A 57,671-nucleotide genomic window follows, 5' to 3' on the forward strand; every position below is an offset into this window, starting at 1 on the left:
ACGCCGCGCCCTCGCCGCGCGCGACGGCGGATGCCGCTGGCCCGGCTGCGACCAACCACCCTCGTGGAGTGAAGCGCATCACATTGAAAACTGGGCTGATCTGGGCTTTTCCAACATCGATCAGGCCGTTCTACTGTGTGTCTTGCATCACCTGTTGCTGCACAACCGGCACTGGAAGATCCTGATCCTCGGTGGAGAGTATTGGCTGCAACCCGCCGTCGAAATCGACCCCGAGCAAACCCTGATTGCACTGCCCAGCAAGAACCCGCTCATGCAGCCGCCCCCGCTGCACGATGCGCCCGAAGCGAAGGCGCGCGCCGCGGCGACCGCAGACCGCAGCGCGTTGGGCCATGGCGGTTTCGACAGGCTCGATCAACGAAATGGTGGGGCCCCGAAGACAGGCGCGCGTCCCAGCGATGGCGGTTTCGATGGGATCGCTCCGCGACAGGATGACGAGCCGCTAGAGGACTACCCGCACCACGACTACCGCAACTGAGCCGTCACCTCGCCAGGATCCAACCGGGCCGGCACGGGAGGCAGGCAGACAGGCGTTGGGCGATGGGGGTCTCGACGGGTTCGACCGGCGGATGGTGGCGCCCCGCAGGCTGGGGCGTGTTGGGCGATGGCGGTCCCGACTCGCGGGATCGTGGGGCCCGAGACCGCTGAAGCGGGAGCTCTGATGTGTCACCAAGATTTAGCGTGTTGGAGTGCGAGGGAGTCGTCAGTAGCCGGCAGAAATTGGCCGTTGCCGCAGGTCACCCTTGTACCTGGTTTCGCGGGGGTCTCCGTTCGAGCATACGGTCGAGGGGGTGTCGGCGTCGTCGACTCGCTGCGTCCCCTCCGCGCCACTGTCCGTAGCGAGCGCCGCTGCTCACCGGGGGCCCTATGAGGCCGGCTCGAGCGTCAGGGTGTTGGTGGCGACGGCGTTGATGGCGGCCGGCGTGAATAGCCACGGACGGGTCTCGTGATCACGCCAGAGTGGCGCCTGGTCGGTGTAGTTGGGGTGGAAGGCGTGACCGGATGCCCCGGTGAGATTGATCCAGGTGGAGTCATCGAAATTCTCCAGGCTCACCACCTGCCGCATTGACGGCACCCAGTCCACCTGGTAGCCCTGGGTGGCATCCCAGCCGACCGCGTTGACGACGGCCGACCCTCCGGCGAGCTCGTACGGCCCGCGGTTGAATAACCACTCAAGCGGGGCGATGCCGGACTTACCGAAGCTCTGGTTGGTGAGTTCCAGGGTGTGGATGCTGCCCCACTGCCAGTCCTGCGGGTTGGAGCCCATGAGATCGGCGGCTTCGGCCGCGGCATCCGTCATCACGCGTCGCAGCATGCTCTCTTGGCCAACGGTGCCGTAGGAAGCGTTCGACCACCAGGGGGAGTTTGGCTGGTCGAGAAGGCTCGTGACAACGGAGAACGCGCGGTCGCCACCGGTGAGAGCAGCGCCGTCGTCGATCTTGCCGGTGAAAATATCGTGCAGCAGGGTGCGCCAGATCACGTTGAAGTACGCGGCGGCCGCGCTGTCGACGTCGACCTGGTAGTCCCAGCCGTCGAGCAACTTCTGCGCTTCGGCGGCGTCACCGCTGAGCCGCACCTGCTGCAGCGCCGGAACCAGCGTCGCTGCGATGGCACTGTAATTGTCGCCCTGAATTTCGCTCATCAGTTCGGCTGTCATCGGGGTTTTCGCGGCGATGAGCTCCTGCAGCCGAGCCGTGATCTGGTTCGCCCGATAGCCGAGGTCCCAGTCGGCGGTCAGCAGGTATGGGTAACTCGGGTCGGTGGCGGCGTTATTGGCCGTGACGATGTATCCGCTCGGCGGATTGAACGTGCTGGGCAGGGCGTCAAAGGGGATGTATCCGGTCCAGCCGTACTGGCTGGTCCAGCCGGGAACGGGCAGGGTGCCGTTGCCGCTGGCCCGAATGGGAATGAGCCCGGGCGCCTGATAGCCAATATTTCCGTCGACGTCGGCGTAGGTGAGGTTCTGCGCCGGCACCTCGAACAGGGCGGCCGCGGCGCGAAAACTGGTCCAGTCGGTCGCCTGGTTCAAAGCGAAAATAGCGGATGCCGTGTGCCCCGGCGTGAGCGCCGTCCATTGCAGGGACAGCTCGTAGCTGGTCTGCTCCGCGCCGGCCTCGGCGGCGGGGGCGGGGGCGGGTGTCAGCCCGGTGGCCTCCGGAAAGTCGCTCGCGATCCGCTGGTAGCTGGTGCCGTCGAACCCGCTCAGCAATGGCCCGTGTTCGGTCGAACGAATCTCGATCTTCACGTCGTCACCACCGGCGACGGAGATCTTCTCGTCGCGCAGCAGCAGGGGTTTCGCAACACCGTCGAATTCGTAGTTGTCGCCGGTGACCTTCTCGATGTAAAGGTCGGCGACGTCGGGCCCGAGGTTGGTAAACCCCCACGCGATGCGCTCATTGTGGCCGATGATCACGCCGGGCATGCCGGAGAAGCTGTATCCCGCCACGTCGAACGGGCAATCGGCGGTGATCGACTGGCAGCGTAACCCCACCTGGTACCAGACCGAGGGTAACGCCGGGCCGAGGTGCGGGTCGTTGGCCAGCAGCGGCTTGCCGGTATCGGTGAGGGCGCCGGAGACCACCCAGGAATTCGAGCCGATCTCCCCGCCGGCCGGCCCGAGAAGCTCGGGCACCGACCCGAGATGCGCGCGCAGCTCGGCCAGGGCTCCGGCGTAGGAGTCGACCGAAGCCAGCGCGGCGGGGGCATCCGTTGAATCCGGGGCCGGCTCGGCGGCTCGCGGCGCCCCGGCCGATGGCAGGGTGAGGGCCTGGCTGCCGGTGATGGTGGGATGCTGCGCGGCCGGATAGTCGGGATGCAACTGGCTTACCTCGGTGGGCGTGAGCGTCGTCGAGAGCAGAGCCCGGTCGATTTCGTCGTCGAGGTTGGAGCGCAGGTCCCAGGCCATGGCCTTCAGCCAGGCCACGGAATCAGCCGGGGTCCACTTTTCGACCTCGTACCCGGGGTTTTGGAGGCCCAGCACGGCATACTCCAGCGATAGATCGGCGCCCTGATGGGTGTCGAGGTAGGCGTTCACTCCGTCGGCATAGGACTGGTAATAGCCGAGAGTCACCGGGTCGAGCAGGGCCACTTCCTGCTCGGCGACGGCTCGCCAGCCGAGGGTGCGCACGAACGTGTCGGTACCGATCTGGCTCTCGCCGAACAGCTCCGAGAGCCTGCCGCTCGTGACGTGGCGGCGAAAATCCATCTCCCAGAACCGGTCCTGGGCGTGCACGTAGCCCTCAGCGAGAAACAGGTCGCTCGCCGTCTTCGCGGTGATCTGTGGAATTCCGTACGTCTCGCGCGTGACCGTGACGGCGCTTGAGAGGCCGGTGATCTCGACGTTGCCCGCGAGCGTTGGGAATGACCGCGTGACCGTATAGACACCGAGCCCTGCAGTGACGAGCACCAGGCCGACGACGGTCGCGAGTGCGATCAGTAATCGCCGAACGCGGCGGTGCCCCTTGCTGCGCGGTGCGTCGGTTCCCACGTCACTCCTTCGTGAATCGCGCGTTCCCGTAAGAGCGGATGTACGCTACCCGGATGCTAGCGGAACCCACCGACATCCGCTTGTCAGCACCAGCTCAGGCGTGCAGTGCGGCGTTCAGCGTGATTCCGCTGCCACTGCGGGCGAGCACCTCGACGGCGCCGGAGATGGAGTTGCGGCGAAACAGCAGGTTAGGCACGCCGGAGAGCTCGACCGCTTTCACCGTGGCGAACGTGCCGTCGGTGAGCCGTGGTTCGCCGACGAGCAGAACCTTGGTGCCGGCCGTCACGTAGAGTCCGGCCTCGACCACGCTGTCATCGCCGATCGCGATGCCCACGCCGGAATTGGCTCCGAGCAGCGCGCGCGCGCCGATCGAGATGCGCTGCGTTCCGCCACCTGACAGGGTGCCCATAATGGATGCGCCGCCACCGATATCCGCGCCGTCACCGACCATGACGCCCTGCGAGATGCGGCCCTCGACCATGGAGGAACCGAGGGTGCCGGCGTTGAAGTTGACGAAGCCCTCGTGCATCACCGTGGTGCCGGGGGCGAGGTGGGCGCCGAGCCGCACGCGGGAGGCATCCGCTATTCTCACGCCGGTCGGAACGACATAGTCAAGCAGCGGTGGAAATTTGTCGACGCCGCTGGCCTGAATGCCGGCGCGCTGCAGGGTCGGGCGCAGGCGGGCGAAATCGGCCGGCACCATGGGACCGGCGTTGGTCCACACGACGGTGGGCAGAAAAGCGAAGATGCCGTCGAGGTTGATGCTGTTCGGCAGAACGAGGAGGTGCGAGAGCAGGTGCAGCCGCAGGTAGGCATCCGACGTGCTGGCTGGTGCCGCGCCGAGGGTGATTTCCACCGTGACGGCTTCGAGGCGTACCGCGCGGCGGGCGTCGTCGCCAGCCGCTTCGCTCAATTCCGCCGGAACGATCCAGCGATCGCGGCCGGTCGGCAGCGCGCCGAGTACCGGGGTGGGAAACCAGGTATCCAGCACGGTGCCGTCGGTGGCGACGGTGGCGAGGCCGTATCCCCAGGCCTGGGTCGGTGTGGCAGGAGCGTTTTCGGAAACTACGGAGGGCATACCTCTAGATTAGTAGGGTGACTTCTAGACTTCCGGCCCCAGCAAAAACCACCGTGCTCGACCTGACAGCGACGTCAATCGAACTGACAAGACAAATCTGCGACCTGGAGTCGGTGTCGGGCAATGAGACTGCCCTCGCCGACGCGATCGTGGCGGCGCTTTACGGTTTCGACCACCTCGAGATCATTCGCGACGGCGACACCGTCGTCGCCCGCACCAACCTGAATCGTGCGCAGCGCGTCGTCATCGCCGGCCACATCGACACAGTGCCGCTCAACGACAACCTGCCCACCCGCTACGAGACCATCGACGGCACCGACTACCTCTGGGGCCGCGGCACCGTCGATATGAAGGCCGGCGTGGCCGTACAGCTGAAGCTCGCCGCCGAACTGACCGACCCCGGGGTCGACGTGACCTGGATGTGGTACGACCACGAAGAGGTCTCCGACGAGCTCAACGGCCTCGGCCGACTTGCCCGCAACCGGCCCGACCTGTTCGCTGGCGATTTCGCGATTCTCGGCGAGCCGACCCGAAGCCAGATCGAGGGCGGCTGTAACGGCAACCTGCGCGTGGAGATTCGAACCTTCGGTCTGCGATCGCACTCCGCGCGCAGCTGGGTCGGCGAGAACGCCATTCACAAGGCCGCCCCGATTCTCAACATTCTGGCCGGCTACCAAGCCCGCGAGGTCGAGGTTGAGGGCCTGCTCTACCGCGAAGGGCTGAACGCGGTCGGCATTACCGGCGGCGTCGCCGGCAACATCATCCCCGACGAGTGCATGGTGCACGTCAACTACCGTTTCGCCCCCAGCCGCAGCGCCGACGAAGCCGTCGCCCACTTGCGTGAGTTGTTCGCCGGCTACGACCTCACCGTAGTCGACCGTGCCGAGGGCGCCCGGCCCGGCCTCGACGCCCCGCTCGCCCGGGAATTCCTGAACGCTGTCGGCGGTGTCGCTACGCCCAAGTACGGCTGGACCGACGTCGCCCGCTTCTCCGCGCTCGGCGTTCCGGCCGTCAACTACGGTCCCGGCGACCCGCTCAAGGCGCACGCCGACGACGAACGCGTCGCCGTGGCCGAGATCACGGCCTGCGAGAACGGCCTGCGCGCCTGGCTGAGCGCATCCGTTCGTTAACGCAGCGACAGAACAATGACTGAGCGGATGCTCCGCCCCCGCAGGCAGACCGCGCCCCGGTCGCGCGCCCGGCGGCTGCCGGCGGCCTGGCACGCCCGCTACCGGCTGACCCCGTGGTGGGGCAAGGTCGTCGTGGTCTGGGCGCTGTCACGCCTGGTCACGACAAGCCTCATCCTGGTGCTGGCGAGCATACAGGGCCCCAACGCGTGGACCGGTGCCAGCCCGAAATACACCGATTTCGCGACCATGTGGGACGGTCGCTGGTACAACATCGTCGCGGCGGTCGGTTATCCCAGCGTGCTGCCGCTCACCGATGGGGGACAGATCGGCGAGAATGCCTGGGCGTTCATGCCGGGCTATCCGGTGGTGGCCCGGCTGATCATGGAACTGACCAATTTTCCGTGGGCGCCGGTGGCGGTGTTCGTGTCGGTCGCTTTCAGTCTCGGCACCGCCCTGCTGTTCTACCGCCTCATGGCGCGGGTGCAGTCGCCGGCGACCGCCCTGTTCTCGGTGGTGCTGTTCTGCGTTGCCCCGCTGTCGCCGATTCTGCAGTTCGCCTACGCCGAGTCGATGTACCTGTTCTTTCTTACCCTCGCCCTCTACCTGCTGCTCGAGCGCCGCTACTGGCTGCTGTTCCCGGTGATCGCGGTGATGGCCCTCACCCGGCCGAGCGGACTCGCATTTGCCCTCGCCCTCGGGCTGCACGTGATCTACCGCTTCGTCACGCGCCGCCGCGACCCGTTTTCCGTCGCCGAGCGGATGCTGGCGGCCTCCGTTGCCGTCTTCAGCGCGCTGATGGGACTGGCCTGGCCGATCGCGGCCTGGGCCGCCACCGGCGACCTGATGGCCTACACCGACACCGAGTTGGCGTGGCGGGCACCGTACATCGGCTATGTGGAACTGGTTCCGTTCACGGCCTGGTTCCAGGGCGGCGCCTGGTGGCTCGGTAGCCCGTGGGGCATCGTGGTGGTCACCGCCCTCATCCTGACCTTCGCCGTGCTGCTGTTCACGCCCGCAGTGCGGCGGCTCGGCGTGGATCTGCGGCTGTGGGTGGCCAGTTACGGGCTGTACCTGCTCGCCGTATTCTTTCCGCAATCGAGTACGTTCCGGCTGCTCATGCCGATGTTTCCCTTGCTCGGTGCGGCCGCGCTACCGCGCAGCCGCATCTATCGAGTGTCGATCGTTCTGCTCTTCGTGGCCGGCCAGTGGGGCTGGCTGTTGATCTGCTGGGGCGTCGATGGTTACGACTGGACTCCGCCGTAAGAAGCCTGATCTGACACTGAGTCCGACCCTAATTTACGTCTCGGGCCGAGATAGTCGATAATGGGTATACAAAGACGAATGGAAGGGGAGTTCATGGCGGCCATGAAGCCACGTACCGGAGACGGTCCAATGGAGGCTGTAAAAGAGGGGCGCCTGATCATCGTGCGTGTACCGCTCGAAGGTGGGGGTCGGCTCGTTGTCTCCGTCAACGACGCCGAGGCCAAGGAACTTCACGATGCACTTGCCGGGGTTGTCGCTGCGGCGAAGTAGCCTCGTGTTCCTATAGTTAGTACACCAGAACGGCCACGCAGGTATTGCGTGGCCGTTCTGGTGTATCTGGGAACGTTCTAGGCGCGCAGCTTGGTGATCTGCAGCAGCCCGTCGCCGACCGGGGACAGCGCGCTGATCACGGCGCTCGATGCGGCGATCTCGGTCAGCAGAGTGCGAAACCCGGTCGCGACATCGTCGCGCTGAGCCGGGTCGGCCACCCGTCCGCGCCACAGCGCGTGCGCGACGAGCACCGTGCCGCCCGGACGGGCCAGGCGCAGTCCGTGTTCGACGTACTCGATGACCGACTGTGGGTCGGCGTCAATGAACACAATGTCGTAAGAATTCTCGTTCATGCGGGGCAGAACCTCGCCGGCCTTGCCCGTGATGAGGCGCACCCGGTTCGCCGGAATCTTCGCTTCGATGAAGTTCGCCTTCGCGTGCTGCAGATGGTCGACCTCGGTATCAATCGAGGTGAGAGTTGCGCCGGGAGCTCCGGTCAGCAGCCAGATCCCCGAAACTCCGGCCCCGGTACCGACCTCGAGGATGCTGCGTGCCCCGGTGGCCGCCGCCAGAACGGCCGATTGCGCCCCCACCGAGGGCGGAATGGCATCGATCCCCAACTCGAGGGATTGCTGGCGCGCCTTGGCGATAGCTTCGGACTCCACGACACAGTCGTCGGAGAATTTCCAGTTCAGTTCAATGTCAGACACAAATAACTCCAGTAGATGATTAGGTCAAGACTAGGGCCGGGGCGCGTGTGGTCTGTGGATGCCTCGCCGGGCAGTTACTCTAAGGACATGTTTGGGCTGACGTTCGAGAAGATTCTTCTGATCGGGATCATCGCTGTCTTCTTGCTCGGCCCCGACAAACTACCGCACTACGCCGCGCAGCTCGCTCGCCTCGTGCGCCAGTTGCGCGATATGGCCAACGGGGCCAAAGACCGCATGCGCGATGAAATGGGTCCGGAGTTCGACGATCTGGACTGGAAAAAACTGGACCCGCGCCAGTATGACCCGCGTCGCATCATCCGGGAAGCCCTCGCCGACGAAGACCCGTTCAAGGAACAGTCCGCAACGATTTCTCGCGCCGAACCCAACCCGGAGGGTGCATACCTGAAACGTAAGCGGGCACGGGAGGCGGCCCTGGCCGCGCTCGAACCGGCCCCGTTCGATACTGAAGCCACGTAGTTCCGGTCTGAAGGAGTCTCGATGTCGAAAACGCCTACAACCGATCTGCGCGTCAAGAAGAAGGTCTACGAGGCCGAACTGGCCCGCCTGCAGGCCGAACTGGTCACGATGCAGCAGTGGGTGAAGGCATCCGGTGCCCGTGTCGTGGTGATATTCGAGGGCCGCGATGCCGCGGGTAAGGGCTCGGCGATCAAGCGCATCACCGAATACCTGAACCCCCGCGTCGCACGCATCGTCGCCCTGCCGATGCCCACCGAACGTCAGCGCGGCCAGTGGTATTTTCAGCGGTACATCGAGCACCTGCCATCGACCGGCGAGATCGTGCTGATGGACCGCTCCTGGTACAACCGGGCCGGCGTCGAACGGGTCATGGGCTACTGCACGAGTGATGAATATCGCCGGTTTCTGCACCAGGCACCGTTGTTCGAGCGGATGCTGGTCGAAGACGGAATCCTGCTGGTCAAGTACTGGTTCTCGGTGTCTGACCTGGAGCAGGAACGACGTTTTCGGTCACGCCTGAACGACCCGATGCGGCGCTGGAAGCTCTCCGAAACCGTCGTGCTGTCGATCACTAAATGGGTTGACTATTCCAAGGCGAAAGACGAGATGTTCGTGCACACAGACATCGCCGAAGCGCCCTGGTGGGTGGTGGAGAGTGAAGACAAGCGTTCGTCCCGGCTGAACGTGATCAGCCATCTGCTCTCGCTCGTGCCGTACGAGAAGATCGACCCGCCGAAGGTGCACATTCCGCCGCGTCCGCCGGACTCCGACTACGAGCGGCCGCCGCGCGAGGAGAACCACCAGGTTCCCGACCACGCGGCGACGCTGGTCAAGCCGAAAGAGTAGGCGCTAACGCGGCGTGAGCCCGAGGCTGAGGCCGGCCAGGCCACGCGCACGGGTTTTCATGCTGTGGGCCAGCGCCAAAATGGCGCGGGCTGCGGGGTCGTCGGGCGCGCCGAGCACAACCGGCAGTCCGTCGTCGCCGCCGGTGCGCAGGGCCAGGCTGAGCGGAACCTGCGCGAGCACCGGTACCGGTGTCTCCTGACCGACCGAGAGCCGCCTGGCCACTTCGGCGCCGCCGCCGGAACCGAACAGTTCGAGCAGGCTGCCGTCGGGCTGCACCAGGGCGGACATGTTCTCGATCACGCCGTAGACGCTTTGCCCGGTCTGGCGGGCCACGATTCCGCTGCGCTCCGCCACATCGGCGGCCGCCGCCTGCGGGGTGGTGACAACGATGACCTCGGCGTGGGGGAGCAGCTGGCCGACCGTGATGGCGATGTCGCCGGTTCCTGGCGGTAGGTCGAGCAGGAGTACGTCGAGGTCGCCGAAGTACACGTCGGTAAGGAACTGCTTGATCGTGCGGTGCAGCATCGGGCCGCGCCACGCGACCGCGGCCGACTTGTCATCGATGAACATGCCGATCGAGATGACCTTCACGTCGTGCGCGATCGGCGGCAGAATCATATCGCCGACCTGGGTCGGCTTCACCGCGAGCCCGTCGTGCACGAGGCCGAGCAGGCCGGGAATGCTGAAGCCGTGCACGTCGGCATCCACGATGCCCACCCGCAGTCCTTCGCCGGCCAGTGCCACCGCCAGGTTCGCGGTGACGGTGGACTTGCCCACGCCGCCCTTGCCACTCGTGATCGCGTAGACGCGGGTGAGTGACTCCGGGCCGAACTGCACGCTGCGCTCCACCTGGCCGCCGCGCAGCTTCTCGGTGAGCGCGGTGCGCTGCTCGCGGGTCATGATCGCCACCTCGACGCTCGCCAGGCCGACCCCGGCCACCGACTCGGCGGCGGCCAGAACGTCGCTCTCAATGCGCGCTGCGGCCGGACAACCAGCAATGGTCAAGCGGATGCCGACGCTCACCCGCCCGGTCTCGCTCACCGTCACCCCCGACACCATGTCGAGGTCGGTGATGGGTTTGCGAATCTCCGGGTCGGTCACCCGGGCCAGGGCGGTGAACACGCGGGCGCGGATGCTGTCGGGCGTTGAACTCAGCGGGGCAGGAGTCATGCGGTGGGGCGGCTTTCGTTGGTGATGTCGGAGCCTGTGGGTTCATCCAGGTGACTGCGTTCATCACTGCGCTCATCCAGGTGTTCGAGCAACGCACGCAATTCGGCGCGAATGAAATCCTTCGAGGCCATGTCCTTGATCGCGATGCGCAGGGCCACGACCTCGCGGGCGAGGTACTCGGTGTCGGCGAGGGTGCGTTCGGCCCGCTGCCGGTCCTGTTCGAACTGCACCCGGTCGCGGTCGTCCTGCCGGTTCTGAGCGAGCAGGATCATCGGCGCGGCATAGGACGCCTGCATCGACAAAACCAGGGTCAGCGCGATGAACCCGAGTGCCACGGAGTCGAAGCGCCAGGCCACCGGAGCGAGGGTGTTCCAGGAGATCCAGGCGACGGCGAACAGGGTGAGCCCGAGCAGAAACCACGGGGTGCCCATGCCGCGGGCGATCGCCTCGGTGAAGCGTCCGAACCGGTCCCGACTGTGTCCGCTCCGATTCAGCCCAACGATGTTGCTCGTCCGCAGGCCCTTGGGGGCGTCCAGGCGCAGGTCGGCGCGGTTATTGCGGGCCACGAGTCGTCCTTTGCGCTCCGGGCAGTATTGGTATGGTGATGCTGCCGGTTCGGCGGTTATTGCGGGCCACGAGCTGTCCTTTGCGCTCCGGGCAGTATTGGTATGGTGATGCTGCCGGTTCGGCGGTTATTGCGGGCCACGAGCTGTCCTTTGCGCTCCGGGCAGTATTGGTATGGTAATGCTGCCGGTTCGGCGGTTATTGCGGGCCACGAGCTGTCCTTTGCGCTCCGGGCAGTATTGGTATGGTGATGCTGCCGGTTCGGCGGTTATTGCGGGCCACGAGCTGTCCTTTGCGCTCCGGGCAGTATTGGTATGGTGATGCTGCCGGTTCGGCGGTTATTGCGGGCCACGAGCTGTCCTTTGCGCTCCGGGCAGTATTGGTATGGTGATGCTGCCGGTTCGGCGGTTATTGCGGGCCACGAGCCGTCCTTTGCGCTCCGGGCAGTGGAATGCTGCCGGTTCTCAGTTCGCTGCGGGCTGCGGCCCGGCGGCGCACATCATCATTGCCGTCGTGGCTGCGCCAGTCGTCGGGCAGCAGGTAGTCGAGCACGTCATCAATCGTCACCACCCCGACCAGTCGGTAGTTCTCGTCGACCACGGGCACCGACACCAGGTCGTAGCTCGCCAGGATACGGCTCACTTCGGCGGCCGACGTGTCGGCGGTGACCGGGTCGAGTCCGGCGTCGAGCAGCGTGCCGAGGCGTTCGTGGGGCGGGTAGCGCAGCATCCGCTGAAAATGCACCATGCCGAGGAAGCGGCCGGTGGGAGCTTCGTAGGGCGGCAGGGTCACGCAGATCGCCGCGCCGAGCGCCGGGGCGAGGTCGTGCCGACGGATGCGCGCGAGTCCTTCGGCGACGGTGGCGTCGGCTGAAACAATGATCGGTTCGGTCGTCATGAGCCCGCCCGCGGTGTCGGGGGCGTAGGAGAGCAGAAAGCGTACGTCTTCGGCTTCTTCGGGCTCCATCAGGTCGAGCAGCTGTTCGCCGCGCTCCTCTGGCAGCTGGGCGATGAGGTCGGCGGCGTCGTCGGGCTGCATCTGGTCGAGCACGTCGGCGGCGCGGGCGTCGCCGAGGCTGGTCAGAATGCCGACCTGGTCGGTTTCGGGCATCTCTTCGAGCACGTCGGCGAGGCGATCATCCGGCAGTTCACCGGCTACCTCGAACATGCGCTCGCGCGGCAGGTCGAGCAGGGTGTTGGCAAGGTCGGCGGGCTTGAGGTCGGAGTAGGTCGCGATGAGGTGTTCGGCGGATTGCGCCTGGCCCTTGGTTTCTTTTTCGCGTACCTCGGCCCAGGTGGCGAAGGTCGTGACGCCCTTGACGAACGGTGAGGCGCTCGTTTTGGGGCGGCGCACGAACAGTTGGCTGATGGCCCAGTCCGCCTCCGTGCCCTCCTTGATCGCGACGTCTTCAATAGTGGCTTCGCCGGAACCGTCGGTGAAGAGCACCTTGCGGCCGAGTAATTCGGCGATGACGCGCACCTCGCCGCCGCGCTGTTCGTAGCGGCGCACGTTGATCAGGCCGGTCGTGATGATCTGGCCGCTGCCGATGCTGGTGACCCGATTGATCGACACGAACACGCGGCGTTTGCCCGGTATCTCCACGATCAGGCCGACAACGCTGGGCGGGTCGTTTTTTCGATACACCACGAGAACATCGCGCACCTTGCCCACGCGGTCGCCCGCGGGGTCGAAAACGGTGCACCCGGCCAGTCGGGCAACAAAAACTCTGGTGGCACTCACACTATAAATGTAGGCCACTGGCCTGATAATGGTGGCCCGGCACGAAGGGTTCATTTTCGCTGAACGACCACTCAGCCCCGCAGTCCGGCCGTCATGAAAGAATGGGGTCATGAGCAACCAGAGCCTTTTCTCCCGACGCCGCCCGGTGCTGCCCCCCGTGTTGCCGCGCGGGGAGGTGCTCGCCACCTACAGCACGTACGCTGACGCGCAGGCCGCCGTCGACACGCTGGCGAAGGCCGATTTTCCGGTGAAACAGCTCTCGATCGTGGGCAACGACCTCAAGAGTGTTGAGCGGGTGACCGGCAAACTGACCTACGGCCGGGTCGCGCTCGCGGGGGCGGCATCCGGTGCCTGGCTCGGAATCTTCTTCGGCATCCTGTTCTTTCTGTTCTCGCCGACCGGATCGAGCCTGCCGTTCGTGTTCGCCGCCCTCATCATGGGCGCCGGGTTCGGCATGCTGCTCGGGATCGCGAGCTACGCCATCAACCGGCGTCGGCGTGACTTCACCTCGACCATGCAGGTCATCGCGACCAGTTACCAGATCATCGTCGATCCCGAATTGGTACACCGTGCCCGCAACCTGTTGGGCGAAGGGCCCCCGGCACCCGTCACTCCCTCTGAATAGTCACGCGAGAGCGCAAAAAGTGCCCGATTGAGATTCTCAAACGGGCACTTTTTGCGCTCTCGCGAACCGGTTAGCGCTTGGACGCCGCCAACCACGCCTCTACGTCGGTGGCGGTTCGGGGGATCGCGGCCGAGAGGTTTTCGGCACCGGTCTCGGTCACCAGGATGTCGTCTTCGATGCGCACGCCGATGCCGCGGAATTCGGCCGGAACGGTGAGGTCGTCGGGCTGAAAGTACAGGCCGGGTTCGATGGTGAAGACCATGCCCGGTTCGAGTACGCCGTCCATGTACATGTCGCGGCGGGCCTGCGCGCAGTCGTGCACGTCGATGCCGAGATGGTGGCTGGTGCCGTGCACCATGTAGCGGCGGTGCTGGCCGTTCTCTGGCTGCAGGGCCTCGTCGGCGGAGACCGGAAGCATGCCCCACTCGGCGGTGCGGCGCGCGATGACGTTCATTGCCGCAGCGTGCACGTCGCGAAACACCACGCCGGGGAGAACGACGGCGAAGGCGGCATCCGCTGCTTCACGAACGGTCTCGTAGACCAGACGCTGCACGTCGGTGTAGACGCCGTTGACCGGGAGGGTGCGGGTGATGTCGGCGGTGTAGTAGCTGTCGAGCTCAACGCCGGCGTCGATGAGAATCAGGTCGCCGGGGGCGACGACGCCGTCGTTGCGGGTCCAGTGCAGGATGCAGGCGTGCGGGCCGGACGCGGCGATGGTGTCGTAGCCGACCGTGTTGCCGTCGCTGCGCGCCCGGGTGTTGAAGACGCCCTCGACCAGGCGCTCGCCGCGGACGTGCTGGCTCGAGCGCGGCAGGTCGGCGATGACGTCGTCGAAGCCGCGCGCGGTCGCGGCGACCGCGAGGCGCATCTGCGCAATCTCGTAGGCATCCTTCACCAGGCGCAGTTCGGAGACGTCGCGGGCCAAGCCGGCGTCGGGCTCGTGCTCGGCGTTGATCTCGATGCTGAACGGGGAATCGGTGGCGTTGCTGCCGAGTACCCGTTCCGCGGCGAAGCGCAGGCGGGCTTCGCCGACCTGCTCGGTGAAGGTCGGGTCGGCCTCCCGCAGCACGAGGGTTTCGCTGTCGACGGCGTTCAGCACGCCGGCGAGCTCGGCGATGCCGCGCACCTCGAGAGCCAGATCGCTCGCGACCTGGGCCACCGATGGGCGCGGGCCGATCCAGAATTCGCCGATGTCGGGGTTGGCGTAGAACTCGTCGGAGTCGCGGCCGGCTCGTTCCCGAAAGTACAGTGTGGCGTCGTGGCCGGCATCCGTCGGTTCGAGCACGAGAACGGCGCCGGGTTCGCTGTCGCTGCCCCAGCCGGTGAGGTGCGCGAAGGCGGAGTGTGCACGAAAGGCGTAGTCGGTGTCGTTGGAGCGCTGCTTCAATCGGCCGGCCGGAATGATCAGGCGCGCTCCGGGGTACTGGGCAGAGAGCCGTGCACGTCGGGCGGCGGCGAAGGGCGCCTGTTCGCGGGCGGGCGGCAGCACGTCGGTGCGATCGGCCCAGCCGCTCGCGATGAACGATTTGAAGCCGGTAGATCCCGGTGTGGTCGAACGGTTCTCGTTCGAGCGCACGGGTGGAGTCAGAGCAGCGGGAATAAGAGCGGAAGCAGTGGTATCAGCCATTGCACCATTCTCGCACCGCACTCTGGGCGGCGGCCGATCACCGTGGCGCAGATGCTGCGATGACCGGATGCCGGTGCCTGCGCGGTCTACGCGGCCGGTGTGAGCGTGGCCACGATCGGCCGGTGATCGCTGCCGGCACCGTCGAGCGACTCGATCACCTGCAGCGCGCTCACGTGCCAGTTCGGGGTAGCCATGACGTGATCGATGGGGCTGCCGAGCAGCGCGGGAACGCTGGTGGGCCAGGTGCCGACGGCCGCTGCGCCGGCCGATAGCGCGGCATCCCCGCAATTTCCGAGAACAGCGTCCGGCGCACCGGCGCGGCCGGCCATGTGATCGAGGGTCGAGTTGAAATCGCCCGCCATGATCACGTTGTCGGCCTGACACTGGGTGGCGAGCCAGTCGAGGTCGCTGCGCCAGTTCGACATTTCATACTGGATCGGGGCCACGGCATGTACGGCCACGATGGTCGGTCCGCTGCCGTCCACCGGTTTGGCGACAACGGTCGGCAGCACGTTGGTGTTGCCGGGCGGGCCGGACCCGGCCGCGTTGCTCACGGCGTACTCGCCGAGGTCCGGACTGATCAGCAGGGTGGTGGAACGAGCCTTCGACACCAGATCGAAGGCAAGTGTGTGCACCCACATGGGCCGGCCGGCGTCGCGCATGAGTTCGGCGATCAGGACACCGGTCGCCTCTGTGGTTTCGGGCAGGGTGACGATATCGGCATTCTGAGCCACCGCTTCCGCGGCGATGACCGCGGCGCCCGGAGCGTCTCCCAGTGTGTTCCAGCTGAGAACGGTGACGGAGCCGGCGGAACTAGTTGGCGCCGTACTGACATCGGCGCTATCAGCGGTGAAGCCGCGGGAGGCGAGAATACCGAGATTGGCCACGGCGAACAGGGCGAGCAGCACCATGACCATGCCGAGGGTTCGCCGCAGCGGCCGAATGAAGCGCAGCAGACCGAACAGCACGAGGCCGACGATCGCACCGATCACGGCGATCGCCCGAAACGACACGAGGTGTGCGACGACCCAGGTGTTGTGCAGGCCGAACGCCTGCGGCCAGGTCAGGACCAGCAGGAAAACGGCGGCAGCGATGAGAATCAGTGCCCGGAAGAGTCGCGTGAACATTGTTTTGAACTGTAGATGAGAATTCTGGGGAATCCCCAGCGCTTCGCGCAGCGAGGAGGGGGCTCGGGTGGACAACTAGCATGGGATCATGGCAGTCGTGCGGCAATTCCAGGGTCCGATCGATCTGCACGCGCACTCCAGCGTGTCGGACGGTACCGAGACGCCGGCCGAGCTGGTTCGTGCGGCATCCGCTGCGGGCCTGGGCACGATTGCCCTCACCGACCACGACTCCACGGCCGGCTGGGCCGAGGCATCCGCTGCGGCGCGCACCGACCGAATCACACTTATTCCCGGAATGGAATTCAGCACGCGGGTACAGTACGCGAGTGTGCACCTTTTGGCATATCTCTTCGACCCGACCGATCCGGCCCTGCTGGCCGAGATGACCAGGGTGCGGGCGGCCAGGCTCAGCCGGGCCGAGCAGATGGTCGCTCGCATCGGGGTCGACTACGACCTGAGCTGGGACGACGTACTCGCCCAGACCACCCCCGATGCCACCGTTGGTCGGCCACACATCGCCGACGCCCTCGTGGCCCGCGGCCATGCCCGGAACCGCAGCGCGGCCTTCGCCGATATTCTGCACTGGAAAGCCGGGTACTTTCAACCGCACTACGCACCCGACCCGCTGCGCGCGATCGAACTGGTGCGTGCCGCCGGGGGAGTGCCGGTCATCGCGCACCCCGCCACGCGCGGCATCAATGAGGTCGTCGAAGAGTCCCGGCTGAAGACAATGGTGGAGGCCGGCCTGTTCGGCCTCGAACTGGGTCACCGTGAGAACAATCCGGAACCCACCGCTCGGCTGTACGAACTCGCCGCCAAGTTCGGGCTGTTGGTCACCGGCTCGAGCGACTACCACGGTACAGGCAAGCCCAACCGGCTCGGCGAGAACACGACGGCCCCCGAGGTGCTCGACCGCATCATCGCGCAGGGGCGCGGCTCAGCTCCCGTCTACGGCTGATTCTCAACGGCTGACCGCAATAGCGGATGCCGGGGCACCGATACACAAATGCCCGGACCCAGGCTGGCACGGTCGAAACGGTGTCAGCCCGGATGCCGGGCCCTCATGATTTGATCAGCTGCTAGATGCTGCTGCCGGTTTGCGGTGAGCGACGACGGGTGCGGCTGCGACGCAGCGGCGCGTTGTTGCCGTCGTGGTGCTCGGCTCCGCCGCCATCGTGAGTGCCGGCTGCCGGGGTAGCGGCCGGGGCATCCGGATTGGTGCTGGAACTGACGCGAGTGCGCGACCGGGCGGGCCGGCCTTCGTCGGCGCCGGTGGTCACCGGGCTCGTTGCCGCCCGATCGGCTGCGCGCGTTGAATCACCACGACCGCGGCCGCCCTCGGAGCGGCCACCCTCGGATCGACCACCGCGCGGTGCGCCGCCGGACCGACCGGAGTCCGAGCGACCGCCAGCGCCGCTGCGTGCCCCGCCCGAGCGACCGGCGCCACCGGTGCGAGTGTCGCCGGCAGCGACGTCTTTAACCGGGGTTGCACGCAGGCGGCCCTTGGAACCGGCCGGAATGTTCAGGTCGGTGTAGAGGTGCGGCGACGAAGAGTAGGTTTCCATCGGTTCGGGCTGGCCGAAGTCCAGCGCCTTGTTGATCAGCGACCACTTGTGCAGGTCGTCCCAGTCGACGAAGGTGACGGCGATTCCGGTCTTGCCGGCGCGGCCGGTGCGACCGACGCGGTGCAGGTATGCCTTCTCGTCTTCGGGAATGGTGTGATTGATCACGTGGGTGACGTCTTCGACGTCGATACCGCGAGCAGCGACATCCGTTGCGATCAGGATTTCTTTCTTGCCGCTCTTGAAGCTGGCCATGGCGCGTTCGCGCTGTTCCTGGTTGAGGTCGCCGTGCACGGCCGTGGCATTGAAGCCGCGGTCGCCGAGTTCTTCGACGAGCTTCGCGGCGGCGCGCTTCGTGCGGGTGAAGATGATGGTCTTGCCGCGGCCCTCGGCCATGAGGATGCGGCCGATGACCTCGTCCTTGTCCATGTTGTGGGCACGGTAGACGAGGTGCTCGATGTTGGCCTGCATGAGGCCTTCGTCGGGGTCGGTCGCACGAATGTGGATCGGGCGGTTCATGAAGCGACGGGCGAGGGCCACGATCGGCCCGGGCATCGTCGCCGAGAACAGCATGGTGTGGCGAGTGGACGGCGTCTGCGCGAACAGCTTCTCAATGTCGGAGAGAAAACCGAGGTCGAGCATCTTGTCGGCCTCGTCGAGCACCATCTCGCGCACGTTGGCAAGGGTGAGCAGACGCTGGCTGGCCAGGTCGAGCAGGCGCCCGGGGGTGCCGACCACGATCTGCGCGCCAGCCTTGAGCTGTTCGATCTGTCCCTCGTAGGCCTTGCCGCCGTAGATGGAGACGATCTTGGTGTTACGGCCGGCCGCAGCGAGCTCGAGGTCCTCGGAAACCTGAACGCACAGTTCTCGGGTTGGAACGACGATGAGTGCCTGCACGCCGGGCTCGGGGTCGAGGCCGAGGCGCTGAATGACCGGAAGGCCGAAACCGAAGGTCTTGCCGGTGCCGGTCTTGGCCTGGCCGATGATGTCCTGGCCGGCCAGGGCGAGGGGGATGGTCTGGGTCTGAATGGGGAACGGTTCGAGGATGCCCTTGGCTGCAAGGGAGTCGACCATGTCCTGGTCAATATTAAGTTCGGAGAAAGTCACGAATGTATGCCTGTCATTAACTGGAAGCGAAGTGCGCCCGTTTTTGCGTCTCGGGCAGCGGCCGCCGATCCTTGCCGGCGACGTAATTCCACCTTACTGCCCCGCTTGTACCGCGGCCACAGGCGCGCTGTCCTAAGCTAAGCCCGTGGTCACGTGGTTCGGTCGGCGCCCGCAGCGCAATGAAGCTCCCCGGCTTTCCGCCCGCGGGGCGCTCCAGCCAACCGAAAAAGTGGACATCAGTTCCCTCGCTCCCGATGTGCAGCATTTTCTCGGCCAGGCCGCCTACTGCGAGCTCGGCGAGTTCGAAAGCCTGGCCCGCGCCGTGGCGACAGCGCCGAACCTCGCCGTGAAGGAGGGCCTCAGCGCCGCCGCCGGTCGGGCTCTGAGCAAGCATCACGGCCTGATCACCGAGATTCGTCGCCGCGGGCACGAGCCGGCCACCGAGATGGCCCCGTTCGTCGCCGGCCTCGATGAGTTTCGCCAGAAGACGAGCGGTGCGAACTGGTACGAGCTGCTGCTGAGCTGCTACCTCGCCGGCGGTCTGCTCGACGACTTCTTCATTCGACTCTCTGACGGCCTGCCGCGCGACATCGGCCCGCGGGTGGCGCAGCTGCTCGGCGAGGATTCCGGAACCGACGTGCTCGTGCACGAACTGCAGACCGCCATCGAAAACGACGTGGCGCTCGGATCCCGGCTGGCCATGTGGGGTCGCCGACTCGTCGGAGACACCCTGCTCGTGGCCCGGTCGGCGATGCCGGCCGCCGATCCTGGTACTGACCGAGGCGACGGAGCCGAGGCGCGCATCGAACCGGTCTTCACCGAGCTCATCGCCGCACACACCCGCCGCATGGACGGACTCGGCCTCACTGCCTAGCGAGCGCCCCGAACGCTACGCGGTGTCGGGCGAGCCGGTTTTGGCGAGGAGTTGCAGCATCCGCTGGTCGGCGTGAATACGTCGTCGACTAATCACCAGGTTCAGCACAACGGATGCAGCGGCGGCGGCCCCGAGAGATACCCACCAGATCCACCCGCCGGCCCAATCCCAGCCGAGCCAGGTCAGCCCGACCCAGACCGCGGATGCCGCGACCGTTCCGATCGCCGGAACAAGCACCGAACCCTGGGTGGACCGCCCGGGCAGAAAATACCGCGCGGCGAGGCCGATGACCGCGCCGAACAGCGCGACGAACAGCAGTTCCATGTGCGTTAAGCGACGAAACCGACGCGGCGTGACTCTTCGCTGCCGAGTTCGACGTAGGCCAGGCCCACGGTCGGAACGATGTAGACGCGACCCTTGCTGTCGCTGAGCTTCAGGTAGCCGGTCTGACCGGAGAGGGCCGCCGCAACGGTCTCCTCAATCTCGGTCGCTGGCTGCGAAGTCTCAAAACCAATCTCCCGGGGAGAGTTGAAAATACCAATGCGAATATCCACCGAACTGCCTTTCGTAGCCTTGCGCCCAGAGTACGACAGAACGCAGACCAGCCCTGACCGATTTCACTGTCGGCGCAACCCGTTACCGTTGAAATGTGACCAACCTCGACCTTGATGCCGCCCAGCAGGCCGTTCTCGACCTCCCCGACGGGGTGAGTGGCGCGGTGATCGGCGCGCCAGGCAGCGGCAAGACCATGACGCTCGTCGAGCTCGTGGCCGATCGGGTCTTGAACCGTGGCTATTCGCCGAGCGAGGTTCTGGTGCTGGTGCCGACCCGTGCTGGTGCCACAGCCCTGCGCGACCGGCTCGCACTGCGCCTCGGTGTGCCCACCAACGGTCCGCTGGCTCGCAGCGCCAACTCGGTGGCCTTTCAGATTGTGCGTTCCGCCGTGGCCCAGGCCGGTGGTCCTCCGCCCACGCTGCTCACCGGTGGCGAGCAAGACCAGATCATCGCCGAACTGCTGCAGGGCCACCTCGACGACGGAGCAGGGCCGGCCTGGCCGGCCACGCTCGGTGCCGACGTGCGCCGCCTGCGCGGTTTTCGCACCGAACTGCGCGACCTCATGATGCGAGCGGTGGAATACGGGGTGACCCCTGGCCAGCTCGAGCGTTTCGGCCTCGGTCGGCCGGAGTGGGTTGCGGCGGCCGAGTTCATTCGCGGCTACGAGGAGGCCAAAGACCAGGCTCGCCCGGGCCAGTTCGACTCCACCGAGCTTGCCCGCTATGCCGCCGCGATCGTGGCCAGTGCCGAGGCAGGAATGGCGGGCGTTGCAACACTCGGTTCGCTGGCCGGCTTGCGCTTGATTCTGCTCGACGATGCGCAGGAGGTCACCCAGGCCACGCTCACCCTGCTCGCCCAGTTTCAGGCGCGCGGGGTAGCGATCGTCGCCGTCGGCGACCCCGACATCAGCACCGGCTCGTTCCACGGGGCCCACCCGGATGCCCTCGGCCGTTTCGGCTCGTACCTGCGTCCCGGCGTGCCCGCAGACAGCGGCCGGGTGGCCGCGCCGATCGTGCTGGGGACGGTCTACCGGCACGGGTCGGGCATCCGTCGTGTCGTCGCGGAGATCACCAGCCGGATCGGGGCGGCGGCGGCTGGAACCCAGCGTGCCGCGGCCAGCATCGAACAAGCCAGCATCGAACCGGCCACGATCGAACAGACGAGTGTGGCGGCCGTTCCGGGCGAACATCTCGACCAATCCGTGCACACCGTCGTTGCGAGCAGCCCGGCCGATCAGCTCGCTGTGATCGCCCGGCTGCTGCGCGAACGCCACGTGATCGACGACATTCCGTGGTCCCGCATGGCCGTGATCGTGCGCACCGGGTCGCTGGTCCCTTCGATCTCCAAGGGGCTCGCAGCCCTCGAAGTGCCGACCCAGATTTCGACGGCGAGCACCGCGCTGCGCGACGAGTACGCGGTGCGGGCCTTCATCCTGGCCCTCGAAGTAACCCTTGGCCGTAAGCCGCTCGCCCCGGAAGCAGCGACCCTGCTGCTGCGCGGCCCGCTCGGCGGACTCGACCCGATCACCCTGCGCCGGCTGCGCGCAGCGCTGCGCCAACAGGAGCTGGCCACTGACAACGCCGAACCGCGCAGCGCTGACGACCTGCTCGTTGCCGCCCTCCTCGACCCCGAGCTGCTCCTCACCATCGACAACCGCACCGCCCGCCGTGCGGCCGGCTGCGGAGTCAGCCTGCGCCAGGCCAAAATCGAATACGACGCTGGCGCCACCATCGAAGAACTGCTCTGGGGCCTGTGGCAGCGCAGCGGCCTCGAGCGAGAGTGGAAAGAACAGTCCACCGGAACCGGAATCGTCGCCGACGAAGCCAACCACAACCTCGACGCCGTCGTCGCCCTGTTCTCCGCCGCCCAGCGCTATGTCGAGCGCACGCCATCGGCCCCGCCGGTATTGTTCCTCGAACACCTCGTCGACACGGATGTGCCCGAAGACACCCTCGCGCCGCGCTCGCTCGGCGCTGCCGTCATCGTGTCGACGCCGAGCGGCACCATCGGACGGGATTTCGACATCGTCGTGCTCGCCGGCGTTCAGGCCAACGTCTGGCCCGACCTGCGCATCCGTGGGTCACTGCTCGGCGCCGGTGACCTGGCCCTGGTTGCTTCGGGACAGGGCGATACGGGGCTGGCCGGAACCGCTGCCCGCACCCAGGTACTCCACGACGAACTGCGCATGTTCGCCCAGGCCGCCAGCCGGGCCACGACCGAACTGCTCGTCACCGCCGTGAGCAATGAAGAGAACGAACCCTCGGTGTTTCTGCGCCTGCTGCCCGCGCCTGAGCCCGACCTGGGCGTTGACGATCTTGGCCGCTACCCCCTGTCGCTGCGCGGCCTGGCCGGGCGTCTGCGCCGCGACCTGACCCGCGCCATCCGCTCGCCGGCTCGCACCGACTCCGAGACGGTCGCCCGGGCAGCGGATGCCGCGGCCACGCTGGCTCGCCTGGCCAGCGAAAACGTGCCCGGCGCTGCGCCCGACCAGTGGTACGGGCTGACCGACCCCAGCACCGTGCGCCCGCTCAACGATCCAGAGGCCGGCGACGAGCCCGTGCGGGTCTCGCCGTCGCGCATGGCGGCCTTCGAAACCTGCCCGCTGCACTGGCTGATCGGCCAGGTCGGCGGTGGCAGCTCGAACACCGCAGCGAACCTCGGCACGATCATTCACAAGGTCATGGAAGACGCGACCGATCGCCGGCCCGAAGCGCTCTGGCAGGGCGTGGAGGCGCGCTGGAATGAGCTCGACTTCGACGCTGACTGGCAGTCGCGCGTGCAGAAGGTCGCAGCCAGGGAGCTCACCGACCGGCTCGCCTCCTACCTGCTCGATTTCGAACGCGGCGGTGGTGAACTGTTGAGCGCCGAGGGCACCTTCACGCTTGAGGTGAGCGGTGCCGTGCTCTCCGGCACCATCGACCGGGTGGAACGCCAGGCCGACGGCCGGGCCGTGATTGTCGACCTGAAAACCGGCAAGGGTGACGCGACCAGCGATGTCGGCGTCGCGGAGCATCCGCAACTCGGCGCTTATCAGCTGGCGTTCCAGGACGGCGTCATCGAGGGCGTGTCCGGGGATATGGACCTGGCCGGGGCTCGCCTGGTCATCGTCTCGTCCGGCACGGTCAAACAGAATTACCGCAATCCCACCCAGCCCGCCTTCACGCCGGAGCAGCTCGAAGCTTTCCGCGAGCGGGTCGGTGCCGACGCGACGGGCATGAGCGGCGCCACCTTCATCGCCGAGATCACCTCGCACTGCCTCGACCCGCGGTCCCACGGGTCCTGCCGAATCCACGTCATCAAGCAGGTCAGCTCATGAGTCTCAGCACCACGGTCAGCACGGTTTCCGCCCTCGACATCGCCGCGCAACTCGAACTGCCGCCGCCCACCAGCGAACAGCAGGCGGTGATCGAGGCGCCGCTCACTCCCACCCTGGTGGTCGCCGGAGCCGGCAGTGGCAAGACCGAGACCATGGCCAACCGGGTGCTCTGGCTGCTCGCGAACGGCCACGCCCGTCCCGACCAGATTCTCGGGCTCACCTTCACGCGGAAGGCAGCCGGCGAACTGGGAGAGCGCATCAACCGGCGCATCACCGAGCTCGACCGAGCCGGCCTCATGCCGATGATCGCCGGCACCGATGACGCTGATGACTCCACCGAAGCGGCGGGTTCCGACCTGTTCAACACTCCGAACGTCTCCACCTACAACTCCTTCGCCAGTCGCCTGTTCACCGACAATGCTCTGCTGCTCGGCCGGGAACCGGAGTCGGTTCTGCTGAGCGAAACGAGCGGCTGGCTGCTCGCCCGGCGGGTCGTCATCGAGCACGGTGACGGCCGCCTCGTGCCGTTCGGCAAGAGCCTCGACCAGGTCACCGACGCCGTGCTGCAGCTCAGTCGCGCCCTCGCCGAGAACCCGCCAGCCTGGCACGATGGCGCCTCGGGAGCGCCGCACGACCTAGCCGCTCTGGCCCAGAGTTTCGCCTACCTCCCCGATCTGCCCTACGGCAATCCGCGCAAGAAGAAGCCCTACGATTCGGCGGTCGAGTCCCTGGCCTCCGTTGCACCGCTGCCGGTGCTGGCCGAACTCGCCGCGCACTACAGCAGCGAGAAGCGGCGCCTCGGCCTGATCGAGTTCTCCGACCAGGTGGCCCTTGCACTCCAGGTCTGTCAGAAGGTCGATGCGGTCGTCGACCGCTACCGCGACCAGTATCGGGTGGTGCTGCTCGATGAATACCAGGACACCTCGGTGTTGCAGACCGAGCTGCTGCACACCCTGTTTCGTGACCACCCGGTGATGGCGGTCGGTGACCCGCACCAGTCGATTTATGGATGGCGCGGTGCCAGTTCCGCAAACCTGCTCGGCTTCGCGCAGGATTTCAGCGCCGCAGCGTCCGCTCCGACGATGTCGCTGTCGTTCACCTGGCGCAATCCCGCTCGCGTGCTGGATACCGCCAACGCCCTCGTCGCGCCGCTCAGCGAAGCCTTGCGGGCCAAGCCGGGCGGAATCCAGGTCGAAACGCTCAAGGTGCCGACCGGCACCAGACCAGGCACTGTCGACGCGGTCATGGCGCAAACCATCGCCGAGGAGGCCGGCGCGGTCGCCGACTGGTTTGCCGCCCGGCTGGTCGGCGACCACGGGCCCGCCGACTACAGCGGCGCGATGCTGTTTCGTGCGCGCCGCGAGATGGACTACTTCGCCGAGGTACTGCGGGCGCACGGTGTGCGCGCCCACGTGCTCGGCCTCGGCGGGTTGCTCTCGACCCCGGAGGTCGCCGATGTCGTGAGCGTGCTGCGCGTGGTGCACGACCCTGCGGCCGGCAGCGAACTGGTACGCCTGCTCAGCGGCGCCCGCTACCGGGTCGGCGCCCGCGACCTCGCGGCGCTCGCCGACGTGGCGCGCTGGCTGGCCGGACATGACTGGGCGCAGCAGGCCATCTCGGCCGATCTGCGGGGCAAGCTGCGGGCATCCGTCGCCGGCGACGAGGGCAGTTCCCTCGTAGACGCGCTCGATTTTCTCGGCACTGCGCCTGACTCCCACGGCCAGTTCGACGGGTTCAGCGAGCTGGGGCGCGCCCGCGTGCAGTCGGCCGGTCGGCAGCTGGCCTGGCTGCGATCCCGCGCCGGCCTGCCGCTGCTCGATTTCGTGCGCCTGATCGAGCAGGAATTTCGGCTGGACATCGAACTGACCGCGAACGAGGCCAACGATCTCGGACTGGCCAACCTGTACTCCTTCCACGATACGGTTGCCGCCTTCCTCGACAGCGACGAGCAGGGTACCCTGGCCAGCTTTCTGCGCTGGCTGAAGCGGGCGGAGCTGCAGGATGACCTCGGCCCGCGCGCCGAACTCTCCGAACAGGGCACCGTGCAGCTGGTCACGATTCACGGCGCCAAGGGCCTGGAATGGGACTTCGTGGCTATTCCCAACCTGACCGAGAAGAGCCTCCCCGCGGCTGCTCGCGATACGAGCGGTTGGCTGCGTTTCGGCGAACTGCCCTACGGTTTTCGCGGCGACCGCTCCGAACTGCCCGAACTTGAAATCATCGGCCACGAGACCCAGCTCGACTACGAGCTGGCTTTCCAGACCTACAAGGCCGAGCTGGCGACACGGCACGACGACGAAGAACGCCGGCTCATCTACGTGGCCGCCACCCGCGCCAAACGAGAGTTGCTGCTGACCGGCTCGTTCTGGGGCCCCGGATCGACCATGCGGCGGCCCAGCCGCTACCTGACCGAACTCGCCGAGGCCGGCATCATCCCCGCAATCCCCGACACGAGCGACGAGGTCGTCAAGCCGGATTCCGCCGAGGACGGCACCGAACTGTGGCCGTTCGACCCACTCGCTACCCGACGCCCGCTCGTTGAAGCCGCAGCGACCCGCGTGGCGGGCAGCCAAGCGGATTCCCCCACCCGCTGGTCCCACGCGGTCACCCTGCTGCTCGAGGAACGCGCCCTGCGGCTGGCCGGTGGCGCGGCGGCCCCCGTACCCACCCGCATTCCGGCCTCCCGGTTTAAGGATTACGTCGACGACCCGGCCGGAGTCGCCGCCGAGCTGCGGCGCCCGATGCCGCAGCGTCCCTATCGGGCCACGCGGCTCGGAACTCTGTTCCACTCCTGGGTGGAGAGCCGCGCCGGCGGTGCCACCGGTACCGACCGCGTCGATGCCGCACTGAACGAACTCGACTTCGGCACCGATGATGACGGCGGTACCGGCACGCTGAGCGACCTCGGGGTGCCGGAGCAGGAGCAATTTGCGGCACTGCAAGCTACCTTCGAACGGTCCGAATGGGCCGATCGAGCGCCCGTCGACGTCGAGATTGAAATTCACCACGTGCTCGGCGGCCAGGTCTTCGTCTGCAAGCTCGACGCCGTCTACCAAACGCCGACCGGGTACCAGGTGGTCGACTGGAAAACCGGGCGGGCACCAAAAAACGCCGCCGACCTCGAACTCAAGCAGACCCAGCTCGCGCTCTACCGGTTGGCCTATGCCCGGTGGAAGGGGATCGATCCGAGCATTGTCGACGCGGTGTTCTACTTCGTGGCCGACGACACCGTCATAGCCCCGGAGCGTCTCTACTCCGAGGCAGACCTTCTCGCCGCCTGGTCTGGGGCGATGGCCCCGGTGCTCGACGAAGCATCCTCGGAGTCGTCGTCGGATTCGGAATCGATGGTCAGTCCCGAGAAGTTGTAGCTGTCGGTGTGCATCGCTGCGTGCTGGTCGTAATCCCGAGCGGCGCGCGGCATGTGGTCGAGCATGGTCTCCACGTCGTCGACGGTCATGATCGGGCCGGTTTCGGGGGAGAGCGGCTGCTGGGTATGGCTGTGCACCGTGTCGACGAGCCCGTCGAGCATGGCGACGGCGTCATCGACGATGGACTGGTCGTGGCTGCTCGCGCCGTGCAGCAGCCAGCGGGCCAGCTCGAGCTCGGCATAGAGCATGGCGCGCTGGGTGATGTGGGTATCACTGCCCTGGCGTGCGTTCGAGTAGGCATCGATGGCCAGTTCGGCGGCGTCACCGCGCGCGGCAAGCAACCAGTGCAGGTCGCGGGCCGGGTCACCGACGGCCAGGCCCGACCAGCCGAGAATGCCCGACACGGCGTCGTCGGTGATCAGAATGGAATCGGCCGACATCGACCCGTGAACCACGGCCGGTGCGAACTGCCACAGCGCATCGTCGTCGGTGGCCTGTTCCCAGCGGCGCAGAAGCGCGGCGGGCAGGTAGCCCGTGTTGGCGGCGCGGTCGATCAGGTCGATCGTATCCTTGCGACACTGTTCCGCGCTCTGCTGGGGAAGCCCGGCGGTGCCGATGAAGGCGCTCGGCAGTGAGTGGATCGCGGCGATGGCCCGCCCGATCGACCCGGAGACGCCCTCGTGCCCGGTGAGGGCATCCGCATCGAAACTGTCACCGGCCAGCAGCTCGTAGACGACCGCGCGGGTACCTTGAATCGGCGTCTGGCCGACATATTCCGGAACGTCGAACGGCAGCCGGCTGCGATTGCCGGTGGTGAGCGCGCGCAACGCCACGAGGTCAGCGGACTGCTCCGTTTCGGCCGACTGGCTGGTAGGAACGCGAATGATCAGCGCCCGCCCGTCTCTGTCGATGACGAGCGCCGAGTCGAACAGTCCGTGCGCGCCGGCACTGTGCTTACGGGCGTAGGCCACGTCGAGCCCCGGAACAGCGGAGGTGGCTAACGCGGCTAGAGTGAGTTGAGTTCTGGCCATGCCTACTAGGTTAGATCGAATTACGCACCTGCTGGTTATTCGCCACGCCTCCACACCCACGTTCTCGCAGAGCTCGGAGATTCACCATGTCGTTCACTTTCACGACGCGGTTGCCGCTGTCTCGGCACGCGATCGACCGCGATCATCTCAGCCGTGGCGTTCCCGGGCTGTTCGACCAGCTCTGGGCGGATGCCGCCACCCGCGTTCTGCCCGTCTGGCACGGTAAAATTCTGCTCGCGCCAAAGGACCACACCGGCGCCGTGCACCTCGCCCTGCTGTCGCCGACGAGCCTGCCGATGAGTGCACAGAACCCGAGCCTGCGCGTCTACCTGGGCCGGTCGCTCTCGACCGACCTGCCCGAAGCATTCGGGACGCAAATCGTCGCCGTGCAGCTCGATGATGCCGCCGCTGTCGGCCTCGAGTCCGATTCCACGCGCTGGGTCGGCCTGCGCACGGTCGCGACCGTGCTGGATGACCGTGACGCCGGCCTGTTTACCGAGGCCCTTGGCGTGCTCAACTGGCACGCCTCACACGCTCACTGCCCGCGCTGCGGCGCCGCAACTGTGGTCGAAGAGGGCGGTTGGGTGCGTCGCTGCCCGGTCGACAACAGCCAGGTTTTTCCGCGCACAGACCCGGCCGTGATCGTACTCATCACCGACGCCGACGATCGCATTCTGCTCGGCTCCAACGCTATGTGGGAGAACAACCGATATTCGTTACTCGCGGGTTTCGTCGAACCCGGCGAGGCCCTGGAATCGGCCGTGATCCGCGAAATGTTTGAGGAATCCGGCCTGAGGGTCACCGACCCGGCCTATGTCGGCTCGCAGCCGTGGCCGTTTCCGGCCTCGGTCATGTGCGGGTTCACCGCCCGGCTCGCCGACGACCAGCCCGCCCACGACCTGCTGCCCGACGGCGCCGAGATTCTGGCGCTGCGCTGGTTCAGTCGGCAGGAACTGCAGGACGCCGGCGAGTGGATGCTGCTGCCCGGCCCGTCCTCGATCGCGCACGCCATGATCGAGCGCTGGCTCGGTGCCCCGCTGCCCGCCGCGACGGAACTGATCCGACCGTGACGGTGACCGCCGATTCGTTACTGAAAGGCCTCGACGAGCAGCAGCGGATCGCCGCCGAAGCCCTGATCGGCCCGGTCTGCATGCTCGCCGGGGCCGGCACCGGCAAGACCCGCGCCATCACCCACCGCATCGCCCTCGGCGTGCTGACCGGCGCCTATGCTCCCAACCGGGTCATGGCGCTCACCTTCACGAGCCGCTCGGCCGCCGAACTGCGCGGTCGCCTGCGGCAGCTCGGTGCCGGGGGAGTGGCCGCGCGCACCTTCCACGCCGCCGCGCTGTCCCAGCTGAACTACTTCTGGCCGCACGTCGTCGGCGGGCAGGCACCACGCATCCTCGACGGTAAGGGGCGCATTCTCGGCCACGCCGCCGAAGCCCTGCACCTTAAAATTGACACCGCCACCCTGCGTGACCTCGCCGCCGAGGTGGAATGGCGCAAGACCAGCGGCCTGAGCATTGAGCAGTACGCTGCCGGCATCGCCAGACGCAGCCTGCCCGGTCGGCTCGATGTGGACCAGGTGGTCGCCCTGCAGCAGACCTACGAGAAGCTCAAAGACGATCGCAAACAGATCGACTTCGAAGACGTGCTGCTCGCCATGGCTGGCATGATCGAGGCCGAACCGTCGGTGGCACTGCAGGTGCGCGAACAGTACCGATTCTTCATCGTCGACGAATACCAGGACGTCTCCCCGCTTCAGCACGATCTGCTCGCACTCTGGCTCGGCGACCGCCGCGACCTCTGCGTCGTCGGCGACGCCAGCCAGACCATCTACTCCTTCGCCGGCGCCCGCAGCGACTACCTGCTCGACTTTCCCAAACACTACGAGGACGCCACGGTGGTGCGCCTTGAGCAGAACTACCGGTCAACGGCGCCGATCGTGGCCACTGCCAACCAGCTCATGCGCGGCCGTTCCGGCGCGCTAACCCTGCACGCCGCACAGTCCGACGGCGGCCCCGATCCGACAGTGCGTGGCTATGCCTCCGATATGGCCGAGGCGCGCGGCGTCGCCGAGCAGATCCTGCATCTCATCGACACCGGCACCAAACCCGAAGACGTGGCCGTTCTGTTCCGGGTCAACGTGCAGGCCGCGCTGCTCGAAACGGCGCTGACCGAGGTGGGGGTGAGCTACCAGATTCGCGGGGCCAAACGGTTCTTCGACCTGCCGGAGGTGAAGCAGGCGGTGATGAGCCTAAGGGCGGCATCCGTTTCGATCGTCGGGGAACCGCTGTTCAAGTCGGTCAGCGACGTGTTGCGGTCGCTCGGCTGGAGCCAGACGGCGCCGGAGACGCGCGGCGCGGTGCAGGCTCGGTGGGAATCCCTCAATGCCCTGATGGGGCTGGTCGACCAGGCCGCACCGGGAACCACATTTCGCCAGTTCACCGACGAGCTGATGGAACGCCAGGCCGGCCAGCACGAACCGACCGTGTCGGCCGTGACGCTCGCCACGATGCACTCAGCTAAGGGCCTCGAATGGGATGACGTGTTCGTGGTCGGGCTCAGCGAAGGTCTCGTGCCGATCAGCTATGCCAGCACCTTCGATCAGATCGACGAGGAACGTCGTCTGCTCTACGTCGGCATCACCCGGGCCCGCCGCCGACTCGCGCTCAGCTGGTCGTCGTCGGGTGTGCAGGCTCGCGCGCCTCGGGAACGGTCTCGTTTTCTGCAAGAGCTTGGCAGCCGCACCGCTCGTGGAGCCGGTGCTCGCTCCGCGTGACGGTACCGGTGACGGCGTCGATGCTCAACGACCGGGCGAACACCGCTGACCGGCCCGTCTCCAGGCGATCCTGTACGAGCCCGGCCACTCGGGCGGCCACCTCAAAACTCAGCCTGGGCGTTTCACTCGGGGCCTGTCGCGGGGCCAGCTGGCAGGCCATGGCCGGCCATGCCGGATCAGTGTCGACGTGTGCCAGTTCCAGGCAGGTCAGGCAGGGCCCCTGGCCCGGTTCGACCAGCGGCCCGACCCGCGCCGCGCTGTCGCTGAACACCACCGGAAGGTGCGGAATGTCACGGCGCAGCCAGTGTCCGTGACGCTCGGGTGAGAAAACGTACTGCCCGACCAGCACGGCCAGGTCGGGTTCGTCGCCGGGCAGCGGATCCTCGATGCCGAGGTTGGACAGCAGGGTGCGCACCCGAAAAGCGGTCGGCCCGACGCCGTCAACGAGCACGGTGCGGGGCAGGGGCGTGACCTTGGGTTCTGCATCGTCCGGCACGTACAGCAGTGCCGGCTCGAGCAGTTCGAGCAGGTGCGCCACCTCCGCAGCGGATGCCCCGGCGAGGGTTCCCAGCAGCAGCGCACCCGATCGATGCACCCCAGCAGTGAGGGCTGACAGCACGGCTTCGTGGGCGAGAGTGAGCCCGCCGATCGTGACGATGGCGTGGTCCACGCCGAGTTGGACGCAATCCGGTGTGCGCCAGACCAGTGGGTATCGTGGGTTCAGTCGGAGGGCCATGCCGACATGATGACGCATCTGGCCAGAACGCGGAGAAGTTATCCACAGGCACACCAGAGGTGCGGGCGCGACCACGCTCGAACATTGGGATTCGAACGTATCCGCAGCCCGCACCTCAGTGCAGATCGTGGTGGGGCAACCTAGTAGCGGATGACCACGCGACCGTCGATCTTGCCGTGCTTCATCTCGTCGAGTACTTCGTTGACCTCGTCGATGCGGCGCTCGGAGACCGTGGGGTGAATCTGGCCGCGCGCGTAGAACTGCAGGGCTTCTTCCATGTCCTGGCGGGTACCCACGATGGAGCCGCGAATGGTGAGGCCCTTGAGTACGATGTCGAAGATCGGGGCTGGGAAGTCTCCCGGCGGCAGGCCGTTGAAGACGATGGTGCCGCCACGACGGGTCATGCCGATTGCCTGGCCGAAGGCGGCCGGGTGAACCGCGGTCACGAGTACGCCGTGCACTCCGCCGGTGACTTTCTGAATGGCGGCGACCGGGTCTCCGTCAAGAGCATTGATCACGAGTTCGGCGCCGTGCTTGCGGGCGAGCGCGAGCTTGTCGTCGGCGATGTCGACGGCGGCAACGCGCAGGCCCATCGCCTTGGCATACTGCACGGCGATGTGACCGAGGCCACCGATGCCGGAGATGACGACCCACTGGCCCGGACGGGCCTCGGTCATCTTGAGGCCCTTGTAGACGGTGACGCCGGCGCACAGCACCGGGGCGATTTCGATCGGGTCGGCGCCGTGAGGAATGCGCACGGCGAAGCGGGAGTCGACGAGCATATATTGCCCGAATGAACCGTCGACGCTGTAGCCGCCGTTCTGCTGGGCTTCGCAGAGGGTTTCCCAGCCGGTGCGGCAGTACTGGCAGCTGCCACAGGCGCTCCAGAGCCAGGCGTTGCCGACCAGGTCGCCGATGGCGAGGTCATCGACGCCGGTGCCGAGGGCGACGACCTCGCCGACTCCCTCGTGGCCGGGAATGAATGGCGGGCTCGGCTTGACCGGCCAGTCGCCCTCCATGGCGTGCAGGTCGGTGTGGCAGACACCGCTGCTGATCAGTTTGACCAGGGCCTGGCCGGGGCCGGGGGTTGGTACCGGTACCTCATCGATGGTGAGGTTCTGGCCGAACTCGTGCACGACGGCCGCGTGCATGGTCGTGGGCACCCGGGTGGATTTTTTCGGATCGCTCTCGGTAATCGTCATTGCCAAACTCCTTCGTTTGGGACATTTCGTCCGTTGCACGACGGTAGATCAGCAAAGGTTGCCGCAACGTTGCGACCCCACCTGAGGGGTAGAAAAGTGTTCTATTCCTCGTGCGGGCGCTCGGCACCGTCATCGCGCAGCAGGTCTTCGAGAGCCTGGTCGACGTCGTCGAGCACGTCGGGCTCGCCACGAGCCGCACTCGTGAGGCGAGCAATGAGCTTCTGGGGATCGTCGATGTCCTGCTCGGTGGGCAGCAGATCGGGGTGCGACCAGAGCGCGTCGCGCGCTTCGTTACCCACGGCATCCGTCACGGCCTGCCACATGGCAGCAGCCTCCCGCAATCGGCGCGGGCGAAGCTCAAGACCGACGAGGGTCGCGAAGGCGGATTCGGCTGGGCCACCGGAAGCTCGGCGGCGTTTGACCGTCTCGGCGATGGCATCCGCTTTGGGCAGTCGGATGGTGGCGCGAGCGGTGACGACGTCGACCCAGCCTTCGACCAGGGCGAGCATCGTTTCGAGGCGGGCCAAGGCTGAAATCTGTGACTCGTCCTGTTGCTGGATGAGCGAACCGTCGACCATGGCCTGACGCAGGTCTTCCGGGTTCGACGGGTCGAAGCTTCCGGCGAGTTCTTCGAGCCGGCTGGAGTCAATACTGATCCCGCGCGCGTAAGCGGTGACCGCGCTGGTCAGGTGCAGGCGCAGCCAGCGGGCATGACGAAACAGTCGGGCGTGGGCGATCTCGCGCACGGCCAGGTAGATCTGCACCTGGTCTGCGGGAACGTCGAGGCCGTTGCCGAAGTCGGCAACGTTCTGGGGGAGCAGTGCAGCCTGCTGCTCGCCGAGCAGCGGAATGCCGACGTCGCCGCCGCTGACGACCTCGCTGGCGAGCTGGCCGACGACCTGGCCGAGCTGCATGGCGAACAGGGTGCCGCCGATACTGCGCACGAGCTGGCTCGCGTTGGCGACCATGCCCTGCATCTCCTCGGGCACCTGCTCGGCGAAGACGCGGGTCAGAGAGTCGGAGATGCTCGTGGCAACGGGTTCGGCCAGCTGAGTCCAGAGCGGCATGGTCGCGGTGACCCATTCGCGGCGGGTCATGAGGCGTGGTTCAACGGTCAGTTCGGCCACGGAGATGACGTCATCGAGCCAGAGCGCCGCAATGTGAAAGGCCTGACGCAACTGGGTCTGCTGCTCATCGGTGGCCGTGAGCTGGCCGTTGGCCGCTCGCTGCTGGCCCTGGGTGAGCGCAATCTGCCAGTCCACGCCGGTGCCCTGGGAGTTCATGGCCCCCTGGAGCTGTTGCATGAGGGCGGCCACGCTGGCCGGATCGTTCGGCAGGCCGGCAGCACCGGCAAGCTGGCTCGGGTCGATTCCGCTCTTGCCGCTCAGAATGTCGCGCAGCATGTCACGAAACTCGTCGCTCGGCTCGTTCGGGTTCTGATCGTTCGGGGGTAGGGAGTCGTCGGCCACTTCAGGCCCCTCTCAGTTGCATACTTCTACGCTAGTGCGAGTAGCCCGCTCGGGGCTGGGAAATATCCTAGGCTGAAGGGCTTGCTGTGCGCCCGTCGCGAACACGACCCGTAACCAGACCAGTACCAACACGGAAGGAGCACGGTGGCTCTCTTCACCGATGACTCACCGGCACCCACCAGTGCACGGCGCCGGCGCCCATCGATCGGCTGGATGGCGCTGTTGATCGCACTCGTCGCCGGGGTGATCCTGGGTATCATGCCGGCCCCCTACGTCATCGAGAAGCCGGGCCCGGTCTTCAACACCCTCGGCTCTGCCACCGACGCCGATAACGTCGAAACGCCGCTCATCACCATCCCCGACGAGACGGTCTACCCGACCAAGGGCACGCTCGATCTGCTCACCGTGTCGTTGCTCGGCAATCGGGAGAACCGCCCGAGCTGGCTCACGGTTGCCGGAGCCTGGCTCGATCCGAGCGAGGCCGTACTGTCCATTGATCAGGTCTTTCCCGAGAACGTCAGTACCGAGCAGCGCGACGCGCAGTCGAGCGCCGACATGATCAATTCCCAACAGGATGCCATCGCCGCTGCACTCACGCACCTCGGCTACGACTACCCCACGACGGTCACGGTGGTCAGCCTGCCCGATGGTTCTCCGGCCGCGCGAGTCATCGAGCGCAAGGACCAGATCGCCGCGGTGAACGGCCAAGCGGTGGCCAATGTCGCCGAACTGCGCGCTGCCCTGCAGGTCAACGGCGCTGATAAGGCGGCGAGCATCGACATCCTGCGCAGCGGTGTCGCGCAAACCGTCTCGGTCACGCCGATCGACAACGACGGAACGGTGGTGGCCGGAGTCAACGTGTCGGTCACCTATGACTTTCCGTTCGAGGTGCAGATTCAACTCGACAAGGTGGGCGGCCCCAGTGCCGGGATGATGTTCGCGCTTGGCATCATTGACAAGCTCACCCCTGGCCAGTTGCAGGGCGGCGAAAACGTGGCCGGCACCGGAACCATCGATCAGTCCGGCGCGGTGGGACCGATCGGCGGCATCCAGCAGAAACTGCACGGCGCACTTGAGAGTGGGGCAACCTGGTTCCTGGCCCCAGCGGACAACTGCGACGAGGTGACCGGCAATATCCCCGATGGTCTGACCGTGTTCTCGGTTTCGACGCTCGATCAGGCGCTCACGGCCCTCGAGGGAATCAAGACCGGCGACACGAGCGACCTGCCCACCTGCCCGGTTAAATAGCTGACATTGTAGTCCCCTCGACGCGTGGCAGTGATGACTCTCTCAGGGGCGCTTAAGTAGGATAGAGGTTGACCCTGATCATGTAGTCAATGATCCCCCTGTACCCAACGACTGAGCGCAAGAGGCCAATTCGTGAGTTCATCAGCAGCCGACAACGCCCCACGGCGCAGCCGAGCCCCGCTAGCAATCACCGCAGCAATTATCGCAGGGCTGGTGATCCTGTTCTTTATCTTCGCCGGACTGTATACCGATGTGTTGTGGTTCGACCAACTCGGGTTCCTTAATGTGCTGACCACCCAGTGGATCGCCGGCACCGTGCTGTTCCTGATCGGGTTCGTCGCCATGGCCGTGCCGGTGTGGGTGAGCATCCAGCTGGCCTACCGCCTGCGCCCGGTTTACGCGAAGCTCAACTCGCAGCTTGATCGCTACCAGCAGGTCATTGAGCCGTTGCGTCGCCTTGCGATGTACGGTATCCCCGCCCTGCTCGGCCTCTTCGCCGGTGTGGCCGCTGCCACCCGCTGGCAGACCGTGCTCATGTGGCTCAACCGCACCGAGACCGGGCGCGTTGACCCGCAGTTCAACTTCGACATCTCCTTCTATCTGATGGATCTGCCGTTTTACCAGGCCGTGCTCGCCTTTGCATCCGCTGTGGTGCTCATCGCGGCCCTCGTCACGGTCGCGACGAGCTACCTCTACGGTTCCATTCGGGTGTCCGGCCGCGAGGTGCTCATCTCCAAGGCAGCACGTGTGCAGATCGCCGTCACTGCGGCGCTGTACCTGTTGCTGCAGGCAGTGAGTATCTGGTTCGACCAGTACTCCACCCTCACCAACCAGGGTTCGCTCATTACCGGTGCCGGCTACACCGACGTGAACGCCACCATCCCCGGCCGTGCGATTCTGGCCGGCATCGCCGCCGTCGTCGCCCTCCTCTTCATTCTCACGGCCATCATCGGCCGCTGGCGCCTGCCGGTCATCGGAACCGCGCTGCTGATCGTGTCGAGCCTGCTGATCGGCTCGCTCTACCCCTGGGTCGTCGAGCGCTTCCAGGTGGAGCCGAGCGCCAAGGCCCTCGAGGCCCCGTATATCGAGCGCAATATCGACCTCACGCGTGATGCCTACGGCGTCGCCAACATCGAGGAGATCGCCTACGACGCGAAGACCACCGCCGAGCCGGGCGCCCTGCGTGCCGACGCCGCGACCACCGCGAACATCCGTATCCTCGACCCAGCACTGGTGAGTGACTCGTTCGGCCAGCTCGAGCAGTTCCGCCAGTACTACCAGTTCCCGAATAATCTCGATGTCGACCGCTACATGATCGACGGCGTGTCGCAAGACACCGTCGTCGCCGTTCGTGACCTCAACCTTGACGGCCTGAACACCGGTAACACCTGGGTCAACTCGAAGACCGTCTACACCCACGGCTATGGTGTGGTGGCCGCTTACGGCAACCAGCGCTCGGTCGACGGGCAGCCCGTGTTCCTCGAATCCGGCATTCCCACGAGCGGTGCGCTCGGCGATTTCGAACCGCGCATCTACTTCGGCGAGACCTCGCCCGAGTACTCCATCGTCGGCGCCGAAGACGGCGTCGATCCGATCGAGCTGGACTATCCGTCGGGCACCGAGGGTGCCGGGCAGACCTATACGACGTTCTCCGGCGACGGCGGACCGAAACTCGACAACGCGTTCAAGAAGCTCATCTACGCGCTCAAGTTCCAGTCCGAGCAGATCTTCTTGGCCGCGTCGGTCAACGACAAGTCAGAGATTCTCTACGATCGTGACCCGGTGACCCGCGTGCAAAAAGTTGCGCCGTACCTGACACTGGACTCCGACGCCTACCCTTCGGTCGTCGATGGTCGGGTCAAGTGGATCGTCGACGGGTACACCACGTCGGCGAGCTACCCGTACTCGACCCCGGTGAGCCTGAGCGACGCCATCGCCGACACGCAGACGCCGGCTCAGCCGTATGCGCTGGACAGCATCAACTACATGCGCAACTCGGTCAAGGCCACGGTTGACGCCTACAGCGGCGAGGTCACCCTCTACGCCTGGGATGACACCGAGCCGCTGCTGCAGACCTGGCAGAAGATCTTCCCCTCCACGCTCAAGCCCATGAGCGAGATGAGCGGCGACCTGATGAGCCACGTGCGCTACCCGGCCGACCTGTTTAAGGTGCAGCGGGCCATCCTCGGCCAGTATCACGTCACCGACCCGGGTTCGTTCTACTCCAAGGACGACGCGTGGATCTCGCCGAACGACCCCGACTCGCCCGCGACCAACCCCACCCTGCAGCCGCCGTACTACCTCACCATGCAGGTACCCGGATCGGACAAGCCGTCGTTCTCGATGTACTCCACTTTCCAGCCGGAAGCGACCGGTGAATCCAGTCGTAACGTGCTCTACGGCTACCTCGCCGTGGACGCCGACGCTGGATCAGTAGACGGTGTCAGAGCGGATGGTTATGGCCAGCTGAGACTCCTCAACCTGCCCAAGGACGGCACCGTGCCCGGTCCCGGCCAGGTGCAGAACGTCTTCAACGCCGACCCGACCGTCTCGACCGAGCTCAACCTGCTGCGGCAGGGATCGTCGACCGTGCTGAACGGTAACCTGCTGACCCTCCCGGTCGGTGGCGGACTGCTCTACGTGCAGCCGGTCTACGTGAAGTCAACGGGTGAGACCAGCTACCCGCTGCTGCAGAAGGTGCTCGTGGCCTTCGGTGATCAGATCGCGTTCGAAGATACCCTGAACGGTGCCCTCGACGTACTGTTCGGCGGCGACTCTGGTGCCACGGCCGGTGACACGGCTGTACCGGACACGGCTGCCACGGGTGGCGCGACCGGTGAGACGCCGGCCACGGGCACGGACGTGCCCAGCACCTCGACCGGTGATCCGGCAACGGATGCTGAACTCAAGTCGCTGCTCGCCGTCGCCAAGACCGCGATTGCCGACAAGGCAACCGCACTCGCCGCCGGCAACTTCGCCGACTACGGCACGGCGGACGCGAAGCTCTCCCAGACGATCGCGAGCATGCTCGCCCTGCTCGGCGAGTAGTTCGACCCCGAACAACCGGACGCAAGCCCTCACCCGTCTCGGGTGGGGGCTTGCGGCCTTTGTGCGCTGCGCCGCGGGAGGGGGCTTTTGAATATTTTCCTTGCGGCGAGCCATTCCATGGTGTTTGATGCCATTAGAGATGCAGATTCGGTGCCCAATTGGCGATATCAACCCAAAGTGGTCAACCGAGCTTTCAGGGTGTGCTAAATTTGTACTTGTAGCGCGGGGTGGAGCAGTTCGGTAGCTCGCTGGGCTCATAACCCAGAGGTCGTAGGTTCAAATCCTGCCCCCGCAACAGATGCCCCCGGAACCCTTGGTTCCGGGGGCTTTTTCGTGCCGGTCTCCTTATCCGTGGCAGTGCCGTACCGTTGCCGTCATGAGCAATGACGCGACCATGGCCATCGACACCGAGCTGGCCGATGCGCGAGCAGCCACAGCCTTTGTGGCCGGCGGGCAGCATCCGTTTAGTCGTCGCTGCACCCTACGCGACAACCATCGGTGATGACGACGCTGCGAGCGTTGTCTCCGGGAGCCTCGCCAACCTCACGGGCGGGCGACGGGGCGAACGACGCGGAGCATTTCTTCAGCTGAGACACCCGTTCCGGCGGCACCCCGCTGGCTCTGAAAAACTTATTGTGAATATGTCATGACATTAAGCGCAATGGGCGCTACTGTGGAGGAACGGCGACAAGCCGACCACTTCTAGTTCAGAAAGTTGTACATCGGCGTATGACGACTTCACCGCGATCCCCCCACGACGTGCTCACAATCGGGCGCGTCGGCGTTGATATCTACCCGTTGCAGGATGGCGTCGGCCTCGAAGATGTCTCGACCTTCGGCAAGTACCTCGGTGGCAGTGCCACGAACGTTGCCGTCGCGGCTGCCCGCCACGGACTGAACTCAGCGGTGGTCACCCGCACTGGAAACGACCCGTTCGGCAACTACATTCACCAGGAGCTGCGCCGCCTCGGTGTGAGCGACGAGTACGTCTCCGGCGTGCCCGACCTGAACACCCCCGTCGTGTTCTGCGAGATCTTTCCGCCCGACGACTTTCCGCTCTATTTCTACCGGGCACCCAAAGCTCCCGACCTGGTCATCAATGCAGACGAGCTCGACCTCGAAGCCGTCAAAAACGCCCGCATCTACTGGTCAACCGTGACCGGCCTCAGCGAAGAGCCCAGCCGATCCGCTCATTTCGCAGCCTGGCAAGCCCGCGGCCGAAGCCCACTGACAATTCTCGACCTGGACTACCGGCCCATGTTCTGGGCCTCACCCGAAGAGGCGAGCGCTCAGGTTTCGCTCGCGCTCGGCCAGGTGACTGTTGCCGTCGGCAACAAGGAAGAGTGTGAAGTCGCCGTCGGCGAGACCGAACCGCTTCGGGCCGCCGACGCCCTGCTGGAACGCGGCATCGAACTGGCCATCGTCAAGCAGGGCCCCAAGGGCGTACTCGCGAAGACTCGCACCGAAACCGTCGAGGTGCCGCCGTACTTCGTCGACGTCGTCAATGGCCTCGGCGCCGGCGACAGCTTCGGCGGGGCGCTCTGCTACGGACTGCTGCAGGACTGGCCGCTGCGCCGTATTCTGCAATTCGCCAACGTGGCCGGCGCCATCGTGGCCGGCCGCCGCGAATGCTCGACAGCAATGCCCACGACCACAGACGTTGAAGAAATACTGAAGGGACTGCCAGCATGACCACGCTGGACTTCGACGCCCTGCGGCATGCCCGCGCGACGCAGCCCGAGCGCATCGGCGAAATTCTTGCCAGCCGCACCCGCCGCGAGCTGATTCGCGGCGACGGGCGCCTGTTCATCGTGGCCGCCGACCACCGCGCCCGCGGTGCCCTCGGTGTGCGCAACGATGCCAACGCCATGGCCAACCGCTATGACCTGCTCGAAAGCATCGCCACCGCGCTCTCCCGCCCGGGCGTCGACGGCGTGCTGGGCACCCCCGACATCATCGACGACCTTGCCCTTCTCGGTCTGCTCGACGACAAGATCGTGGTCGGTTCGATGAACCGCGGCGGGCTCTGGGGTTCGTCGTTCGAGATGGACGACCGCTACACCGCCTACGACATCGACAAAATCAAGCGCGACCGGCTCGACTTCGCCAAGAACCTCGTGCGGATCAACCTCGAAGACTCCGGCTCGCTGGCTACCCTCGAGGCGACAGCGCTCGCCGTCAGCGAAGCGGCCAAGTGCGGCATTCCCATCATGCTCGAACCGTTCATGAGCTCCTGGGCCAATGGTCGCGTCAAGAACGACCTCACAACGGATGCCGTCATCCTCTCGATTGCCATCGCCGAGGGCCTCGGTAACTCCAGCGCCTACTCGTGGCTGAAGCTGCCGGTCGTTGCCGACATGGCTCGCGTTATGGCCGCCACCACCCTGCCGACCCTGCTCCTCGGCGGTGACCCGGTCGGCGAACAGGAAGAAACGTTCGACTCCTGGCGGAACGCCCTCGGGCTGCCCGGCGTGCGCGGCCTCGTTGTGGGCCGCAGCCTGCTCTACCCGGGCGACGGCAACGTCGAGGCGGCCATCGATACCGCGGCCGAGCTCGTGCACGGCGCCTAAAACTCCTATCCACTCTCGTTCAGAAAGAAGTTCACTTTGCCTACAACAGCAACAGACCTGGCCCTCGTTGCGCACTGGATCGACGGAAAAGAACAAGCAGGAACTTCCGGCCGCACCGCGCCGGTCTTCGATCCTGCCCTCGGCACGGTCAGCAAGAACGTGTCGCTCGCCGACCAGGCCGAGATTGCGGCCGCCATCGCGAGCGCCAAGGCCGCCTTCCCTGCTTGGCGCGACCTGTCGATCGCCAAGCGCCAGCAGGTTTTGTTCAGCTTTCGCGAACTGCTGAACGCCCGCAAGGGTGAAATGGCCGAGATCATCACGAGCGAGCACGGCAAGGTGCTCTCCGACGCCCTCGGCGAGATATCGCGTGGCCAGGAGGTCGTGGAATTCGCCTGCGGCATCCCGCACCTGCTCAAGGGCGACTACTCCGAGAATGTCTCTACCGGTGTCGACGTCTACTCCACCCGCCAGGCCCTCGGCGTCGTCGCCGTGATCAGCCCCTTCAACTTTCCGGCCATGGTGCCGATGTGGTTCTTCCCGCTCGCCCTCGCGGCCGGCAACGCCGTCATCCTCAAGCCCAGCGAGAAGGACCCGAGCGCGGCCATCTGGATGGCCAAGCTGCTCAAGGAAGCCGGACTCCCCGACGGTGTGTTCACCGTGCTGCAGGGTGACAAGGAATCCGTCGACGGCCTGCTCGAGCACCCCGACGTGAAGGCCATCTCCTTCGTCGGCTCGACCCCGATCGCCCAGTATGTCTACGGGACCGGTACACGCCACGGCAAGCGCGTGCAGGCTCTCGGCGGAGCAAAGAACCACATGCTCGTGCTGCCCGACGCCGACCTTGACCTCGTCGCCGACTCCGCCATTAACGCCGGCTTCGGCAGCGCGGGGGAGCGCTGCATGGCCATCAGTGTCATCGTCGCGGTCGAACCCGTCGCCGACGTTCTGATCGAAAAGCTCGTCACCCGCATGAACACCCTTACCGTCGGCGACGGCCGTCGTTCCTGCGACATGGGCCCGCTGGTCACCGAGGTGCACCGCGACAAGGTCGCCAGCTACATCGACATCGCCGCCACAGACGGCGCCACGATCGTCGTCGACGGCCGCGGCATCGAGGTGGACGGCGACCCGAACGGATTCTGGCTCGGCCCGACCCTGATCGACGCCCTCCCGGTGACCTCCAAGGCGTACACGGAGGAGATCTTCGGACCGGTACTCTCAGTGGTACGCGTGGCGAGCTACGAAGAGGGCGTCGACCTGATCAATTCCGGAGCTTTCGGCAACGGAACCGCCATCTTCACCAACGACGGCGGCGCGGCCCGCCGTTTTCAGAACGAGATCGAGGTGGGCATGATCGGCATCAACGTTCCGATCCCCGTGCCCGTGTCGTACTTCTCCTTCGGCGGCTGGAAAAACTCACTGTTCGGCGACACCAAGGCCCACGGCGTCGAGGGTGTGCACTTCTTCACCCGCGGCAAGGCCATCACCAGCCGCTGGCTCGACCCGAGCCACGGCGGCATCAACCTCGGCTTCCCGCAGAACGCCTAGGCCACGACATGACAACGCCATCCGCTGCCCCTCACCCGCGCGACTGGTTCTACGCCCGGGGCTCCCTCGAGCGTGACGGCTGGGAAACCGTCGTCGACACCGCAATCAGCGGATGGCGTTACACCGGAATCCGCGTCGCCGCCCTAGTCGCGGGGGACTCCGTGTCGCTGGCAGCCGAGGGCGTAGAACGCATCGTGGTTCCCCTCGCCGGGGCGTTCACGGTGCGCTACACCCTCGCGGGGGAGACCGAGCCGCGAGTGCAGGTTCTCGCTGGGCGGGCATCCGTTTTTCACGGCCCGACCGACACGCTCTACCTGCCCACCGGCACGGCTCTTTCGATAGAAGGCGCTGGGCGGATCGCGGTGGCCGAAGCGCCGACCGATCAGGCGCTTCCGGTGGCCTATATTCCCAAAGCGGATGTCCCGATCGAGTTGCGCGGGGCGGGTCGCTCCAGCCGGCAGGTACACAACTTCGGCACCCCGGCCAGTCTCGCGGCCGACCGGCTGATCGTGTGTGAGGTGATTACGCCGGCCGAGAACTGGTCGAGTTACCCGCCGCACAAGCACGACGAGTACCGGGAGGGCGTGGAGTCGAGGCTCGAGGAGATCTACTACTTCGAGAGCAACGTCACCCGAGGCCAGGTCGCGCCGGAGATGGCGCGCCCGTTCGGTCTCATGCGCACCTATTCATCCGAAGCCGGAGATATCGACATCTCGGCCGAAGTGCACACCGGCGACGTTGCCCTCGTGCCCTTCGGCTGGCACGGCCCCTGCGTTGCAGCGCCCGGCTACGACCTCTATTACCTCAACGTGATGGCCGGCTCTGACCCCGACCGCTCGTGGCGCATCAGCGATGATCCGGCGCACGGTTGGATTCGGGGCACCTGGTCGGGCCAGGAGTTCGATTCCCGACTTCCTTACACTTCAGAACCCGCAGTACTCCGAAAGGACACACCAGCGTGACAACCCGACGCATGACAGTCAGCCAGGCACTCATCGAGTTCCTCGCCCACCAATACACCGTGGACGGCGATGTGCGCCAACGCACGATCGCGGGCACCTTCGGCATCTTCGGACACGGAAACGTCGCCGGCATCGGCCAGGCCCTCAAGCAGCTGTCCGTGGACGACCCAACCCTCATGCCGTATCATCAAGCGCGCAACGAGCAGGGAATGGTGCACGAATCGGTGGCTTTCGCTCGGATGCGCCGACGTCGGTCGACCTTCGCCTGCACCGCCTCGGTCGGCCCCGGTGCCACCAATATGCTGACCGGGGCCGCCCTTGCCACGATCAACCGGCTGCCCGTGCTGCTGCTGCCGTCCGACACCTTCGCCACCCGGGTGGCCGACCCGGTGCTGCAGCAGTTGGAACTGCCGCACGACGCGAGCATCAGCGTGAATGATGCCTTCAAACCGCTGTCGCGCTTCTTCGACCGGGTGCAGCGCCCCGAACAGCTTTTCTCGGCCGCGATCGGCGCCCTGCGGGTGCTGACGGACCCGGTGGAAACCGGCGCCGTCACGCTGTGCCTCCCCGAGGACGTGCAGGCACAGGCTCTGGACGTGCCGGTGGAGTTTCTCGCTGATCGGGAGTGGCGCATCCGTCGCCCCCGGCCGGATCGGGGCGTCATCGACCAGGTCGTGCGCACCATCCGTGAGGCCAAGCGCCCCATGATCGTGGCCGGCGGCGGCGTCATCTACTCCGACGCCGCAGCGGCGCTCGCCGCCTTCGCCCTGCACACCGGCATTCCGGTTGGCACCTCGCAGGCCGGCGTCGGTTCCCTCGTCTGGGACCACCCGCAGAGCCTCGGCGCCGTGGGCGCCACCGGAACGACAGCCGCCAACCGCATCGCCCGGGACGCCGACCTCATCATCGGAATCGGCACTCGGTACAGTGACTTCACGACCGGCAGCCGCACCGCGTTCCAGCATCCCGGCGTGCGCTTCGTCAACATCAACGTGGCGTCCTTCGACGCGATTAAACATGGCGCAGCCATCGCGGTGGTAGCGGATGCCCGGGAAGCGCTGCTGGAACTCACCGAGAGTCTCGATCGCTACCGGGTCGACGCAGAATTTGCCGATCGCATCCGCTTGGAGAAAGCGGAGTGGAACGCGGTGGTCGACGCGGCCGTCACCCCGAGTGGTCGGCCGTTGCCGGCCCAGTCGGAAATCATCGGCGCGGTGCAGCACGCCGCAGACCCGCGCGACGTGGTCGTCTGCGCGGCCGGCTCGCTGCCCGGCGACCTGCACAAGCTGTGGCGGGTGCGAGATGAACTCGGCTACCACGTTGAGTACGGCTTCTCCTGCATGGGCTACGAGATCGCCGGGGGCATCGGCGTGCGCCGGGCTGCCCCCGACCGTGACGCGATCGTCATGGTCGGCGACGGCTCGTACCTCATGATGCACACCGAGATCGTGTCGGCGGTGGCTGAGGGCGTCAAAGTCATCATCGTGCTGGTGCAGAACCACGGCTACGCCTCGATCGGTCATCTGAGTGACACCGTGGGGTCGCAACGGTACGGCACGCAGTATCGTTTTCGCGACACGGCCCACAACAACTTTGAAACGGATGCGACGCTGCCGATCGACCTGGCGGCCAACGCGGCCAGCCTGGGTATTTCAGTGATCAGGGTCGAGCCCGGGCCAGACGCCATCGCTGATCTGGCCGCGGCCGTGGCCAGGGCGAAGGCCTCCGTGACAGCGACGCTCATTCATGTCAACAGTGACCCCCTGCTGTTCTCACCGGACACGGAGAGCTGGTGGGACGTTCCCGTGGCCGAGGTGTCGGCCCTGGACAGCACGACGCAGGCGCGCCGTGATTATGTGGCGCAACGTGAGAATCAACGCCCCTATCTGGGGTCCTAGCTCATCCGACCAAGATTTGTAAGTATGTCAAGACAAAGCCTTGACGACCGTTGGGCAAGCGTATACCGTGGTCAAAAGAGACAACATTAGGACATTAAAACAAACTCACTGTGGAGGCTATAGAGTGCGATTCGTAGTTCTGGGAGCCGGCAGGATCGGGCTCTCTCACGTCGGCACGTTGAAGACGCAGGCCGGAGTCACCGACCTGCTGATCGCGGATCTCGATCCGGCCCGCGCTGCGTCCGCGGCGGCCTCGGTCGGCTCGGCCTCCGCCACGATCGACGAGGCGTTCGCCTCGAAGCCAGACGGCATCGTCATCGCCGCGCCGACCTCGGCCCATGCCGAGCTCATCGTGCGGGCCGTGCGCGCCGGCATCCCGACGTTTTGCGAGAAGCCCCTCGCCGAGAATCTCAGCTCGAGTATCGCGCTCGTCGAGGAGGTCGAGCGTCACGACATTCCCGTTCAGATCGGGTTCCAGCGCCGTTTCGACGCCGGCTACACCGAGGCCAAGCGTGCCCTGCAGAACGGTGACATCGGCGAACTGCGACGGATGCACGTGCTGACCTGCGACCCGACGCCGCCCCCGGCCGAGTACATTCCCACCAGCGGAGGAATTTACCGCGACTGCCACATTCACGACTTTGACATTCTGCGCTGGGTCACCGGCCGCGAGGTCGCTACGGTCTTCGCGACCGGTGCCAACCGCGGCGCCTCCTTCTTCGGTGCTGCCGGTGACGTTGACGAATCCGCTGCTCTGCTGACACTCGATGACGGAACCCTGGTTACCGTGCAGGGTTCACGTTACAACGGTGCCGGCTACGACGTGCGCATGGAACTGGCCGGAAGCCTCGGAAACCGTTCGGTCGGAATCGACGAGCGCGTTCCGCTGACCAGTGCAGAGCCGGGCGTCAGCTTTCCCAGAGAGTCTGCCTGGCCCAACTTTCAGGAGCGGTTCGCTCCCGCCTACGCTGCGGAGCTGGCCCGATTCGTCACCGTCGCCGCGGGCGAGACCGTTAGCCCGTGCACCCCTCGGGATGCACTGGAAGCGCTGTACATCGCCGAGGCCGCCGAACTGTCCCGTGCCGAGGGACGCCTGGTGCGCCTCGATGAAGTCAGGCGATGACCGTGGCCGAAGCATCCGCTCATCTCCTGAGCCGCATCGCTGCCGCACCCATTTCCTGGGGCGTCTGCGAGGTTCCCGACTGGGGGTTTCAGCTCGCGCCTGAGCGTGTTCTCGGTGAGATGCGCGAACTGGGCGTCGTGGCCACCGAATTCGGTCCCGAGGGTTTTCTTCCGTCTGGTCCGATCGACAAGGCCGAAACCTTGGCGGCTGCCGGTCTGAAGGCCGTCGGTGGTTTCGTTCCGATTGTGCTGCACGACGCGGGAAACGACCCGGTTCCGGCTATCGAGGCTGAACTCGACTCGTTTCTGGCAGCGGGGGCGACCCGCCTCGTTCTCTCGGCCGACACCGGTCAGGTCGGCTACGACTCCCGCCCGACGCTGAGCGAGCAGGAATGGGACACACTTCTCGCCAACCTCGATCGGCTCGTGCAGACCGCGGCCGCCCGCGGCGTGGTGGCCTCGATTCACCCCCACGTCGGAACAATGATCGAATCGAGCCATGACGTCGAGCGGGTATTGAACGGCTCACAGATCGGGCTGTGCCTCGACACCGGACACCTGCTCATCGGCGGGACCGACCCGGTCGAACTGGCCCGCGACAACGCCACTCGGATCAGCCACGTGCACCTCAAAGACGTGCGCCGAGCCCTGGCCGAGAAGGTGCAGCGCAAGGAACTCACCTACACCGATGCGGTGCGCCAGGGCCTGTACACACCGCTCGGTACCGGTGACATTGACATCCGGGCGATTGTCACCTTCCTCGAAGGGGCCGGCTATGCAGGCTACTACGTGCTCGAGCAGGACACGATCCTGACCGAGAACCCGGCAGAGGGCCAGGGCCCACTCGCGGATGTGCGCACCAGCATCGATTTCATCGCCGGTTTGGCGACTCCCTAAGACTCTTCACGACCGACAGCACAATCCGCACCACACACGGCACCGCCTCAGTCACAATGTATCCAATGGAGGATCCACTTATGAAGCTCAAATCTCGCTGGATGGCGGCGCTCGTCGTCCTGCCGCTCGCCCTCACCGGTTGCACGTCCACCACGAACACGGCAGCCACCACCGACGCTGCGGCCTCGGGCGACCCGGTCACGATCGCCGTCGTAACCCACGGCTCCCCGGGAGACACCTTCTGGGACGTCGTCAAGAGCGGCGCGGAGCAGGCCGGAAAAGACCTCGGCGCCACTGTCACCTACCAGGGCGATGGTGACCCGGTCAAGCAAAGCCAGCTCATCGACGCCGCCGTTGCGACGAACCCCGACGGTCTGATCGTCTCGATGGCCAACCCGGACGGCGTCAAGAACGCCGTCGAAAAGGCCGTCGCCGCCGGTATCCCGGTGATCACGATCAACTCCGGCCTGGAACAGTCCCGGGAATTCGGTGCCCAGACCCACGTCGGTCAGAGCGAGTTCATCGCCGGTCAGGGTGCGGGCGAGCAGCTCGCCGCTGCCGATGTCAGTAACGTCATCTGCGTCATTCATGAGGCCGGCAACACCGGACTGGAAGAACGCTGCAAGGGCGCAGCTGACACCCTCGGCGGCAGCGTTACCAACGTTCAGGTCGACGTCGCGAACGTTGCCGACGCCCAGAACACGATCAAGAGCAGCCTTCTGGCTGACCCGTCCATCGATGGCGTCCTCACCCTGAACCCGGGTATCGCTGTAGCGGCCAGCCAGGCGATCGAAGAAGCGGCCAGTTCGGCGAAACTCGCGACCTTCGACGTGTCCTCCGACGTCACCCAGCTCATCCTCGACGGCAAGATTCTGTTCGCCGTTGACCAGCAGCCGTACTCCCAGGGCTACCTGCCGGTGACCTTCCTCACCCTGCAGGCTCGTAACGGCGACGTCGTCGGTGGCGGCCTGCCGGTCTACTCCGGCCCCGGCTTCGTCACCAAGGACAACGCGGAGCAGGTCGCGAAGTTCGCGAAGAATGGAACGCGATGACCCGTACCGCACCCGCGGTTACCGACGAACGGATTAAGCCCGCCGGTCTGATCATCACGCTGCTGCGCCGACCCGAGGTCGGCGCAGCGGTGGCCGCCCTCGCCATCTTCATCTTCTTCTCGGTCTCGACCCAGGCCTTTCTGACTCCTGCCGGCGTGGCCACCTGGCTCTACTCGGCATCACTGTTCGGCATCATGGCCGTCGCCGTGGCCCTGCTCATGATCGGCGGGGAGTTCGACCTCTCCGCCGGGGCCATGGTCGGTACGACCGGACTCATCGTCGGAATCGTCACGACCGAGTGGGGCGTCAACATCTGGCTCGCCCTCGTGATCGCCTTGGCGATCGCACTGGCAATCGGTGCGGCGAACGCCTTCGTGGTCATGAAGACCGGGCTGCCGAGCTTCATCGTCACCCTCGCCACCTTCTTCATTCTGCAGGGAGTGAACCTGGCGGTCACCAAGATCATCACCGGTACGGTCTCCATTCAGGGCATGAGCGCCGTACCCGGCTTCGATGCCGTCAAGGTGTTCTTCGGTTCCTCGTTCGCACTCTTTGGCATGGACGTGAAAATCTCCATCGTCTGGTGGATCGCCCTAACCGCGCTGGCCACCTGGATTCTGCTGCGTACCCGCTCGGGAAACTGGATCTTCGCGGTCGGTGGCCAGATCACCAGCTCACGCCAGGTGGGCGTGCCGGTCATGAAGGTCAAAATGGGCCTGTTCATGACCACGGCTGGCGCTGGGTGGCTCGTCGGAATGCTCCAGCTGTTCGACGTGTCAACGGTGCAGGCCACGACCGGCATCGGCCAGGAGTTCATCTACATCATCTGCGCTGTCGTTGGCGGTTGCCTGCTGACCGGCGGCTACGGATCGGCCATCGGTGCCGCTCTGGGCGCCCTGATCTACGGCATGACCCTGCAGGGTATCGTGTTCGCGCAGTGGGACAATAACTGGCTCAAAGCGTTCCTCGGTGGCATGCTGCTGCTTGCCGTACTCGTCAACCTCTATGTACGCCGCCAGGCAGGAGTTCGCTCATGACAGACTCACAGGCATCCGCTGCCCCGCCGATTCTTGAAGTTCGGGACATCGGCAAGACCTATGGTTCCATTCTGGCACTGCAGGGTGTGTCAGCCTCGGTCGGGGCAGGTGAGGTCCTCTGCGTTCTTGGGGACAACGGTGCCGGCAAGTCCACGTTCATCAAGATTCTGTCCGGGGCCCACGCGCACACCCACGGCAAGCTTCTCGCCTATGGTGTCGAGCGCACCTTCGGCAGCCCGCGTGAAGCCCTGGATCTGGGCATCGCGACGGTCTACCAGGACCTGGCCGTAGTTCCGCTGATGCCGGTCTGGCGCAACTTCTTTCTCGGCTCCGAGCTGACCCGAGGGTTTGGTCCGTTCAGTCAGCTGGACGTGAAGGGGATGCGCCGGATCACCAAGGGAGAGCTGGCCAAGATGGGCATCGACCTGCGCGACGTCGACCAGCCCATCGGCACCCTGTCGGGTGGCGAACGCCAGTCGGTGGCCATCGCCCGAGCCGTGTACTTCGGCGCGAAGGTCGTTATCCTCGACGAGCCGACCTCGGCTCTGGGCGTCAAGCAGGCCGGCGTGGTGCTGAAGTACATCGCCCAGGCGCGCGACCGCGGCCTCGGCGTGGTATTCATCACGCATAACCCGCACCACGCCTATCCCGTCGGTGACCGGTTCCTGCTGCTCAAACGCGGAACCAGCCTGGGGGACTTCAAGAAGAGCGAGATCACCATCGAGGAGATGACGAAGCTCATGGCTGGCGGAGCGGAACTCGACGCCCTCGCCCACGAGCTCGCCCGCGCCTGAACCACGCTGGCTGCACAAAGAATTCTGGCCGTCTGACCTTGGGAGGTCAGGCGGCCAGAATTCGTTGCACGGTTTCCGAAACGCTGGCTATTTTTCGACCAGGGTCACTTCGAAGGAGTAGAGGTCGGGGCGGTAGCAGTGCTGGCCGAACTCGACGGCGCGGCCCGAGTTGTCGAAGGCCGTGCGGTCCATCGTGAGCAGGGCCGAGTTCTTCTCGATCTCCAGCAGAGCTGACTCTTCGGCCGTGGACTTGCGGGCGCCGATGTGCTGGCGGGCCACGCGCATCGTCACGCCGCGCGAGCGCAGCACCTGGTACAGGCCGTGCGCGACGAGATCGTTGGGTTCGATGCCGATGAATTCCTCGGGGAGCCAGTTCTCCATCACGGCGACGGGCACGTCGTCGGCTAGCCGCACGCGGCGCAGGTGCAACGTGGGGCTGCCCTCGGCGACGCCAAGACGTTCGGCGGTTTTCGCATCCGCTGGCTGGGATTCGAGGGTGAGCAGATGGGTGGACGGCACCTTGTGCGTGTTGGTGAGGTCGTCGTAGAGGCTGGTCAGCTCGACCCTGCGGGTGACCTGGCCGTGCACGACCTGGGTGCCGATGCCGCGGCGACGTACCAGCAGACCCTTGTCGACGATTTCCTGGATGGCGCGGCGCACGGTGGGCCGGCTGAGGCCCAGTCGCTGGCCGAGCGCGACCTCGTTCTCGAGCCGTGACCCGGCGGGCAGTTCACCGCTCAGGATGGCCTTTTCGATGCGCTGCGAAACCTGAAAGTACAGGGGAATCGGCCCGGATCGCTCCAGATCCATGAACATTCCCATAGGGAGGACGTTTTCTTCCTGCGCGCTCACCTGACACCTCACTGACAAGCCAAGAGCTTTGGCTAGTTGTCATGACATTATCAGGTCATAGCGACGCTGTCAGGAGGCGGGTCAGGCACGGAGGCTGGCGACCGCAGCGACCGCTGCACGAACGGATGCCGCCGCCTCGACCGCGTCCGCCGCGCTCGTGCCAACACCCAGCGTGAACCGCACCGCAGTGTGAGCGACCTCGGCCGTGAGGCCCATGGCCGTGAGAACGTGCGAGGGCTCGCTGCTGCCGGCCGCGCAGGCGGACCCACTCGAACAGACAATGCCGTGCTGCTCGAGCTCGAGCAGCACCGCCTCGCCGCTCGTGCCCGGGAATACGAACGACGCGGTGCCCGGCAGCCGTTCAGTGGCGTGGCCGGTGAGCCGGGCCGAGGGCGTGTCGCGCAGCACGGTGCTGATGAATTCGTCGCGAAGAGTGCTGGTGCGGGCGGCGGCGAGTACGCGCTCCTCACCGGCCAGGCGCAGGGCGACGGCGAGGGCGACCGCTCCGGCGACGTTCTCGGTGCCGCTGCGTTTGCCGCGCTCCTGGCCGCCGCCGTGCAGCAGCGGTTCGATCGGAAGGCGTCCGCGCAGAAAAACTGCGCCGATGCCGGGGGGAGCGCCCAGCTTGTGGCCGGAGAGGCTCAGCGCGTCCACGCCGAGTGTGGTTACGTTCAGGTCGAGCCAACCGCCGGCCTGCACCGCGTCGGTGTGGAACGGCACACCCCGCGCGGCAGCGGCCAGTTCGGCCACGGGCTGCACGGTACCGACCTCATTATTGGCGTAGTGCACCGAGACCAGGGTCGTGTCGGAACGGAGCGCGCGGGCCAGGTCGGCCGGGTCGACGCGGCCGGCGGCATCCACTGGTAGCAGGGTGATCTCGAAACCGTGCAGCCGCCGCAGGTAGTCGCAGGAGTCGAGCACAGCCTCGTGCTCGATCGGAGTGGTCACGATGTGGCGGCCGCGCGGGGCGCCGAGGGCAACGCCCTTGATCGCGAGATTGTCGCTTTCGGTGCCGCCGCTGGTGAACGTGACCTCGCCGGGCCGGCAGCCGAGCGAGGCGGCGACGCTGCGGCGCGCCTCCAGCAGGGCGGCAGCGGCGGCCTCACCGACCTGGTGGTGGCTCGATGGATTGCCGAAGCCGCTGGTGAGGTGCGGCCACATGGCCGTAAGGGCCTCGCGGCGCACCGGGGTCGTCGCGGCGTTATCCAGGTAAATCATGGGTCAGAGAGCAAACCCAGCCGGCGTGTTCACCCGAATGGCCACGTCGAGGCCGAGGTCGAGCGAGTGCACGCTGTGCGTGAGCGCTCCGACCGAGATGACATCGACACCGGATGCCGCAATGTCGCGTACGGTCTCGAGCGATACTCCGCCGCTGGCTTCGACGATGGCGCGACCGGCGACCTGCTGCACGCCCGTACGCAAGTCTTCCGGGCTGAAATTGTCGAGCATGATCGTATCGATACCCGCAGCGAGCACGCCTTCGATCTGGTCCAGCCGGTCGACCTCTACCTCGAAGTGGGTGGTGTGCGAGAGACGGGCCCGCACCGCTCGCAGCGCCTCGGTGAGGCCGAGCGGCCCGGCGGCGAGGATGGCGAGGTGGTTGTCCTTGGCCATCACCGTGTCGGACAGGCTGAACCGGTGGTTGTGGCCGCCGCCGTCGCGCACGGCCGCGCGTTCCAGCGCGCGGAGGCCCGGCGTGGTCTTGCGGGTGTCGACGATGCGGGCCTTGGTGCCGGCCGTCTCGGCGACGTACCGGGCGGTCAGGGTGGCGATTCCGCTCATCCGCTGCACGAAGTTGAGCCCGATACGTTCAGCCTGCAGGATGCCGCGGGCCGGGCCGGTCACCTCGGCCAGCGTGGCGCCGGCGACGAAGTGGTCACCGTCGGCGACGAACTGGCGTACCTCGATGCGGGGGTCGGTGAGGGCGAAGGCGGCGGTGAACACGGCACTGCCGCTGTACACGCCGGGTTCGCGGGCTTCAAGCCTGGCCGTCGCGACGGCATCCTCGGGGATGAGCACGGCCGAGGTGAGGTCGCCCCAGGGGGCGTCTTCGTCGAGGGCGGCTTGCACGACAACGTTGATGGAGTGATTGCTCAGCATGCGATGGCCTCCTGGGCCGGAACGAGTTCGAGTGATTGCGGGCGTGACTGGGAGCTGCGTGCTTGCGAGACTGAGCGGGCCAATTCGGGCCGGGTCTCGGCGAAGTCGGAGCGGTAGTGCGAGCCGCGCGACTCCTCGCGGGCGAGGGCGGCGGTCACGAGCAGGCGGCCGAGGTCGAGTAGGTTGCGGTCTTCGAGGGCGGCGACCGCTGTGCTGGCGGGGTCGGGGGCTGTCCACTCGGCGAGGTTGGCGGCGGCTGCGGCCAGGCCGGTGCCGGAGCGGTGGACCCCGGCGGAGTGCCAGAGGAGTTGCTGGAGTGTTTGGCGGTCGACCAGCGTTGCTCGATCGGCTGACGGTGATCCTATGGCGGTCTCGACGGGCTCGACCGACGGGTGGGAGAGATCCGCAGAGCGGATCGCCTCGTCGAAATGGTGTGAGAAGGCAGAGACCGGCGAGTGGGCGTGACCTTCCGAGCCGGTGGGCCAGGACTGGTCCAGCGCGCGCACCGCGCGGTCGGCGAAGACGGCGGCCTCGAGCAGCGAGTTGGAGGCGAGCCGGTTGGCACCGTGCGCCCCGGTGCGGGCAACCTCGCCGACGGCGAACAGGCCGGGCCGGGTGGTGCGAGCCCAGGTATCCGTTTCGACGCCGCCCATCCAATAGTGCGCGGCCGGCGCTACCGGAATGGCTTCGACCGCCCAGTCCAGGCCCGCGGCACGGCAGGCGGCAGTGATAGTGGGGAACCGGGTTTCGAGCAGCTCGCGGCCGAGCGCGGTCGCGTCGAGCAACACCGGGGCGCCGCCCTGCCGTTCCATCTGGCGGGCGATGGCCCGGGCGACGACGTCGCGTGGGGCGAGTTCGGCGTCGGGGTGCTCGGCCAGCATGAAGCGCTCGCCGAGCTGATTTCTGAGCACGGCGCCTTCACCGCGCACCGCCTCCGAGACGAGCGGCGTGCCGGGCACCGCGAGGGCGGTGGGGTGAAACTGGTAGAACTCCAGATCGGTAACGGATGCCCCGGCCCGCCACGCCGCCGCCACGCCGTCGCCGGTGGCGACCGCGGGGTTGGTGGTGTGCGTATAGAGGGCGCCGGCACCGCCGGTGGCAAGAATCACGGCGTCGGCTTCGAGCAAGCGCTGCACGCCGTCGGGGCCGAGTACCCGGGCGCCGCTCACCGCGTCGTCGTCGACCAGCAGGTCGACCAGCATGGTGTGTTCCCGTACCTCGATCGCGGCCCGGCGCCGCACGGTCGCGACGAGCGCCGCCTCGACCGCGGCGCCGGTGGCGTCACCGCCGGCGTGCACGACCCGGGAGCGCGAGTGTGCAGCTTCCAGTCCGCGAGCCACCCCGGATTCGTCGCGGTCGAAGTCCACGCCGAACCGAATGAGGTCGCGCACCCGCGCCGGGCCCTCTTCGCAGAGCACTCGCACCGCGGCCGGGTCGCACAGTCCGGCGCCGGCGCGCAGCGTGTCGAGCGCGTGGGCGTCCACCGAGTCGTCACGAAACAGGGCAGCGGCGATGCCGCCCTGCGCGTACCGGGTATTGCTCTCCGGCAGCACCGACTTGGTGACGAGCGCCACGCGGTGCCCGGCATCCGCTGCGCGCACAGCGGCCAGCAGGCCGCCGAGGCCGCTCCCGATGACGAGAACGGATGACATCAGGCGCCGACCAGAACCGGCGGCCGGGCCGCCAGCATCCGCTCGAGGGCCACCCGGGCGTTACCGGCGACATCGGAGGCCACCGTGATCTGGTTGAGAACTTCGCCCGGTGCCTCGCCGCCGCCGACGAGCGCTTCGAGCGCCCAGGCCAGGTAGCCGGCGTGGATGCGGTACATGGTGGAGCAGGGACAGATCACCGGGTCGAGGCAGAAAATCTCGTGCTCGGGGTGCTGGGCAGCCAGCCGGTTCACGAGGTTGATCTCGGTGCCGATCGCGAAGGTCGTGCCGGCGGGGGCCGCGGCGATGGCTTTCGCGATGAAGTCGGTGGAACCGGCCGAGTCGGCAGCGTCGACGACCGCCATCGGGCATTCCGGGTGCACCAAGACCCGCACGCCGGGGTGATCGGCGCGGGCGGCGTCGATCTGCGGCACGGTGAAGCGGCGGTGCACGCTGCAGAAACCGTGCCAGAGCACGACCCGGGCGTCGTCGAGTTCGGCAGCCGTGTTGCCGCCGAGCGGTTTGGTCGGGTTCCACATCGGCATCTGCTCCAGGGGCACGCCCATGGCCTTGGCGGTGTTGCGACCGAGGTGCTGGTCGGGGAAGAACAAAACGCGCTGGCCGCGCTCGAACGCCCACTCCAGCACGGTCTTGGCGTTCGACGAGGTGCAGACGATGCCGCCGTGCTCGCCGCAGAAGCCCTTGAGCGCGGCGGAGGAATTCATGTAGGTGACCGGAATCACCGGAACCCGGCCGGAGGCATCCGCCCCGGTGCCGTACAGCTCTTCGAGCTGTTCCCAGCACTCGGTGACCGAGTCGATGTCGGCCATGTCTGCCATGGAGCAGCCGGCAGCCAGGTTCGGCAGAATCACGGCCTGATCGGGCCCGGAGAGTAGGTCGGCGGTTTCAGCCATGAAGTGCACGCCGCAGAATACGATCGCGGCCGCGTCGGGGCGGCTCTGCGTGGCCTGGGCGAGCTGAAAGCTGTCGCCCACAAAATCGGCGTGCCGCAGCACCTCATCGCGCTGGTAGAAATGGCCGAGAATCACGACCGAGTCGCCGAGCACGTTCTTGGCCTCGACGATGCGGGCGCTGAGTTCCTCGGGTGAGGCGGTGCGGTAGCGCTCCGGCAGGGCGCCCTGACGGGGAGATCCGGCCGGAATCACGTCGCCCATCGAGGAGCCGGGGCCGTAACCGGGGGTGCCGGCGTCGAATTCCCACGGCGCAGTCGCCAGATCGGGACTGCACGTGCTGCCGGCGGCTTTGCCGGTGCCGATGAGACGAATGGTGGTCTCGACCGAAGGAATAGTCATGGTCGTGCTCCTTGAGAATGAAGAGGGGTGGGGGGAGTTAGCGGGTTGGTCCCGGCGGGTCGTGCTCGTTGGCCCGATCGTCGTACCGGTAAAGCCGTGCGGGCCGGTGGCGGGCACCCGCCACGTGCTGATCGGTGCTGATCAGGGTGCCGCTCGACTCCATCGAGCGACGAAAGTTGGCCGGGTCGAGCGCCTTCTGAAGCACGGCCTCGTGCACGTCGCGCAGCTGGGCGAGGGTGAAAGTGTCGCCGAGAAAGGCGTGCGCGATGCGGGCGTATTCGACCTTCGTGCGCAGCCGCCAGAGGGCGTATTCCACGATGCGGTTGTGGTCGAACGCCAGCGGCGGCAGCTGGTCCGCGGCAAACCAACGAACGTTTTCACCAACGGATGCTCGCTCCGCGACCTCCGAACGCACCAGCGCCCAGTACACGACGGAGACCACGCGAAGGCCGGGGGAGCGGTCGATATCGCCGAACGTGTACAACTGCTCCAGGTAGCGCGGCGACAGGTCCGTGGTTTCGCGCAGGGTACGACCGGCGGCGGCTGCGAGCTCTTCGTCGGCCGGCAGCCATCCGCCGGGCAGCGCCCAGAGCTCCCGGTGCGGGTCGCGAGTGCGGCGCACGAGCGGGAGCCAGAGTGTCTTCAGGCCCGACTCGTCGTCGGGGCGCAGGGCGAAGATCACGGTCGAAACCGCCAGGGTCGCCTGCGCGCTGCCGCGTTCCCGCAGACTCTTCTCGGTCAGGTGGTGCTCCAGCACGGGGATCCAGTCGTAAAGGTCAGTGTGACTTTAACTGCTGGATCCATCATATAGTCAAATTGACTCAAACACCCGGAATGTTTCCGATTCAGGCTCCGCGTGCGGCCGCGGCGGCCTCCCGCGCGCCGGACCGGCTGATGCCCATTCCGGTCACGCCCCACAGAGTGACCCGCGCCATCGCCTCGACGGCGATGCGTGGACTCATCTTCGACGATCCGCGTACCCGCTCGACGAAGGTGATCGGCACCTCGACGACGCGCAGGTTAGCGCGCACCGCGTGCAGCAGCATCTCAATCTGAAAGCAGTAGCCGAGGCTGTCGACGCTCGAGAGGTCCATGCGCTCGAGTGCCCTGGCCGAGTAAACCCGGTAACCGCCGGTGGCGTCGCGCTGCGGCAGCCGCAGCAGCAGACGGGAATACCAGGAGCCGCCGCGGGAGAGTGCGCGCCGGTGCCAGGGCCAATTCTCGATGGCCCCGCCGGGAACCCAGCGTGAGCCCATCACGACGTCAGCCGTGACGGCAGCATCGAGCAGGGTGGCGAGTTGCTCCGGCAGGTGGGAGCCATCCGCATCGAGCTGCACCAACCGGGTATAGCCGCGGCCGAGGCCCCAGCCGAAGCCGTCGAGGTACGCCGCGCCGAGGCCGGTCTTCTCGGTGCGGTGCAGCACGTGAACGCTGGAATCCCGAGCCG

48 protein-coding genes and 1 tRNA gene (1 of these 49 running past the window's edge) are annotated in these 57,671 nt (G+C 66.4%); 27 read left to right on the forward strand and 22 right to left on the reverse strand.

What is annotated here, in order from left to right:
• The coding region (locus E3T29_RS19740; protein WP_166792430.1) for an HNH endonuclease signature motif containing protein at nucleotides 1–496 on the forward strand (496 nt) is incomplete at its 5' end.
• Nucleotides 497–883: 387 nt separating this feature from the next.
• Here the strand turns inward: E3T29_RS19740 and E3T29_RS15200 are convergent.
• Together E3T29_RS15200 and dapD are read right to left on the reverse strand one after the other, a co-directional pair.
• Complete coding sequence (locus E3T29_RS15200; protein WP_134346428.1) at nucleotides 884–3,505, reverse strand: penicillin acylase family protein; 2,622 nt, start codon at nucleotides 3,503–3,505, stop codon at nucleotides 884–886.
• A 94-nt stretch (nucleotides 3,506–3,599) separates the two neighbouring features.
• The gene (dapD, locus tag E3T29_RS15205; protein WP_134346429.1) at nucleotides 3,600–4,583 is read right to left on the reverse strand and encodes a 2,3,4,5-tetrahydropyridine-2,6-dicarboxylate N-succinyltransferase; all 984 of its coding nucleotides are present in this window, start codon (nucleotides 4,581–4,583) and stop codon (nucleotides 3,600–3,602) included.
• A 17-nt stretch (nucleotides 4,584–4,600) separates the two neighbouring features.
• Between dapD and dapE the strand changes: the two genes are divergently transcribed.
• The 3 genes from dapE (at nucleotide 4,601) to E3T29_RS15220 (ending at nucleotide 7,246) form a co-directional block, all read left to right on the forward strand.
• On the forward strand, nucleotides 4,601–5,713 hold the full coding sequence (gene dapE / locus E3T29_RS15210; RefSeq protein ID WP_241987845.1) for a succinyl-diaminopimelate desuccinylase: 1,113 nt from the start codon (nucleotides 4,601–4,603) through the stop codon (nucleotides 5,711–5,713).
• A 27-nt stretch (nucleotides 5,714–5,740) separates the two neighbouring features.
• Nucleotides 5,741–6,976 (forward strand): hypothetical protein, encoded by a 1,236-nt coding sequence (locus E3T29_RS15215; RefSeq protein ID WP_241987846.1) that lies wholly within the window; start codon nucleotides 5,741–5,743, stop codon nucleotides 6,974–6,976.
• Nucleotides 6,977–7,069: 93 nt separating this feature from the next.
• Nucleotides 7,070–7,246: a DUF3117 domain-containing protein gene (locus tag E3T29_RS15220; protein WP_092108645.1), complete on the forward strand. Its 177-nt coding sequence runs from the start codon at nucleotides 7,070–7,072 to the stop codon at nucleotides 7,244–7,246.
• Between the two features lie 77 nt (nucleotides 7,247–7,323).
• On the opposite strand, the gene E3T29_RS15225 is transcribed toward E3T29_RS15220, so the two are convergent.
• Nucleotides 7,324–7,956: an O-methyltransferase gene (locus E3T29_RS15225; protein ID WP_092340762.1), complete on the reverse strand. Its 633-nt coding sequence runs from the start codon at nucleotides 7,954–7,956 to the stop codon at nucleotides 7,324–7,326.
• 87 nt (nucleotides 7,957–8,043) lie between these two features.
• Here E3T29_RS15225 and E3T29_RS15230 point away from each other — a divergent pair, with 87 nt between their 5' ends.
• Together E3T29_RS15230 and ppk2 are read left to right on the forward strand one after the other, a co-directional pair.
• A complete protein-coding gene (locus E3T29_RS15230) occupies nucleotides 8,044–8,433 on the forward strand; it encodes a sec-independent translocase (RefSeq protein ID WP_092340763.1) in 390 nt (129 codons plus the stop codon).
• 21 nt (nucleotides 8,434–8,454) lie between these two features.
• A complete protein-coding gene (gene ppk2 / locus E3T29_RS15235; RefSeq protein WP_134346430.1) occupies nucleotides 8,455–9,279 on the forward strand; it encodes a polyphosphate kinase 2 in 825 nt (274 codons plus the stop codon).
• A gap of 3 nt (nucleotides 9,280–9,282) precedes the next feature.
• Here the strand turns inward: ppk2 and E3T29_RS15240 are convergent, their stop codons facing one another.
• From E3T29_RS15240 to E3T29_RS15250, 3 genes are all read right to left on the reverse strand, one after another.
• Nucleotides 9,283–10,449: an Mrp/NBP35 family ATP-binding protein gene (locus E3T29_RS15240; protein ID WP_134346431.1), complete on the reverse strand. Its 1,167-nt coding sequence runs from the start codon at nucleotides 10,447–10,449 to the stop codon at nucleotides 9,283–9,285.
• Nucleotides 10,446–11,015 carry a DUF1003 domain-containing protein gene (locus E3T29_RS15245; RefSeq protein ID WP_134346432.1) on the reverse strand — a complete coding sequence of 190 codons (570 nt, stop codon included), beginning with the start codon at nucleotides 11,013–11,015 and terminating at the stop codon, nucleotides 10,446–10,448. Before E3T29_RS15245 ends, E3T29_RS15240 begins: the two co-directional genes overlap by 4 nt.
• A gap of 406 nt (nucleotides 11,016–11,421) precedes the next feature.
• Nucleotides 11,422–12,753, reverse strand: a complete 1,332-nt coding sequence (locus E3T29_RS15250) for a magnesium transporter MgtE N-terminal domain-containing protein (RefSeq protein ID WP_134346433.1) — start codon at nucleotides 12,751–12,753, stop codon at nucleotides 11,422–11,424.
• Between the two features lie 109 nt (nucleotides 12,754–12,862).
• Between E3T29_RS15250 and E3T29_RS15255 the strand changes: the two genes are divergently transcribed.
• Nucleotides 12,863–13,378, forward strand: a complete 516-nt coding sequence (locus E3T29_RS15255; RefSeq protein WP_134346434.1) for a general stress protein — start codon at nucleotides 12,863–12,865, stop codon at nucleotides 13,376–13,378.
• 70 nt (nucleotides 13,379–13,448) lie between these two features.
• Here the strand turns inward: E3T29_RS15255 and E3T29_RS15260 are convergent, their stop codons facing one another.
• Entirely contained in the window at nucleotides 13,449–15,005 is a 1,557-nt protein-coding gene (locus E3T29_RS15260) for an aminopeptidase P family protein (protein ID WP_134346435.1), read from the reverse strand.
• A gap of 86 nt (nucleotides 15,006–15,091) precedes the next feature.
• Complete coding sequence (locus E3T29_RS15265; RefSeq protein ID WP_134346436.1) at nucleotides 15,092–16,132, reverse strand: endonuclease/exonuclease/phosphatase family protein; 1,041 nt, start codon at nucleotides 16,130–16,132, stop codon at nucleotides 15,092–15,094.
• A gap of 88 nt (nucleotides 16,133–16,220) precedes the next feature.
• On the opposite strand from E3T29_RS15265, the gene E3T29_RS15270 reads away from it, so the two are divergent.
• On the forward strand, nucleotides 16,221–17,090 hold the full coding sequence (locus E3T29_RS15270; RefSeq protein WP_134346437.1) for a PHP domain-containing protein: 870 nt from the start codon (nucleotides 16,221–16,223) through the stop codon (nucleotides 17,088–17,090).
• 121 nt (nucleotides 17,091–17,211) lie between these two features.
• Here the strand turns inward: E3T29_RS15270 and E3T29_RS15275 are convergent, their stop codons facing one another.
• On the reverse strand, nucleotides 17,212–18,801 hold the full coding sequence (locus E3T29_RS15275; protein ID WP_134346438.1) for a DEAD/DEAH box helicase: 1,590 nt from the start codon (nucleotides 18,799–18,801) through the stop codon (nucleotides 17,212–17,214).
• Between the two features lie 145 nt (nucleotides 18,802–18,946).
• On the opposite strand from E3T29_RS15275, the gene E3T29_RS15280 reads away from it, so the two are divergent.
• The gene (locus tag E3T29_RS15280) at nucleotides 18,947–19,675 is read left to right on the forward strand and encodes a ferritin-like fold-containing protein (RefSeq protein WP_134346439.1); all 729 of its coding nucleotides are present in this window, start codon (nucleotides 18,947–18,949) and stop codon (nucleotides 19,673–19,675) included.
• A gap of 15 nt (nucleotides 19,676–19,690) precedes the next feature.
• Here the strand turns inward: E3T29_RS15280 and E3T29_RS15285 are convergent, their stop codons facing one another.
• Nucleotides 19,691–19,999 carry a hypothetical protein gene (locus tag E3T29_RS15285; protein ID WP_092341526.1) on the reverse strand — a complete coding sequence of 103 codons (309 nt, stop codon included), beginning with the start codon at nucleotides 19,997–19,999 and terminating at the stop codon, nucleotides 19,691–19,693.
• A 5-nt stretch (nucleotides 20,000–20,004) separates the two neighbouring features.
• The gene (locus E3T29_RS15290; RefSeq protein WP_092108379.1) at nucleotides 20,005–20,229 is read right to left on the reverse strand and encodes a DUF3107 domain-containing protein; all 225 of its coding nucleotides are present in this window, start codon (nucleotides 20,227–20,229) and stop codon (nucleotides 20,005–20,007) included.
• A 95-nt stretch (nucleotides 20,230–20,324) separates the two neighbouring features.
• On the opposite strand from E3T29_RS15290, the gene E3T29_RS15295 reads away from it, so the two are divergent.
• Both E3T29_RS15295 and E3T29_RS15300 read left to right on the forward strand, forming a co-directional pair.
• Nucleotides 20,325–23,546, forward strand: coding sequence for an ATP-dependent DNA helicase (locus tag E3T29_RS15295; protein WP_241987847.1), 3,222 nt, complete (start codon nucleotides 20,325–20,327; stop codon nucleotides 23,544–23,546).
• Nucleotides 23,543–26,914 carry an ATP-dependent DNA helicase gene (locus E3T29_RS15300; RefSeq protein WP_134346440.1) on the forward strand — a complete coding sequence of 1,124 codons (3,372 nt, stop codon included), beginning with the start codon at nucleotides 23,543–23,545 and terminating at the stop codon, nucleotides 26,912–26,914. Before E3T29_RS15295 ends, E3T29_RS15300 begins: the two co-directional genes overlap by 4 nt.
• On the opposite strand, the gene E3T29_RS15305 is transcribed toward E3T29_RS15300, so the two are convergent.
• Complete coding sequence (locus tag E3T29_RS15305; protein ID WP_134346441.1) at nucleotides 26,797–27,945, reverse strand: phosphotransferase; 1,149 nt, start codon at nucleotides 27,943–27,945, stop codon at nucleotides 26,797–26,799. The two genes, E3T29_RS15300 and E3T29_RS15305, sit on opposite strands and share 118 nt — an antisense overlap.
• A gap of 86 nt (nucleotides 27,946–28,031) precedes the next feature.
• Here E3T29_RS15305 and nudC point away from each other — a divergent pair, with 86 nt between their 5' ends.
• Together nudC and E3T29_RS15315 are read left to right on the forward strand one after the other, a co-directional pair.
• The gene (nudC, locus tag E3T29_RS15310; protein WP_092341524.1) at nucleotides 28,032–29,015 is read left to right on the forward strand and encodes an NAD(+) diphosphatase; all 984 of its coding nucleotides are present in this window, start codon (nucleotides 28,032–28,034) and stop codon (nucleotides 29,013–29,015) included.
• 2 nt (nucleotides 29,016–29,017) lie between these two features.
• Complete coding sequence (locus E3T29_RS15315) at nucleotides 29,018–30,727, forward strand: ATP-dependent helicase (RefSeq protein WP_134346588.1); 1,710 nt, start codon at nucleotides 29,018–29,020, stop codon at nucleotides 30,725–30,727.
• Here the strand turns inward: E3T29_RS15315 and E3T29_RS15320 are convergent.
• The 3 genes from E3T29_RS15320 to E3T29_RS15330 all read right to left on the reverse strand — a co-directional run bounded on the left by E3T29_RS15320 (nucleotide 30,618) and on the right by E3T29_RS15330 (nucleotide 34,068).
• Nucleotides 30,618–31,463 (reverse strand): TOMM precursor leader peptide-binding protein, encoded by an 846-nt coding sequence (locus E3T29_RS15320; protein ID WP_140425533.1) that lies wholly within the window; start codon nucleotides 31,461–31,463, stop codon nucleotides 30,618–30,620. The genes E3T29_RS15315 and E3T29_RS15320 overlap by 110 nt on opposite strands.
• A 140-nt stretch (nucleotides 31,464–31,603) precedes the next feature.
• Nucleotides 31,604–32,614, reverse strand: coding sequence for an alcohol dehydrogenase AdhP (adhP, locus tag E3T29_RS15325; protein ID WP_134346589.1), 1,011 nt, complete (start codon nucleotides 32,612–32,614; stop codon nucleotides 31,604–31,606).
• Between the two features lie 152 nt (nucleotides 32,615–32,766).
• A complete protein-coding gene (locus tag E3T29_RS15330) occupies nucleotides 32,767–34,068 on the reverse strand; it encodes a zinc-dependent metalloprotease (protein WP_134346590.1) in 1,302 nt (433 codons plus the stop codon).
• Nucleotides 34,069–34,278: 210 nt separating this feature from the next.
• Here E3T29_RS15330 and E3T29_RS15335 point away from each other — a divergent pair, with 210 nt between their 5' ends.
• The 14 genes from E3T29_RS15335 (at nucleotide 34,279) to E3T29_RS15395 (ending at nucleotide 50,310) form a co-directional block, all read left to right on the forward strand.
• Entirely contained in the window at nucleotides 34,279–35,382 is a 1,104-nt protein-coding gene (locus E3T29_RS15335; protein WP_134346443.1) for a PDZ domain-containing protein, read from the forward strand.
• Nucleotides 35,383–35,514: 132 nt separating this feature from the next.
• The gene (locus tag E3T29_RS15340) at nucleotides 35,515–38,430 is read left to right on the forward strand and encodes a UPF0182 family protein (protein ID WP_241987848.1); all 2,916 of its coding nucleotides are present in this window, start codon (nucleotides 35,515–35,517) and stop codon (nucleotides 38,428–38,430) included.
• 221 nt (nucleotides 38,431–38,651) lie between these two features.
• Nucleotides 38,652–38,725, forward strand: a tRNA-Met gene (locus tag E3T29_RS15345).
• Between the two features lie 81 nt (nucleotides 38,726–38,806).
• Nucleotides 38,807–38,932: a hypothetical protein gene (locus E3T29_RS20500; RefSeq protein ID WP_255575332.1), complete on the forward strand. Its 126-nt coding sequence runs from the start codon at nucleotides 38,807–38,809 to the stop codon at nucleotides 38,930–38,932.
• A 227-nt stretch (nucleotides 38,933–39,159) separates the two neighbouring features.
• Complete coding sequence (gene iolC, locus E3T29_RS15350) at nucleotides 39,160–40,122, forward strand: 5-dehydro-2-deoxygluconokinase (protein ID WP_134346444.1); 963 nt, start codon at nucleotides 39,160–39,162, stop codon at nucleotides 40,120–40,122.
• A complete protein-coding gene (locus tag E3T29_RS15355) occupies nucleotides 40,119–41,000 on the forward strand; it encodes a class I fructose-bisphosphate aldolase (RefSeq protein ID WP_134346445.1) in 882 nt (293 codons plus the stop codon). Before iolC ends, E3T29_RS15355 begins: the two co-directional genes overlap by 4 nt.
• 36 nt (nucleotides 41,001–41,036) lie before the next feature.
• On the forward strand, nucleotides 41,037–42,548 hold the full coding sequence (locus tag E3T29_RS15360; RefSeq protein WP_304997043.1) for a CoA-acylating methylmalonate-semialdehyde dehydrogenase: 1,512 nt from the start codon (nucleotides 41,037–41,039) through the stop codon (nucleotides 42,546–42,548).
• 8 nt (nucleotides 42,549–42,556) lie between these two features.
• Nucleotides 42,557–43,510, forward strand: a complete 954-nt coding sequence (gene iolB, locus E3T29_RS15365) for a 5-deoxy-glucuronate isomerase (RefSeq protein WP_134346446.1) — start codon at nucleotides 42,557–42,559, stop codon at nucleotides 43,508–43,510.
• 11 nt (nucleotides 43,511–43,521) lie between these two features.
• Nucleotides 43,522–45,408 carry a 3D-(3,5/4)-trihydroxycyclohexane-1,2-dione acylhydrolase (decyclizing) gene (gene iolD, locus E3T29_RS15370; RefSeq protein WP_134346447.1) on the forward strand — a complete coding sequence of 629 codons (1,887 nt, stop codon included), beginning with the start codon at nucleotides 43,522–43,524 and terminating at the stop codon, nucleotides 45,406–45,408.
• Nucleotides 45,409–45,532: 124 nt separating this feature from the next.
• A complete protein-coding gene (locus E3T29_RS15375; protein WP_134346448.1) occupies nucleotides 45,533–46,531 on the forward strand; it encodes a Gfo/Idh/MocA family oxidoreductase in 999 nt (332 codons plus the stop codon).
• Nucleotides 46,528–47,427, forward strand: a complete 900-nt coding sequence (locus E3T29_RS15380) for a TIM barrel protein (protein WP_134346449.1) — start codon at nucleotides 46,528–46,530, stop codon at nucleotides 47,425–47,427. The genes E3T29_RS15375 and E3T29_RS15380 overlap by 4 nt, the downstream gene beginning before the upstream one ends.
• A gap of 80 nt (nucleotides 47,428–47,507) precedes the next feature.
• Entirely contained in the window at nucleotides 47,508–48,479 is a 972-nt protein-coding gene (locus tag E3T29_RS15385) for a sugar ABC transporter substrate-binding protein (RefSeq protein WP_241987849.1), read from the forward strand.
• Nucleotides 48,476–49,516: an ABC transporter permease gene (locus tag E3T29_RS15390; protein WP_134346451.1), complete on the forward strand. Its 1,041-nt coding sequence runs from the start codon at nucleotides 48,476–48,478 to the stop codon at nucleotides 49,514–49,516. The genes E3T29_RS15385 and E3T29_RS15390 overlap by 4 nt, the downstream gene beginning before the upstream one ends.
• Nucleotides 49,513–50,310: an ATP-binding cassette domain-containing protein gene (locus E3T29_RS15395; protein WP_134346452.1), complete on the forward strand. Its 798-nt coding sequence runs from the start codon at nucleotides 49,513–49,515 to the stop codon at nucleotides 50,308–50,310. The genes E3T29_RS15390 and E3T29_RS15395 overlap by 4 nt, the downstream gene beginning before the upstream one ends.
• Nucleotides 50,311–50,397: 87 nt before the next feature.
• On the opposite strand, the gene E3T29_RS15400 is transcribed toward E3T29_RS15395, so the two are convergent.
• From E3T29_RS15400 to E3T29_RS15430, 7 genes are all read right to left on the reverse strand, one after another.
• Nucleotides 50,398–51,120: a GntR family transcriptional regulator gene (locus tag E3T29_RS15400; protein WP_370449183.1), complete on the reverse strand. Its 723-nt coding sequence runs from the start codon at nucleotides 51,118–51,120 to the stop codon at nucleotides 50,398–50,400.
• A gap of 123 nt (nucleotides 51,121–51,243) precedes the next feature.
• Nucleotides 51,244–52,380: a cysteine desulfurase family protein gene (locus E3T29_RS15405; protein ID WP_134346453.1), complete on the reverse strand. Its 1,137-nt coding sequence runs from the start codon at nucleotides 52,378–52,380 to the stop codon at nucleotides 51,244–51,246.
• 3 nt (nucleotides 52,381–52,383) lie between these two features.
• Nucleotides 52,384–53,262, reverse strand: coding sequence for a carboxylating nicotinate-nucleotide diphosphorylase (gene nadC, locus E3T29_RS15410; protein ID WP_092341508.1), 879 nt, complete (start codon nucleotides 53,260–53,262; stop codon nucleotides 52,384–52,386).
• Complete coding sequence (gene nadB, locus E3T29_RS15415; protein ID WP_134346454.1) at nucleotides 53,256–54,914, reverse strand: L-aspartate oxidase; 1,659 nt, start codon at nucleotides 54,912–54,914, stop codon at nucleotides 53,256–53,258. Before nadB ends, nadC begins: the two co-directional genes overlap by 7 nt.
• Nucleotides 54,914–56,224, reverse strand: a complete 1,311-nt coding sequence (gene nadA, locus E3T29_RS15420; protein WP_134346455.1) for a quinolinate synthase NadA — start codon at nucleotides 56,222–56,224, stop codon at nucleotides 54,914–54,916. Before nadA ends, nadB begins: the two co-directional genes overlap by 1 nt.
• 37 nt (nucleotides 56,225–56,261) lie before the next feature.
• On the reverse strand, nucleotides 56,262–56,978 hold the full coding sequence (locus tag E3T29_RS15425; RefSeq protein WP_370449188.1) for an NUDIX domain-containing protein: 717 nt from the start codon (nucleotides 56,976–56,978) through the stop codon (nucleotides 56,262–56,264).
• 91 nt (nucleotides 56,979–57,069) lie between these two features.
• Nucleotides 57,070–57,671, reverse strand: the 3' portion of a protein-coding gene (locus E3T29_RS15430) for a polyprenol monophosphomannose synthase (protein WP_198417772.1). 163 nt of this gene lie beyond the right edge of the window; only the last 602 of its 765 coding nucleotides appear in the window; the start codon falls outside the window, past its right edge; the stop codon is at nucleotides 57,070–57,072.

The organism is Cryobacterium sp. TMT1-66-1, from assembly GCF_004403435.1.
Taxonomy (GTDB): Bacteria; Actinomycetota; Actinomycetes; order Actinomycetales; family Microbacteriaceae; genus Cryobacterium; species Cryobacterium flavum.

Bases quoted from the DNA above. Each gene is read 5' to 3' on its own strand.
- nudC (WP_092341524.1), top strand. From the start codon at position 28,032: ATGTCGTTCACTTTCACGACGCGGTTGCCGCTGTCTCGGCACGCGATC.
- nadA (WP_134346455.1), bottom strand. From the start codon at position 56,224: ATGACTATTCCTTCGGTCGAGACCACCATTCGTCTCATCGGCACCGGC.
- E3T29_RS15240 (WP_134346431.1), bottom strand. From the start codon at position 10,449: ATGACTCCTGCCCCGCTGAGTTCAACGCCCGACAGCATCCGCGCCCGC.
- E3T29_RS15300 (WP_134346440.1), top strand. From the start codon at position 23,543: ATGAGTCTCAGCACCACGGTCAGCACGGTTTCCGCCCTCGACATCGCC.
- E3T29_RS15260 (WP_134346435.1), bottom strand. From the start codon at position 15,005: ATGGCTGATACCACTGCTTCCGCTCTTATTCCCGCTGCTCTGACTCCA.
- E3T29_RS15230 (WP_092340763.1), top strand. From the start codon at position 8,044: ATGTTTGGGCTGACGTTCGAGAAGATTCTTCTGATCGGGATCATCGCT.
- E3T29_RS15220 (WP_092108645.1), top strand. From the start codon at position 7,070: ATGGCGGCCATGAAGCCACGTACCGGAGACGGTCCAATGGAGGCTGTA.
- E3T29_RS15380 (WP_134346449.1), top strand. From the start codon at position 46,528: ATGACCGTGGCCGAAGCATCCGCTCATCTCCTGAGCCGCATCGCTGCC.
- iolD (WP_134346447.1), top strand. From the start codon at position 43,522: ATGACAGTCAGCCAGGCACTCATCGAGTTCCTCGCCCACCAATACACC.
- E3T29_RS15395 (WP_134346452.1), top strand. From the start codon at position 49,513: ATGACAGACTCACAGGCATCCGCTGCCCCGCCGATTCTTGAAGTTCGG.
- E3T29_RS15320 (WP_140425533.1), bottom strand. From the start codon at position 31,463: ATGGCCCTCCGACTGAACCCACGATACCCACTGGTCTGGCGCACACCG.
- E3T29_RS15400 (WP_370449183.1), bottom strand. From the start codon at position 51,120: ATGGATCTGGAGCGATCCGGGCCGATTCCCCTGTACTTTCAGGTTTCG.
- E3T29_RS15305 (WP_134346441.1), bottom strand. From the start codon at position 27,945: ATGGCCAGAACTCAACTCACTCTAGCCGCGTTAGCCACCTCCGCTGTT.
- E3T29_RS15355 (WP_134346445.1), top strand. From the start codon at position 40,119: ATGACCACGCTGGACTTCGACGCCCTGCGGCATGCCCGCGCGACGCAG.
- E3T29_RS15270 (WP_134346437.1), top strand. From the start codon at position 16,221: ATGGCAGTCGTGCGGCAATTCCAGGGTCCGATCGATCTGCACGCGCAC.
- E3T29_RS15265 (WP_134346436.1), bottom strand. From the start codon at position 16,132: ATGTTCACGCGACTCTTCCGGGCACTGATTCTCATCGCTGCCGCCGTT.
- iolB (WP_134346446.1), top strand. From the start codon at position 42,557: ATGACAACGCCATCCGCTGCCCCTCACCCGCGCGACTGGTTCTACGCC.
- E3T29_RS15215 (WP_241987846.1), top strand. From the start codon at position 5,741: ATGCTCCGCCCCCGCAGGCAGACCGCGCCCCGGTCGCGCGCCCGGCGG.
- nadC (WP_092341508.1), bottom strand. From the start codon at position 53,262: ATGCTGAGCAATCACTCCATCAACGTTGTCGTGCAAGCCGCCCTCGAC.
- E3T29_RS15385 (WP_241987849.1), top strand. From the start codon at position 47,508: ATGAAGCTCAAATCTCGCTGGATGGCGGCGCTCGTCGTCCTGCCGCTC.
- E3T29_RS15330 (WP_134346590.1), bottom strand. From the start codon at position 34,068: ATGCTGCGCGACATTCTGAGCGGCAAGAGCGGAATCGACCCGAGCCAG.
- ppk2 (WP_134346430.1), top strand. From the start codon at position 8,455: ATGTCGAAAACGCCTACAACCGATCTGCGCGTCAAGAAGAAGGTCTAC.
- E3T29_RS20500 (WP_255575332.1), top strand. From the start codon at position 38,807: ATGAGCAATGACGCGACCATGGCCATCGACACCGAGCTGGCCGATGCG.
- nadB (WP_134346454.1), bottom strand. From the start codon at position 54,914: ATGTCATCCGTTCTCGTCATCGGGAGCGGCCTCGGCGGCCTGCTGGCC.
- dapD (WP_134346429.1), bottom strand. From the start codon at position 4,583: ATGCCCTCCGTAGTTTCCGAAAACGCTCCTGCCACACCGACCCAGGCC.
- E3T29_RS15285 (WP_092341526.1), bottom strand. From the start codon at position 19,999: ATGGAACTGCTGTTCGTCGCGCTGTTCGGCGCGGTCATCGGCCTCGCC.
- adhP (WP_134346589.1), bottom strand. From the start codon at position 32,614: ATGCACGCGGCCGTCGTGCACGAGTTCGGCCAGAACCTCACCATCGAT.
- E3T29_RS15255 (WP_134346434.1), top strand. From the start codon at position 12,863: ATGAGCAACCAGAGCCTTTTCTCCCGACGCCGCCCGGTGCTGCCCCCC.
- iolC (WP_134346444.1), top strand. From the start codon at position 39,160: ATGACGACTTCACCGCGATCCCCCCACGACGTGCTCACAATCGGGCGC.
- E3T29_RS15390 (WP_134346451.1), top strand. From the start codon at position 48,476: ATGACCCGTACCGCACCCGCGGTTACCGACGAACGGATTAAGCCCGCC.
- E3T29_RS15405 (WP_134346453.1), bottom strand. From the start codon at position 52,380: ATGATTTACCTGGATAACGCCGCGACGACCCCGGTGCGCCGCGAGGCC.